This is a genomic window from Microbacterium sp. p3-SID336 (genome assembly GCF_025143365.1).
GTDB lineage: Bacteria > Actinomycetota > Actinomycetes > Actinomycetales > Microbacteriaceae > Microbacterium.
The window spans coordinates 1-56497 of sequence record NZ_JALXPE010000002.1 but is presented as its reverse complement, the minus strand read 5'-3'; the positions used below and the strand labels follow the sequence as shown (position 1 = coordinate 56497).

Below are 56497 nucleotides of genomic sequence, written 5' to 3'. Positions count from 1 at the left end.
TGCTGTCGAGCCACGTCATGGAGCTCGTGGAATCGCTGTGCGACCGCGTGGCGATCGTGGCCGAGGGTCGCCTGCTCGCCCACGGCACACTGGACGAGGTGCGCGCGGGGCTCACCCTGCAGGAGCGCTTCCTCGCGCTCGTCGGCGCCCACGACCTCGGGACGGAGACGCTCGCATGGTTGCGCTCCTCGTAAGCCTGCGGCTGCGTCAGCTGGGTCACCAGCTCGCACGCAACCCCTGGATGATCGTGACCCTCGCGATCATGGGCCTCTTCGCTGTCGGCATGCTCGGTGCGCTCACGGCCGGGCTCGTCGCCCTGCGCTTCGCGGCGCCGGACGCCGCCGTGACGGCGCTCGTGCTCACCGGGGGCGTCATCGTGCTCGGATGGTGGGTGGGCTCCCTCCTCGTCAGCAGTGACGATTCCCTTGCTCCGGAGCGGTTCGCGCTGCTTCCGGTGACGGCGCGCACGATGCTCCCGGGCCTGGTGGTCGCGAGTGTCACGACGGTCGGCGGCATCGGCACAGCGGTCGCGCTGCTCCTCATGCTGCTGGGGTGGTCGGTCAGCATCCCGGCCCTGATCACGGCGCTGCTCATGATCCCGCTGGCGCTGGCGACCTGCGTGCTGGGAGCGCGCGTCGTCAGCGGAATCCTCGCGCGCTGGCTGGCCCGCCGCCGGGCGCGGGACCTGGTGCTCACCGTGGGTGTCGTGCTGCTGGCCTCCTCGGGACTGCTGCTGAACATCGGCGCACAGGCGCTGACCCGCGTGGGCGACGTCGGCGGAGCCTTCACGGCCGTCGCGGAGATCGCCGCGTGGACCCCGGTCGCGGCGGTCTTCGGTGTGCCCGCCGCGCTCGCCCAGGGCGAGGTGCTCACCGCGGTGCTGCGCCTGGTCATCGCGCTCGCCACGGTCGCCCTGCTCTGGGTGGCCGCGCGGGTCATGCTCGACGCGCGGCTCACCGCGCCGATCCAGTCCAGCGGCGGGGGCCGGGTCCGATCCGGCGGAGTCCTCGACCGGATGCTGCCGGCCGGCCCCGTCGGTGCGATCGCCGGCCGCACGCTGCGCTACTTCCGCCGCGACCCCCGGCAGGCGATCAACATCGTGATGATGCTGCTCCTGCCCGCGATCTTCCTCGGGCTCGCCCTGATGAACGGTCTGCAGCAGGACTCCTCCGGCTTCGCCCCCGCCATCACGCTGATTCCGGCGATCAACGCTCTGCTCACCGGCAGCATCGTGCAGATGGCGATCGCGTACGACAACGATGCGTTCGCGCTGCACATCCTCACCGGAGTGAGCGGCACCGCCGATCGCACGGGTCGACTGCTCGGGTTCGGCGTGCTCGCGGTCCCCGTCACGGTCGTCCTGTGCATCGCGACGTGCCTGTTGGCCGGACGCCCGGACCTGCTCCCCGGGAGTCTCGGCGCGGCGCTCGGACTCATGGCGGTCTCGGCGGGAGCCGGCTCCTGGGTCGGCGCGTTCCTCCCGGGGCGGGCTCCCGCGCCCGAGGCGAACCCCTTCGGTCGCGGCTCCTCCGGCGGCGCGCAGTCGTTCCTCGCGATGCTGATCATGTCCCCGATCACACTCGTGCTGGGCGCTCCCGCCCTCGGCTTCGCGATCGCCGCGATCTGGATCCCCCCGCTGGGCTGGGTGAGCCTCGCGTGCGCCGTCGTGATCGGCGGACTCGCGCTGTGGGGCGGCGTCGCGCTGGGCGGTCGGACGCTGGACGCCCGCGCGCCGCAGGTGCTGATCGAGGTGTCGGGGGACTGAGCGGAGCCCGGAGGGGGTCGTGCTCGCGCTCTGCACGCGGCGACCGAGGTGTCGGGCGACGGAGCGGAGCCCGGACGACGCGTGCTCCCCGCGGGCGGGCCGTCGGGACCAGGACGGCGACGTGCCGGACCCGTCGAGCCTCGACGATCCGACCGTGCTCAGGCCCCGGCGGCGAGCTCCTTCGCCCGCGCGAGCGCCGCGGCTGCGGCATCCGCGAACGTGCGATCCAGCCGCGCGTCCTGCAGCACGGCGACGGCGCGCTCGGTGGTTCCCTTCGGGCTCGTGACCCGGCGACGCAGCTCCGAGGGCTCCTCGCCGGACGCGTCGAGCAACGCGGTCGCACCGATGAAGGTCTGCTCGGCCAGGAGCCGCGCATCCGCCTCGGAGAACCCCATGCCCTCGGCGGCCTTGGTCAGTTCCTCGATCAGCAGGAAGACGTAGGCGGGACCCGACCCGGAGATCGTGGACAGCGCATCGATCTGCGACTCGGGGACGACCACGACGGCGCCGACGGTCTCGAACAGCCGACGCACCAGGGCCAGATCGTCGTCGCTCGCCGCGGCGCCGGGAGCCAGGCCGGTCACCCCCTTGCGCACGGTCGAGGGGGTGTTCGGCATCGACCGGATCACGCGGGCGTCAGCGCCCAGTCCCTCGGCGAACGTCTGCAGGGTCACCCCCGCGGCGAGACTCACCACGATCGTGTCGTCGGCCAGCTGCGGGGCGATCTCGCGGAGCAGATCCGGCACCATCGCGGGCTTCACTCCCACCAGCACGATGCGCGCGCCGGCGACCGCATCGGCATTGCCGTCCGGGTGCTCCGACAGCGCGATGCTCGTGACCCCGTCGAACCCGGCGAGCGCGGCGGCCTTCTCGGGGGTTCGGTTGGTGGCGGTGATCCCCCCGTCCACGGTGATGCCGGACGCGAGCACCCCGCGGAGGATCGCTCCCCCCATCGAACCGGCACCGAGGAACGCGAGGGACGGGAGCGAGTCAGCCATGTCGTCATCCTACGGCGGGCGCTCCTGCATCCCCCGGACGGGCGGTTCTAGACTCGTCGCATGAGTGCATCCGGAGGCAGCAAGGCCATCGTCGCGGCGTTCCTGGCGAACCTGGGCATCGCGCTCGCGAAGTTCATCGCCTGGGCGCTCTCGGGTTCGGCGTCGATGCTCGCCGAAGCCATCCACTCGGTCGCCGACTCGGGCAACCAGCTGCTGCTGATGCTCGGAGGCCGCAAGTCCCAGCGACGCGCCGATCGCGCGCACCCCTTCGGCTACGGCCGGGAGCGCTATGTGTACGCGTTCGTCGTGTCGATCATCCTGTTCTCCGTGGGCGGTCTCTTCGCGATCTACGAGGGCGTCGACAAGCTGACCAACCCGCACGAACTCGACCAGACCTGGTGGTGGCTGCCGCTCGTGGTGCTGCTGATCGCGATCGGCCTGGAGTCGTTCTCGCTGCGCACGGCCGTCCGCGAGAGCAACCTCGTGCGCGAGAAAGGCCAGTCCTGGTCGTCGTTCATCCGCCGCGCCAAGGCGCCGGAGCTGCCCGTCGTGCTGCTGGAGGACATCGGGGCCCTCACCGGACTCACGTTCGCCCTGCTCGGTGTGGGCCTCACGCTCCTCACGGGCAACCCGCTGTTCGACGCCCTCGGCACCGTCATGATCGGCGTGCTGCTCGTGCTGATCGCCATCGTGCTGGGCGTCGAGACCAAGAGCCTGCTCATCGGCGAGGGGGCGACCCAGGCCGACGAGGACCGCATCGTCGACGCCATCAACGACGGGCCGGAGATCGAGAAGATCATCCACATGAAGACCCTCTACCTCGGACCGGACGAGCTGATGGTCGCGGCGAAGATCGCCCTCCACGCCGACAAGCCGCTGCGCGAGGTGGCCGACGACATCAACGCCATCGAGGCCCGCATCCGCACGGCGGTCCCGCTCGCGCGGGTGGTGTACATCGAGCCCGACGTGTACCGGCCCGCGATCGACCCCGAGCCCTCGACCGACGTCTTCGTCCTCAAGTCCTCGGACTGAGCGGTGCCTCGCGCGACGCGGCCCACGGCGGTCGCAGGCCTCACGGTGCTGCTCGCGACCGCTCTGGCGGGCTGCACCATGGACACCGTGATCTGGGGTGCCGAGGGGGCCGAGGTCATCGCGGAGACGGAGCGCCTCATCGCGGCCGCAGGCGAGGGTGACGCGGAGCCGTTCGTCTGCGACGGCGCGGACCCGGAGCTGCGGGAGCCCGTCGACTGGCAGGGGCTGTCCGCCGAGGAGCCGGGGGCCTTCGTCGGCGAGTACTGGCCGGAGCAGGTGCCGGTCGATCCCGACTGGACGATCAACCTCTCGTTGCCGGAAGGACGCGTGGCCGCAGGCGAGCAGTTCCCCGGCGATGTCTTCTACCGGACCACGGACGAAGGGCTGTGCCTCGTGGCGGTCGCCTGGTCGACGGTCCTGGGCTGACGCCGATGCCGCGCGGGGCTCAGCGGCGCTCCCGGAAGAAGTCGCGCAGGAGGGCGGTCGCGGCCTCCTCCTCGATACCGCCGACCACTTCCGCGCGATACGGCAGGCGGCGGTCCCGCAGCACGTCGTACATCGACCCCGCCGCGCCCGCCTTGTCGTCCCAGGCGCCGAAGACCACCCGGCCGATGCGCGATTGCAGGATCGCCCCCGCGCACATGATGCACGGCTCCAGGGTGACCACGAGCGTGCACCCCTCGAGGTTCCAGGAGCGTCGGCTCGCGGCCGCCTGGCGCAGCGCGACGATCTCCGCATGACCGGTCGGGTCGTGGGTGGTTTCGCGCGTGTTGCGCCCCTCGCCGAGCACGCGCCCCTCGGCGTCCAGCACGACCGCCCCCACGGGGATCTCGGTCGCGTCCGCGGCCTCCGCGGCCAGGGCGAGCGCACGGCCCATCGCGAGGCGGTCGGCGGCGGTCATGCGTCGAGCCTACGACAGCAGCACGGCCCCTCCTGTGCCTCGATGTCGTGCGGGGCGGTGGCGCGCATTAGCCTGTAACCATGCGTGTTCACGTCGCCGACCACCCCCTCGTCACCCACAAGCTCTCGGTGCTGCGCGACGCGCGCACCCCGTCGCCCGTCTTCCGACAGCTGACGGAGGAGCTCGTGACCCTCCTGGCCTACGAGGCGACGCGCAACGTCAAGGTCACCCCCATCGAGATCACGACCCCGGTGACCACGACCACCGGAGTCAAGATCTCCGAGCCGCGTCCCATCGTCGTGCCGATCCTCCGTGCGGGCCTCGGCATGCTCGAAGGACTGGTGAAGCTGCTCCCGACGGCCGAGGTCGGCTTCCTGGGCATGGTCCGCGACGAGGAGACCTTCGAGCCCACGACGTACGCCGAGCGGCTTCCGGACGACCTGAGCGACCGCCAGTGCTTCGCCATCGACCCGATGCTGGCGACGGGCGGCTCGCTGGCCGCTGCGATCCAGTTCCTGTTCGACCGCGGCGCGAAGGATGTGACCGCGATCTGCCTGCTGGGCACCCCGGAGGGCGTGGCCGCGATCGAGGCCATGGCCGGCGACCGGGACGTGACCCTCGTGCTGGGTGCGCTCGACGAGCGACTCGACGAGAAGGGCTACATCGTGCCTGGGCTCGGCGACGCCGGCGACCGCCTCTACGGCACCGTCTGATCCGAGCGCGGGGCGGACGCTGCCCGGTGCGGTCCGAACCCAAGGTGGGTGCTGCTCCACGCTGCGGTCTGAGCCCGAGGCGGGGGCTGCTCCATGGCGCGGTCTGAGCCCGAGGCGAGTGCAGACGGGCGGCTCTGTCAGAGGGTCAGACGGTAGGCGCGCTCCTCCCCGTACCGTGTGAACCCGGCCGTGGCGAGAATCGGCGCCGAGGTCGAGACGCGACCCTTGACGAGCGCCGTGGCGGCGCCGCGGGCGGCGCTCTGCCGCAGACGCTCCGCGAGCACGGCACGGTAGACGCCGCGTCCGCGGTCGGTCTCGAGCGTCGCCGCGCCCCAGAGCCGCGTGAACCCGTCGACGATCGTGCACCCGCCGGTGCTCACGGCGCGTCCGTCGATGCGGCCGAGGACCCGGAGCCCTTCGCCGGTGCGGAGAGTGGCGGCCACCTCGGCGAACTCGACGCGCAGCCCATCCTCGTCGAGGGGCTGCTGACCCCAGACCGGAACGTTGATCGCGTCGACCTCGCGGAGCTGATCCAGCGAGCGGACGAGTTCGGCGGACACGCCGGGCGGCACATCGACGCCGACGCCGGTGGTCGGACGCGCGAACACGGTGACCGTGTCGACGTGTTCGGCTCCGCGGCGCCGAAGTTCGTCCTCCAGGTCAGGGCCATCGGCCGGGTTCGTCCAGAACGTGAACACCGTCTCGCCCCAGGCTCTGGTGCGCTCCAGCGCTGCATCGAGCACGGACGCGGCGGAAACCGTGGACGGGACCTGTGACCCGCGAACTCCTCCGCCGAACCGCTCCGGGTACCGCACGAGGAGCATCTCGTCGCGGACATGCTCGCTGCCGCGCGGGAACCATGCCCAGGCAGCCGCGGCGCGGAGCACCTCCTCCGCGGTGGGCAGGTCGGGCGTGCGAACGTCCCCGACGGGAAGGTCTCCGGTGGACGCGGTCGCATCCGGCTCGCGCGACGTCATGCCTGGTCCTCTTCTGCGGCGCCGACCAGTCGAGCGAATGCGCTCAGCCGCGCGACGCCCTCCGGCGTGTACGGCAGATCGTCGAGCAGGGCCGGGGAGTGGATCAGGTACGCCACGACCTGCGCGCGGGAGATCGCCACGTTGAGGCGGTTCTGCAGCAGCAGGAACTCTGGTCCGCGCGGAGCATCCCGTCCGCTCGACGCGGCGAGCGAGGTGATCGAGACCACCGCCTCCTTGCCCTGGAAGTTGTCGACCGTTCCCACCGGCACGCCGCCGAACCCGGCCTTCGTGAGGGCATCGTGCACGAGCTGCCGTTGCGCGTTGTACGGCGCGACCACGATGATGTCGTCCGGCCTCAGCGGCCGCACCGTGCCGGCCGGGTCGTTGTCGTGAAACGGCCGCCCCACGAGATCGCGGACGATGCGCACGACCTCATCCGCCTCCTCGGGCGACTGCGTGGCATTGCCACGGTGCCGCAGCGGCACCACGTGCAGCCCCGGGTCGATGCCCTCCACAGCCCGCCGCTCCGTTCCGGGGGCGGAAGCGAGCTTGCCCGCATACGCGAGCTTCGACACCGGGGCCGCCACGAACGGATGCATGCGCCACGACTGCGCGAGGAAGTAGCCGTATTCGGGCCGGACGACCGGGTCGCCGTCCATGACCCAGCCCAGCGCGGAGGTGTCGACCGGTTCGGGGTGGGCCCCCTGGCTCACCTGCGGCAGCTGCTGCGGATCGCCCAGCAGGAGCAGCCGCTGTGCCCCCGCGGCGACCGCGATCGTGGAGGCGAGCGAGAACTGCCCGGCCTCGTCGATCACGAGCAGGTCGAGCCCACCGCGGTCGACGCGCTGCGTGTTGCTGAAGTCCCACGCGGTACCGCCGACGACGGCGCCCTCGTGTGCGTGCTCTGCCAGGAACGCCGCCATCCCGTTCTTCGGGATCACGGTGTACGCCGGGTCGGCGTCAGCATCCTTCGGGCACTTCGCGACCTGTGCGGGCGACACGCCGTCGGCGACCACGCGCTCCAGCAGCGTCTCGATGATCGCATGCGACTGCGCCACGACACCCACCCGGAAGCCGCGCTCGTTCACGAGACGCGCGATCACCTGTGACCCCGTGTAGGTCTTGCCCGTGCCCGGAGGGCCCTGCACGGCGAGGTAGCTGCGGTCGAGGTCGAGGATCCCGCGCACGATCGCATCGATCGTGTCTGCGCCGGCAGGCGGAAGCGGCGCCCCCGAGAGGGTCCGCGGCGGAAGGCGGCGGAGGATGTCGGTCGCGGCATCGGCAGGGAACCCCGGGGCGGCCTCGTGCACGGAGTCCGCCCACTCGTCGATCGCCTGCTGCAGCGACACCACCCGCGGCGGCGCGGCGGGCGTCAGAGCCACGGGCAGCTCGTCCCACGTCTGCCCTTGTACCGCCGACTCCACGATGAGGTAGCCGTCGTCGAGGACTTCGCGCACCGTCACGGCATGCGGCACATGCACGGCGCGCGAGGGCACCTCGGTGTCGAACGGCGCGGGCACGCCGTACAGGGCGAACGGCTGCGACCCGGCGCCGAGCGTGGTCCCCGGCGAGACCTCGCCACGCAGCTCCACCTCGCGTGACATGACGCGGCGGCCCTCGCCGATACTCCAGTCGCTGCGCACGCGCGACGACGGCGCGTCGACCTTGACCACGTCGCGCGTGCCGTCCCACATCGTCACCGGCTCGCGCAGTCGCTGGAAGTGCGAGACCCAGAAGCTCTTCGCCTCCCGCGGGAAGTAGTCGATCGCCGCGGCGGCGATGCGGTGCACGAGGCCGTCGTCTCCTGCCGCCGCCGCGCGCTCCGCATCCGCGAGCAGTGCCAGGGACCGCGGAGACGGCTCGTAGATGACCTCGGCGACGTCGTCCGGGGGCGCCGGCGTGACGCCCTCCTTGCGCGCGATGTCGATGAGCCAGTTGCGCAGCCGGCGCGTCGAGACGCAGTCGTAGCGGTTGTAGTCGGCCAGGTCGGCGAACACGGCGTCGGCTTCCGCCTGCTCCCCGGCTGCCGCGAGCTCGCGGGCCGCGACGTACTGCACGATCGAGTCGTCGCCCTTCTGCACATCGCTCGTGCGCACGTCTTCGCCCATGTACAGGGGCTCGAGCTTCTTGATGGAGTACGACCGGGAGCCGACGCGCACCGTGCGCAGCACCAGCGGGTACAGATCGACGAAGACGCCCTCGCGCAGCAGTCGGTCGACCTCCCCCTCACGCACCCCATGCCGAGCGGCCATCGCGACCAGGTGCGAGGTCTCGTACGGCGCGTAATGGTAGATGTGCATGCCGGGATGCGCGGCGCGGCGGAGCTTCACGAAGTCGAGGAACGTCTCGAGCGCGCGACGCTCCTCGGCGAACGTGTGCGCCCACAGCGCCGTGTACTGATCGGCGTTGTCGACCCACCCGAACAGGTAGTCGATGCCCCACTCGGCCTCGCCGTCCGGCGCGGGCTCGGTGTAGAGCGGATCGCCCTCGAAGTCGAAGAAGATGTCGCCGTGGCTCGGCACGGGCAGCGTGTGGATGGCCGCCGCATAGTGCACGTCGTAGGTGGGGGCACCGTCGGCGTCGGCGCGCAGCTGAAGGCGCGCCTGATCACGGAGACCTTGGAAGGTGTCGACATTCATCCCCTCCGGAGGCACCTCGGCCGCGGCGAGGTCGTCGATCGTGAGGATGCCCGCTGCGCGGAGTCGTGCCCGCTGCACCGGACGCATCCGCGCGACCATGAGCAGATCCCGATGGGCGAGGACCTGCTCTTCGCACGTCGCGCAGCGCCCGCAAGCCACCACTCTCAGGTCACCGCGATCGTCGCCCCACGCGAGGGGGACTCCGCTCTGACCGTCGCCCACCGCACGATCGGCGATGAGCGCCCGCAGTCGCGCTCTACGCACGCGGAACAGCGGCAGCAGGTCGTCGACCGCGTGCGTGCTGATGCTGTGGTCGCCCAGGATGAGGTCGACCTCGTCGGCGCGCGGGATGCCGAGCCGATCGAGCTGATCGACGTATGCCGCGAGCTGCATGAGCGCGGTGACCCGCGCCTTGCGCGCCAGCTTGGAGTCCTGCACGCGCCAGCGGCCGTCCGCGTCCTTGCGCAGGAAGTCCGCGAATCCGACGAACTCCTCCGTCGCGAAAGCCGCCTGGAACACGACCGACGCGTCCGACCGCAGCGCGGCGACGGTCTCCTCCACTGCTGCCGCCAGCGCCTCGGGATCGCTGGACCGGATCTTCGCCACCTGGTGCACGTGATCCGCACCGAGGTCGCGGATATACCGATCGAGCACGTTCTGCTCGTGCACGTCACCCAGCTGGGCCGCCCGCTGCAGCGTCGCGTCCTCCGGCTCCTCGACCGCGGGGACGCGCCCGAGCTTCGCATCGATCGCCCGACACCAGGCGAACTCGCACTCGGCGGCCGCCTTGAGGTCGCTCGCGCTCCAGATGATCCGCTGCGCCTCAGTGTCGATCCGCACGATGCTCCCGTTCTCTCGGATGCTTCGACACTATCCGCGGCATCCGACATGGGAGAAAGCGGGGCCGACCCGCTCGCACGAGGACGGTCAGCGCCACCAGGTGTCGTCGGGCGTGACGGGCAGGTGCCGCTTGTGCTGCGTCGCCAGATAGCGCGCCTCGATGCGCCCGGCGACCTCCGGGTCGACCTCCTGCCCCTCCAGGAACGAGTCGATCTGCTCGTAGGTCAGCCCGAGCTCATCCTCGTCCGAGCGGCCTGGCTGGTCGTCGAGCAGATCGGCCGTCGGCACCTTGAACGCCAGCCGATGCGGCGCCTCCAGGTGCTGCAGCAGCGATCGGCCCTGGCGCTTGGTCAGGCCCGCGAGCGGAAGCACATCCGCCGCGCCGTCACCGAACTTCGTGTAGAAGCCCGTAACGGCCTCGGCCGCGTGGTCGGTGCCGATCACGATCAGACCGTCGTGCCCCGCCAGCGCGTACTGGGTGACCATGCGCAACCGTGCCTTGATGTTGCCGCGGTTGAAGTCGGTGATGTCGCCGGTAACCGCCGCCTCGATGTCGCGTTCCACGCCGTCGACTCCGTGCTCGATGTTCACCTCGACCGTCGAGTCCGGAGCGATGTAGTCGAGCGCCGCCTGGGCGTCCTCCGCATCGTGCTGCACCCGGTACGGCAGCCGCACCGCGAGGAACGACGCGTCGCCGCCCTCTGCGCGGACCCGCTCGACGGCGAGCTGCGCCAGCCGCCCGGCGAGCGTCGAGTCCTGCCCGCCCGAGATGCCGAGCACGAAGCCCTTCGCGCCGGTCGTGCGCAGGTAGTCGGCGAGGAATGCGATCCGCCGCTCCACCTCCGCCTCGGGGTCGATGTCGGGCCGGACGCCCAGGTCCTCCGCGATCTGCTTCTGCAACGACACGAGATCCTCCGCTCTTCGCCTGGCCCCAGTATCCTCCCTCCGCGGGTCGCCGGGGCCGCGGCGCGGCGCTCGCACGCGGCATCCAGCCGCGACCTGAGAGAATGAGGCAGTGAAACTCCTCGTCGCCGCGCTCGCGTCCGAACTGTCCGCCTTCCCCGACGAGCTCGACGGCTTCGACCGACTGGTCACCGGCCCCGGCAAGCTCCAGGCGACCTATGCCCTGACCAGGGCGCTCGACGCCAAACTGTACGACGAGGTCGTCGTGGTCGGCACGGCCGGTGCCATCGATCCGGCGCTCGAGGCCGCGGTGCATGAGGTGGGCTCCGCGTTCCAGCACGACGTCACCGACCTGGACGGCATCTCCGGCCAGCACGTGTCCCTGCCCGCGCGGGTCAGCACCGGGCGCGACGGCGTGCTCATCGCGACGGGGGACCACTTCGTCGAGGATGCCGAGGTCACGGCCGTGATCCGGCCGAGCGGGGCCGCTCTCGTCGACATGGAGACGTACGCATACATCTGGGTCGCGGGCCAGTTCGGCGTTCCGATCCGTGCTTTCCGGGCGGTGTCGGATCAGGCGGAGGACGGGGCTCTGACGGACTTCCGGGATGCGGTCGCCCGCTGCAGCGTGCAGCTGCGTGACGTCATCCGCGCCGAGTACGGCGTCTGAAGCCGCACCACGTCGTTCCGGCGAAGGTGCGGCTGCGCGACGTCATTCCCGCCGAGTACGGCGTCTGAAGCCGCGCCACGTCGTTCCGGCGGAGGTGCGGCTGCGCGACGTCATTCCCGCCGAGTATGGGTCTGAGGCCGCGCAGGCCCGATCAGCGGGTCTCGATGACACTGGGGCCGTTCGGGAGAGCACGCACGGTGAGCTGCGCGGGGATCTGCTCCTGCATGGCCTCCACGTGACTGATCACGCCGACCGTGCGACCGCCCTGCCGCAGCTCGTCGAGGGTGCGCATCGCCACGTCGAGCGTGTCGCCGTCGAGCGACCCGAACCCCTCGTCGATGAAGAGCGTGTCGAGGCGGATGCCGCCGGCTCGTGCGGTGACGACCTCGGCCAGTCCGAGAGCCAGCGCGAGTGACGTGAGGAAGGTCTCCCCGCCGGAGAGCGACTGCGGCGGACGGGTCTGCCCGGTGAAGGCGTCGGCGACGACGATGCCGAGCCCGGACGCGGCACCGCGCGCCGCCAGCGCATCGGAGTGCTGTAGCCGATAGCGCCCTTCCGACATGTCGTGCAGACGCCGGTTGGCCGCCTCGACGATCTCCTCCAGCTCCGCCGCGAGCACGAAGGTCTCCAGCGTCATCTTGCGGGTGTTCGCGCCACGACCGGCGATCGTGTCGGCGAGGTTCTGCAGCACCGCGAACGCCTCCGCGTCCTCGGCCGTGCGTGCATGCTCGGCGGCGGCGGATTCATGCAAGCCCGCGAGTCGCGCGGCATCCCCCGCGGCCCTGGTCGCCTCGTCCATGGCGAGCGACCACGCGGCACGCGCCTCCGCCGACGCGCGCTCGAAGGGTTCGACGTCGATCGGCTCCTCGGGGAGAGTGCGCAGCTCGAGGTCCCACAGCACCGCCCGCTCCTTCTCCCGCTGCACGGCGTGACGGCTGATCCGCGCCTCCAGCTCCTCCTGCGCCGAGGCGGATCGCAGCGCCCGCTCGGCGGTCTCGGCGTCCGCGAAGGGCGAGGCTGTCAGCGCGGCTTCTCTCTCCGCCGCGGCCTCCGCCGCCGCCCGCTCCCGGCGCGTGCGCTCGGAGCTCGCCTCGGCCAGCCGACGGGCGTCCGCGACCCTGGCGCTGAGGTCCTCGACCCGCTCCGCGACCGTGTCGAACTCCCCGCGGGCTTCCGCGATCGCCGCCTCCGCGTCCTGATGACGCTGCACCACGAGGGCCAGCTGCTCCCGCGCCGCGGCGAGCGCTGCGGCATCCTCCGCCCGCTCGACCTCCAGCCGGTCTGCGCGTTCCGCCAGCTCGGCGCGCAGCGCGTCGAGTCGTGCGACGTGCTCGCGAGCCGCGACAGCCTGTGCGTGCTCGCTCTCAGCCGCCGCCCGCTCGACCTCGGCGCCTGCCGTGTCGCGGCCGTCCGCCTGCGCGGTGACGGCGGCCCGAGCGAGCTGCAATTCGGTGCACGCGGCGCTCGCCTCCTGCTCCGCCCGCGCCGCCGCGTCCCGCTCCGCTTCGGCTTCGGCGATGTCATCGGCCGACACGGGGTCGGTGTGAACGGCGGGTGCCGGATGCTCGCGCGACCCGCAGACGGCACAGGCCTCCCCGTCGACGAGGGTCGCCGCGAGTTCGCCGGCCATGCCGTCCATGCGGCGCTGACGCAGTCGTGCCAGTCGCGTCTGCGCCTCGGCGTGCGTGGTCGTGGCCGCCGTCAGCACGGCATCGGCCGCCGCGCACTCGGCCTCCAGACGTTCGACCTCGCGCGCCGCCTCCAGTCGCCGGTCCGCCGCGTCGAGGGCCGCCCGGAGATCGGGGATGCGCGCCGCGAGTCGGCGCGCCGCTTCCCCTTCCTCCGTGATTGCAGCGATCTGCGCCGGGAGGCCATCCCGCTCGGTCGCCCCCGCCTCCGCGCGCGCCTCCGCCTCGGTCACCGCCCGCTCGGCTGCCTGGCGTTCCGCCGTGCGTGCGGGTGCCTGCTGTTCGAGCACGGCCGCCCGCTCCCAGCCGCCGGTCTCCCGCACGCGTGCGGCGATCCAGTCCTCGAGGTCGGCCACATCGATGCCTCGACGCCGCCAACCCGCCTCTGCCTGCTCCTCGTCACCGCGCGCCTGCGCGAGGGCAGCCTGTGCCCTCGTCGCCGCGACGATGGTCGGTCGCAGCACCTCCGCTGCCCGGGCGTTCGCGAGTTCGACTCGCGCCTGCGCGATCTCGGGCTCCTCGGCATCCAGTTGCGCCAGGGCGAGCCTGGCTCTGTCGCGCTCGGTCTGGTCGCGCTTCTCCTCGCGCACCGTGGCGAGCGCTGCATCCGCCGCGGTCGAGCGCGCCTCGGCGTCCGCACGCTCGGAGGCACGACGCTCCGCACGGTAATCCGCGCGGGCGAGAGCAGTGCCGAGCGCGTCGAGACGCTCCGCAGCGGACCGTGTGCCGCCCGCGGCGCCCCGTCCCGTTCCCGCAGCCCCACCGCCACGCAGAGCCTCGCCGTCACGCAGCAGCCCGCCGTCTTGCGCGGTGCCGCCGTCACGCACGGCGTCACGGTCGCGTGACTCGTCCCCGCCGAGACCGGCCTCCGACACCAGCCGTTCCGCCTCGTCCAAGCGTGCGTTCACTCCGGCCAGGCGCGTGCCCAGCTCCTGCTCGGCGGTGCGCTTGCGCTCGTCGAAGCGGGCCTGCACGTCTTCGAACCGCTCCGTGCCGAACAGCCGTCGCAGCAGAGCCTGGCGGTCACGGCTCCCGGCCAGCAGAAACTCCGAGAAACGGTTCTGCGCGAGCAGGATCACCTGCAGGAACTGCTCGCGGCTCAGCTGCAGGATCTCATCCAGCTCGTGGGCGACGTCGACCGCGCGCGCGGCCCGCCCGATCCAGCCGTCCTCCGTCCACTCCTCCAGGGAGACCGCCGCCGCCTGCTTCGTGAGACCGCCGCCGCGCTTGGCCGGACGCAGGTACTCGGGAGAGCGCGTCACCCGAAAACGGCCGGCGGGCGTGCTGAACTCGACGACCACCTCGGAGAGATCGTCCGGCTCGCAGTGATCGCTGCGAAGCCTCTTCTCGCCGCCGTCGTACCGTGGGACGCCGCCGTAGAGCCCGAAGCACACCGCGTCCAGGATGCTCGACTTGCCCGCGCCCGTGCGGCCGGCGATGAGGAAGATGCCGTCGTCGGCGAAGGCATCGAAGTCGACGGTCTGCCGGGCGCGGAAGGGACCGAATCCCTCGACCTCCAGACGGTGGAGTCGCATCTAGACGAGAGCCTCCGCGCGCACGCGGTCGTCGAGCACCTCGTGGATGAGCTCCCGCTCGACCTCGCTCGGCCCCTGACCCGCGCGCACGTGTTCCAGGAACGCCTCGATCCGGTCGGCGTCGGTCACCGCTGACCGCAGCCGCTGCGCGTAGGAGCGGTCGCGGTCCACCGCAGCGACGGCGGGCTGATGCTGCACCATCGCGCAGTGGGGGTAGACCTCGCGGAGCCGCCGCATGGGCTCGCTCTGGGGCACCGCGTCGGTGTAGACGGCGCACACCCAGTGGTTCGCGTGGGCCTCGACGTTCTGCGCGGAGAGGATCTCCTCGAACGTGCCCGTGAGCGTGACGAGCTGACGCGGCACCGGCAGCTCCCGCCACTCGACCGCCGTCAGTCCGTCGGCGTCGAGGTCGACCAGCCAGGACCCTCGCGGCTTGTGCTGCTCGCCGAAGCTGTAGTGCAACGGCGCACCGGCGTACCGCACGCGCTCGCTGAGCTGCTGCCGCCCGTGGATGTGCCCGAGTGCGACGTAGTCGGGGCCGTCGAACACGCTCAGCGGCACCACGTCCAGGCCCCCCTGTCGCACCTCGCGCTCCAGGCCCTCGGTGGGCTCGACCCCCGCGGCGAAGCAGTGCGCGATCGCGACGGAGCGCCCCTCGTGCTCCTTCATGCCCGCCCGCACCAGGTTCATCGCGTGGGTCATGGTCTGCGCCTGCGTGCGCAGCGGCCGCCCCTCGGCATCTCCCTCGGGCCAGTGCTGGCGCACGATCGCGGGCTCGAGGTAGGGGATGCCGTAGAAGTGGACGGGACCGTGGCCGTCGGCGATCGTGACGGGGCGCCCGACACCGAGCGGATCGGTCAGCACGTGGATGCCGTCGCGGAGCAGGCGCGCCTGGAACCCGAGCCGAGCGGCCGAGTCATGGTTGCCGCTCGTGACGATCACGCGCGCCCCGGTCGCGTGCAGCGCCACCAGCGCGTCGCCGAGGAGCGTGTAAGCCGCGGCGGAGGGCGTGGCGGAGTCGAAGACGTCGCCCGCGACGATCACGACATCGACGCGCTCCGCCTCGACCTGTGCGGTGAGCGCGGCGAGCACCTCGGCGAGCGCCTCCAGGGTGGAGTTGCCGTGGAAGGTCCGGCCGATGTGCCAGTCCGAGGTGTGCAGGATCCGCATACTCACACCGTACGAACGACCTCCGACATTGCGTCCGAGGCCCGCCGCGCTGCTGCCATGCCGGCGCCGGCGTGCACGCGCACCGTCAGCCGTGCGTGTAACACGGCGACACAATCGCGCGGATCAGCGCGTGCGGAGCAGACCGGCGCGCTCCGGGTGCGCCGCGAACCACTCGGCCACGTACCAGCACACGGCGTCGACCGTGCGGTCACCACGCTCGGCGATGTCGGCGACCGCCCCTTCGACGACCTTCCCCGCGTAGCCGTTGCCGCGGAAAGTCGGGACCGTGAAGGCCCGGGTCAGGGCGATGGTGCGTCCGTCGTCGCGGTAGTCGAGCACGCTGACGAGCTTCCCGTCGCGCGTGAGCGTGTACCGCGATGCGTCCTTCTCGTCGGTCAGGATGAAGCCGCCGACGGTGTGCGAGATCGTCATCCGTGCCACGTTACGCCCCCTGCGCCACGCCCGGGCGTTTTGACATGCGCCGTCACGATCGGACATAATCCCCCCATGACCACCAACGCACGCCCTTTGTCCGCCCAGGAGGCGAACGGGACTGCCGGGATGATGATGCCCGGTCGCGTTGGCATGTGTTGCCGAATGTGTCGCTGAACGAACAGCCACCCCGCCTGACCTGACTCCCCGCCATCTGCGAGGACAGCGTCACGAGCATCCACCCTTGCTCGCTTCCCGGCTCCGCCGGTCATTCATGCAACGCATCCGAGCCCTTCGCTTCGGGCTCACGTCCTGAGGACCCATCATCATGTCGAACACCGCCCTTCTCGAGCGTCCCGCCGTCACCGCCCCCGTCCGCACCGTCCGCCCCGCCGTCGAGCACGAGGCGCAGGCCGGGGCCGACCTGCCCGCCGTCCGCTCGCCGCGCGGCTTCGCCCTCTACGTCGGACTCGACGAGATCAAGGCCGCCGAAGCCGGCGTGAGCCTCCCGCTTCTCGTCGACGCCCTCCGCCGCACCCTCGCCGAGCTCGCCCCCGGCGCCGAGACGCACGCCACCGTGGCGCTCGCTCCCCATGGATCCGGCGGCCGCGACCTCGACGTCGTCCGCCTCGCGCTGCAGGAGCCCGGCGCCATCGCCCGCACCAAGGCCGCCGCCGAGGAGGAGATCACCTCCGAGGAGACCGGCGTGACCGTCGACATCTCCCGCAAGCGCGTCCTGATCGACGGCGAGTCGGCCGCCTTCACCTACAAGGAGTTCGAGCTGCTGCAGTACCTGGTGCTCCGCGAGGGCCGCACCATCGAGCGCAGCGAGCTGGTCGCCGCGCTGTGGCAGGCGCAGGACGACGAGGCTCCCGGCGAGCGCACGATCGACGTGCACGTCCGCCGCCTGCGCGCCAAGCTCGGCCGCTACGAGGACATCGTCCGCACGGTGCGCGGCATCGGCTACCGTTTCGACCGGCACGCCGACGTCGTGATCCGCTACGGCCACGGCACGCCCTCGCCCGACCGCTTCTGACGCGCACGCGCGGTGCGGACAGCGCCCGGGCCCGAAGCCCGGTGTCAGGACCGGCGCGTAGGGTGGGCGCATGACCCTCACCGCACCCGCACCGGCCGACGCCTCGCGCACGGAACCGGCCCGCGAGTCGGTGTACTCCCCCGGCCGCCCGCTCGATCTGCGGCGCACCGTCGGTCTGCTCCGCCGCGGGGGAACGGACCCCACGATGGTTTTCGACGGCCCCGTCATCTGGCGGGCGCTGCGCACGCCGGGCGGGCTGGCGACTCTCGCCCTGCGGATGACCGGCGGCGAGGTCAGAGCATCGGCCTGGGGCCCCGGCGCGGATCACGCGCTCGACCTCGTCCCCGCCCTGTGCGGTGCCGGCGACGACCCGAGCGGCTTCGACGCCACGCGCCACCCGCTCATCGCCGAGGCCGCCCGCCGCCACCCCGGTCTTCGGCTGCCGCGCACCGGTGCTGTCTTCGACGCGCTGGCCTGCGCGATCCTGGAGCAGAAGGTCACCTCGATGCAGGCGTTCGGCGCGTGGCGATTCCTCGTCTCGCGTTACGGCGAACCGGCACCCGGCCCCACGCCACGCCCCATGGCCGTCGCGCCCACCGCCGAACAGTGGCGCCGCATCCCGTCCTGGGCGTGGCATCGCGCGAGCGTGGAGCCGCCGCAGTCGAAGACCATCGTGCGCCATGCCGAACGCGGGGAGCGCATCGCGCGCGCTGTGCTGGCCGCCGCCACCGGAAGCGACCGCGACCGCGTGCTCACGAGCCTGCCCGGCGTCGGTCCGTGGACGGCGGCGGAGACGCGCCTGCGCGCCCTCGGCGACCCCGATGCCGTCAGCGTGGGCGACTTCCACCTGGCGCACGAGGTCGGCTATGCGCTCACGGGTCACCGCACCGACGACGCCGGCATGCTCGAGCTGCTGGCGCCGTGGGCGGGTCACCGCCAGCGGGTGATCCGGCTCATCTTCGCGGCCGGTGTGATGGAACCGCGCCGCGGCCCGCGCCTCGCCCCGGAGGACCATCGCCGCCGCTGACGCCCGTATGCTGAGGCCATGTCCCGCACCGCGCTGCGCATCTCCATCACCGTCGGCCTGCTGATCGTCGGGGTGGTCGTCGGGCTCATCTTCCAGAACGTCTGGCTCGGAGTGCTGCTCGCGGCCATCGTGTGGCTGGGCTGGTTCCTCGGCTACGAGTCCCGCCGCGGGCACAACGCCGGAGTGAACGACGAGGACCACGGCATCGAGCTCTGACCCGGGCCCCGCGCACCGGCGGGTCAGTAGTACACGGCGAGGGGGCCGGACGGGCCCTCCACGACCCGCACCTCGGTCTCGAACACGCGGGTGAGCACCTCGTCCGTCATGATCTCCGCCGGCGTGCCGAACTCCACCACGCGCCCGTCCTTCATGGCGCAGATGTGGTCGGCGTAGTGCCCGGCGAAGTTGATGTCGTGCAGCACGATGACGATCGTCCGACCGAGCTCCTCGGCCGCACGCCGGAGGTGCTTCATCATCTGCACCGCGTGTCGCATGTCGAGGTTGTTCAGGGGCTCGTCGAGCAGCACGAACTCGGTGTCCTGCGCCAGCACCATCGCCACGTACGCCCGCTGTCGCTGCCCGCCCGACAGCTCGTCGAGGTACCGTCCCTCCAGCGCGCCGAGGTCGAGGAAGTCGATGGCGCGGCTGATGATCTCCTCGTCCGCCCGGTTCAGCCGCCCCTGCGAGTGCGGGAAGCGCCCGAAGCCCACGAGCTGGCGCACGGTGAGCCGCGTGACGAAGTGGTTCTCCTGGCGGAGGATCGACACGACCTTCGCCAGGTCCTTGCTCTTGGTGGAGGCGACGTCGAGTCCGGCGATCTCGATCGCTCCCGCGTCCATGCCGTTGAGGCGGCCGATCATCGTCAGAAGCGTCGACTTGCCCGCACCGTTGGGTCCGATGAGCGCCGTGATGCCGCCGGTCGGGATGCGGAGGTCGACGGGGCCGATCGCGACCTCGCTGCTGTAGTCACGGCGGACGCCGTCGAGTGCGATCACAGCCTGCCCTTTCTGAGGATGACGATGAGGAACACCGTGCCGCCGACGATCTCGATGAGGATCGACACCATGCCCTGCGCATAGAAGACGTTCTTCATCACGAAGTAGGCTCCGGCGAGAATGGTGAAGGCGGTGAGCACAGCCACGGGGAAGAGCAGTCGGTGGTCATGCGTGTCGGCGAACTGGTAGGCCAGGGTCGCCACGAGGAACCCGAGGAAGGTCATGGGTCCCACGAGCGCCGTCGACGTGGCCATGAGCACCGCGACCAGCGTGAGCACGATGAACTGCTCGCGCCGATGGTCGAGGCCGAGCGAGCGCGCGGCATCGGGCCCGAGTGCCAGCACGTTGAGCCGGCGCGAGCGCAGCCACAGCAGAACGGTCGCCGCCGCCACCAGGGGGACAGCGAGCGGAAGGTAGGACGGATCCGCGTTCGACACGTTCCCGAACAGCCGCGCGGCGAGCACGTCGAACTCGCTCGGGGTGAGCAGCCGCTGCATGAACGTGGCGATCGCGCCGAGCCCGCCGCCGATCACGATGCCGACCAGCAGCATGATCTGCATGTTGCCGTAGCGCCCGGACAGCAGCCAGCCATAGAGGAGGACGGCGAGTCCCACCATGATGACGACCTGCAGCGCGAACTGTCCGACGCCCTGGATCGCGACGAGTCCGGCGACGCCGAACAGGTAGACGGTGGTCGTCTGCACGACGCGGTACAGCGACTCGAACCCCATGATCGACGGCGTGATGATGCGGTTGTTCGTGACGGTCTGGAAGCTGACGGTGGCGACGGCCTGTGCGACCGCGACGAGCGCCATGACGACCACGGACGTCGCGCGGAGCTGCGCGATGCGCCAGAAGCCGGGGGTGCCGACCGGCATGGGGTTGTCCCACGCCAGCAGTCCGAACGCCGAGCCCGCCGCGAGCACGGCGAGGATCGCGAGCACGATGATGTAGCGCCGCCGGGCGCGCGGGGTCGTGAAGGCGCCGGCCGACCGCGTCGGGGCGGGCGTCGTCGTCCTGGGCAGCGTGCCGCTAGCCACGACGACGCTGCCTCAGCAGGAGGAGCACGAACACGACCGCGCCGACGACGCCGAGGATCAGCGACACCGGCACCTCGAACGGCATGATGATCGTGCGGCCGATGATGTCGCACACTGTGACGATCGCGATGCCGAGCAGGCACACCCACGGCAGGTTGCTGCGCAGGTCGTCGCCCCGCACCATCGAGACGATGTTCGGCACGATGAGCCCGAGGAAGGGCAGGTTGCCGACGACCACGGTGACCACGCCGGTCGTGACCGCGATCAGCACGGTGCCCAGAAGGATCATCCTGTTGTAGTTCACGCCCACGTTCGTCGCGATCTCCTCGCCGAGCCCGGCGATCGTGAGCCGGTCGGCGACGAGGAAGACGATCACCCCCATGATCGCGACGATCCAGAGCATCTCGTACTGCCCGCGCATGACGGAGGTGAAGCTCCCCGCGAACCAGACGCCGACGATCTGCAGCGAGTTGGTGACGAGAGCGAAGTAGGTGGTGATCGCGCCCACCACGGCGCCGAGCATGATGCCAACGATCGGCACGATGAGCGAGGACCTGAGGGCGACGCGGCGCAGGAACGCGAAGAACACCATGGTGCCGACGAACGCCGCGAGCACGGCGCCGGCCATCCGCAGCGGAAGCGACGGCTGCGGGACGAGCACCATGACCGCGAGCAGGCCGAGCCCCGCCCATTCGGTGGTGCCGGTGGTGGTCGGCTCGACGAAGCGGTTCTGGGTGAGCAGCTGCATCACGAGTCCGGCCATCGCCATGGCGGCGCCGGCGAGCACGAGGGCGATCGTGCGCGGGACACGGGTGATCTGGAACATCTGCGCGCCGTCGGCGGCACCGGTGACGTCGTACACGCCGGTGAACAGCGAGATCGCGAGGAGCACGGCGACCACGAGCAGCCCGATCAGGAGCTTCGGGTCGAACAGCCGCGCGGCGGAGCGTGGCGTGCGGAGAGAGGGGGAGGTCATGGGGAATGCCGGGGGGGGGGGGGGGGGGGGGTGGGGGCGCCCCCCCCCCCCCCCCCGCCGCGGTCGCCGGGCGGCGGCGCGGCTACTCGCCGATGCGCAGCCAGTCGTCGGCGACCTTCTCCCAGGCGTTCGTGCCCGACTTCAGGATGATCGGCCAGCCCGCGGTGTTCTGCGTGCCGAAGGCGTAGGGCGTGCCCACCATGGCGTTCTCGATCGGCTCCATGTTCTTCAGGGCCTCGGAGACGCTCTCTCTGGTGATGTCGCCGTCGATGCCCTTCAGCACCTCGATGAAGTAGGTCGCGGCGAGGTATCCGCCCTGGCTGAACGAGGTCAGCGGGATGTCGTTGGCCTCCATCAGCTCACGCCAGTCCGCGTTGATCTCGTTGTCGTCGGTGAACGGGTAGAACTCGGCGGGCACGTAGATGCCGGCGCCCGCGTTGTCGATCGCGTCGGCGAAGTTCTCGCTGTACACGCTGGTCAGGTACAGCCAGGTCACGTCGTCCCAGCCCTGGGCGTTCGCGGCCTTGACCTGCCCGATCGCGTCGGGCTCGACCGGGTTGATCGCCAGTGCCTTGCAGCCCTGGTCCCGCGCCTTCACGATGTACGGCGTGTAGTCCGAGGCGCCGTACGGCACGGTGTCGTCGATGTACTTCGGCTCCTTGCCGGTGATCTCGGTCCACTCGTCGATCGCGGCCTGGTAGGTCGGACGGGTGGATCCGGCGATCTCCAGCAGGATGCAGATGTCGTCGAGGCCCAGCACCTCCGAGCCGTACTGCAGCGTCAGGGTCATGTCGTTGAACGGGCCGACGTTGGCGGGGGAGATGTTCTCGCTGTCGAAGCAGCCCGTGTCCACGCCGATGCCGGGCATGGACAGGATGCCCTCCTGCTCGTAGTACTTGGCGTTGATCTCGCACTCGATGAGGCTCGCGGAGCCGACCAGCGCGACGGCCTCGTCGCTGCCCACGATCTCCCTGGCCGAGGCGGTCGCCGTGGCCGGGTCTCCCTTGTCGTCGAGCATCTTGTACTCGATCTTCCGGCCGTCCAGCCCGCCGTCCTCGTTGAAGGCGTCGAAGACCGCTGCTGCTGCCTGCGACGCCTCGGGGAAGGTGGCCGGGCCGCTGATCGTGTTGACCGAGCCGACGACGATGGGGGCGCCGTCGCCCCCGCCTGCGCCGTCTCCACCGGCGCAGCCGGCGAGTGCGAGGGCGGCCACGGCGATCAGTGCCGCCGTGCCGGATGCTCGTCTGTTCATGTGCTTCCTGCCTCTCGTGTTCTGTGGTGCTCTGTGTGTCTGTGGCGCGCTGTGTCAGTCGCGCAGGGCGCGGTTCACGAGCTCGGTGTCGGTGAACTGCTCGAAGCCGACGATCTCGCCGCCTGCCACCCGCCAGACGTGCGCGACCCTGGCGGCGAAGAACCGCCCGGTGCGCTTGTACGTGCCGGAGTAGGTGCCGATGCCGACGACCACGTCCCCGCCGTCGACCACCTCGTCGATCGCGACCGTGTAGTCGTCCCACTCCTCCTGGATGCGCCCGAAGACGTTCTCGGCCACCGCGGCAGGGCCGATGTAGGTGCCCGCGTAGGGGAACCCGGCGGCCTCGGTCCACCGGATGTCGGCGGCGAAGGGGGCCAGCATGCCGTCCAGGTCGCCGCGGTCGTTCGCGGCGTAGTGGCTGCGGACCAGCTCGGCGTCGCTCATGGTCGTCTCCTCGCTCACACGGGCTGCGCGTCGGGGTAGGAGACGCTGCCCAGGGGGTAGATGTGACCGCCGCCGCGGGAGTGCTCGGCGTCGCCGTCGCCGTTGAGCCCGAGGAAGATCCCGGTCGTCATCAGCTGGTAGCCGAGGTCGTGCAGCCACACGCTCGCCACGGCGATGCGGAACTCCCGGAAGCAGAACAGGTACAGGCCGTCCGCGAACTTCCACACCGTCGACAGGTCCATGTCGCCGTGACCGCGCTGCACGCCCTCCAGGCACTGCCAGGCGTACCGCTGGCTCGACACGTAGACGTGCTCGTACAGGTGGTGCGGGCTGTACCGGTAGATGTTGCGCTTGCCGATGAGGTCTCTGCTCGGGCCGGGCGTCTCGCCGCTGACCTCGCCGCCGTCGATCGTGGCCGCCCAGAACTCCTGACCGACCTGCGGCGTGCCCTCGACGGCCTCGGCGGCGATCTGCGAGCGCACCACGGTGGCCCTGTTCGTGGTCGGGGAGAACACCACCGTGACGGCTTCGCGCGGGCGGCTCTGCATCGGGATGTTCACGAACACCACGTCCTCGCGGACGCGCACCGCGTCGTACGGATCGGTGCCCGATGCACCGAGCCCGCTCCAGGAGACGGCGTCCTCCGTGAATCGCAGGCTGAGTGCGGTGCCGTCGTCGAGCGTGAGATCGAGGTTCGTGCCGGCGAGCATCGTGCCGGGCAGGCGGTAGGTGTCGATGCCTGCGGCGAACTCGTCGTACGTGCGCCATTCGTCCAGCGCGGGGTCGGTGGAGGTGTCTGTCATGAGGGGTCCTGACGTCACACGGCGGGGCCTCTTCGCCCCGGGCGCCGCGTCATCGCGGTGCGCTTGCCTCATGCTCCGGCGCGCCCGGGCGTGCGCTCAAGGCTCGCGCCGCCATCGCGCGCCGAGAGTCAATCGGCGTGCCCTCCGGGGCAAGCAGGACTCGCGACGGGGAAGCGCGCGACGGGACGGTGCGGAGCGGTGCCGGTGCCGGTGCGCGAGGCGGAGGCGCGCGTCAGTGCGTGGAGCGGTACTCGCTGGGCGAGACGCCGTAGGCGGACTTGAAGGCGCGGCTGAAATGCGCGGCGTCCACGAAGCCCCAGCGGGCGGCGATCGCGGCGACCGGGCGGTCGGCGAGCATCGGGTCGAGCAGGTCGCGGCGGCACTGCTCCAGCCGCCGGGTGCGGATCCACGTCGACACGGTCACGCCCTGCTCCTGGAACAGCCCGTGCAGGTGCCGGGTGGAGATGAAGTGCGCGGCCGCGATGGTCGCCGGGCCCAGGTCGGTCGAGGCGAGGTGGCGGTCGATGTGCGAGCGGATGCGCTGCATGAGCGCGCGATGCGGATCGGCCGAGACCTGGTCGAGCCCGAGTTCGCGCGTGAACACGGTGGTCACCAGATCGAGCGCGCTGTGCGCCAGGCGGGCGCCGGTGGTGCCGGCGAGCTGATCGAGGTTGCCGGCGAGCTGCGTCAGGTAGGGCACGACCATGCCGCCGAGACCCTCCTGGCCGGAGATGCGCACGGCGGTGAGCTGCCCGATCATGTCGGCCGGGAGGCTGATGAGGTGCTTCGGGAACATCACGACCATGGTGCGGAAGTCCTGGTCGAACACGAGCGAGTACGGGCGGTCGGTGTCGTACACGGCCAGATCCCCGGCCTGGAGGACGGCTTCGCGGTCGTCCTGGATCAGCAGACCGGTGCCGGCGAGCATCAGGCTCACCTTGAAGTAGGAGCGGTCGCCGCGGGCGATCAGCTCGGTGGTGCGCTCGACGACGTGCGAGGTGGCGCGGATGTCGTTCACGTGCACCTCGTCCACGGAGGCGCCGCGGATCACCCCGCGGAAGTGGTCGGGGCCTCCGGTGGAGACCTGCAGCGGCACGAACGACTCGGACACGGCAGCGCGGAAGTCGCTGATGTTGCGCGCGACGAGCGTGGACACCGATTCGGCGGGGGCGGCGAGTGCACCGTTCATGACTGATCACCTCGGGCTGGTGGAACGACGACGTTGTATACGATCCGTTCCGCGATGGTATCACCGGCGGCGCGCGAACGGGATGCCTCCTAGGATGTGGACCGTGACGGACGGGGCGATGAGGGTTCTCGCTGATCGGATCGTGCAGGTGCTCCGCCAGGTGCGAGGGCCGGCGGCGTCCGAGGCGGTGTACGAGGCGACGGCGCTCATCGTGGGTGGTGCCTTCCTGGTGGCGGGGTTCGCCGTGGCGCTCCCGGTGTTCTGGGGGCATGAGCTGGCGATCAGCGGAGCCGGGTCGATCGGGGCGTTCGCCGCATACGGCGGGGCTGCGACCGCAGCGATCTCGTTCGCGCTGGGGCGGCTGGCGGTACGCCCGGAGGCGCCGGACCCCGCGGCCGCGCGCGACGGCTTCAGCGTGCCGGGCGACCGGCTGCGCTGGTACGACCTGACCGCGATCGCCTTCGCGCACGCCGCGATCGCCTACCTCGGCTGGCTGGGCATCGCCGAGCTTCTGGAGCGCAGCTTCGTCGATGCTCCCGTGTTCGCGTTCCCCGGTGCGATCCTGGTCGCGGTGGCCTTCGCGCTCACCGCGTACGTGTGCTTCCTCAGCGCGGTCGCCCTCACGCCGATGGTGCTGTCCCTCGTGCTGGCGGTCTTCCTCGTGGTCGGGGCGTTCGCGAGCATGCTGGCGTCGAGCGACGTGCACTGGTGGCGCGACAACCTGTCGGCGCTGGGCATGAGCTCGAACAGCTCCTCGGCGGCGTTCAACGTGACGCTCGTGATCGCCGGGATCATGGTCACCACGATCTCGCGGTATGCCACGGCCGGGCTCCCCGTGGACGACCCGGTCGACCGCCGCGGGCGCCGGGTGGTGCGCGGCGGACTCATCCTGATGGGACTGTTCCTGGCGTGCGTCGGCATCTTCCCCGTGGACGAGTTCTTCCTGCTGCACAACACCGTGGCGACGGGCATGGCCGTGGTGTTCGCGGTGGTCGTCGTCGGACTGCCCTGGTTCCTGCACAGCATCCCGCGCGTGTTCGTCGCCTTCGGCTGGGCGTACGTGCTGGTGATCGCGCTGCTCGCGGCGTTCTTCGCCGTGGGGTACTACAACCTCACCGCGGTCGAGCTGATCGCCGCGGTCCTGATCTTCAGCTGGATCATCGTTTTCCTGCGCACGGCGGGGTCGATTGGCGGGACACCGCGCGTCCTGCGGGAGAGCACCCCCACCGCGACTGTAGCGCCGGACTGAGGCGCCCGCGCCGGAGGGCACGGTGCGCGGGGCGCCGGACACCGCTTCCGCGCGCGGCTGACGTGGGACGCCCGGCCGAGGTTGGGACGCTGACCGCCGGAGGGCGGGACGCCCGTCCGAGTGTGGGACCGTCCGGCCTCAGTCGCGCAGCACGTGGGTGGCCTGGCGCGTGCGTCGCAGCGCGTCGACCGTCTCGGCATAGCGGCGCTTGGCCACGCCGATGAACAGGCAGTCCACGAGGGTGAGCTGGGCGATGCGGCTCACCATGGCGCCGGCGCGGAACGCGGATTCGCGGACCTCCGTGAAAAGCGCGTGGTCGGCGGCGTGCGCGAGCGGCGAGTCCTTGGCCGAGGTGACGGCGACGGTCGCGGCGCCGTTGGCGCGGGCGGTCTCCAGGAAGCGCACGGTCTCGATCGTGGAGCCGGCGTGCGAGAAGCCGATGGCGACGGTGGGCGCCGCGTGCAGCACGGTCGCGGCGACCGCCTCGTGCGGGTCGGCCAGCACGTGCGCGTTGCGGCCGACGCGAAGCAGCTTGTGGGCGAGGTCCTCCGCCACGAACTGGCTGGCGCCGATGCCGTAGAGCAGGATCCGGTCGGCCTGGTCGATCGCGTCGATCGCGGCATCCAGCACCTCGAAGTCGAGCTGGGCGACCGTCTCCTCGATCGCGAGGAGTTCGAGCGCGGCGAGCTTCGACACGGCCTCCTGCAGCGTGTCCTCGTCGGAGATCTCCGAGCCGAAGGCGCCCCGCGCGGAGAACTGCGCGGCCTCCTTGCCGAGTTCCGTGGCGAGGGCCATGCGCAGCGGGGCATAGCCGCTGAAGCCGATGGCGCGGCAGAAGCGCACGACGGACGCCACGGACGTCTGGCACTCCTCGGCGAGCTCGTTGATGGTCTTGTCGATCACGATCGAGGGGTTCTCGCGCACCACGGTGGCGATACGGGCGAGCGAGGGCGGCAGCGTCGATGCGGCCGCTTCGATCGTCGACTGGATGCTCAATCGGTCCTCCGGGGATGTGCGATTCTCAAGTATGTCGTGACGGGGGTCGTGACAAGAATGGTAAATTCTTTTCAGTGAGTCTACTTCGCATGTAGTCTCTTTTCGTTACATCCGACCGCACCCAGGAGGGCCGATGAGCGCGCCGACGACCGCCACCGTCGACCTCGGCAAGTCCCGGTGCCGCCTTCTCGCGCAGGACGAGTCCCGTGTGGATGCCCGCGTCGAGCGCTCCGGGGTCGGCGCCCCCGGGCTCGCGGCCGCCGGCGGAGTGGACGCCGCGCTCGGCGCGATCCTGCCGCTGCTCGACGGTCTCGACGACCTCACGGATCTCGGTGTCGGTGCGGCCGGAGCATGGCTCGCCCCCGCGGCGGCCGCAGAACTCGCGACGGCGCTCGCGTCGAGGACGGGCGCGCGCGTCGCCGTCGCCTCCGATGTGGTCACCGCCCACGCGGGCGCATTGGGCGGCGCTCCCGGCGTCCTGCTGATCGCCGGGACGGGCGCTGCTGCGCTCGGCATCGACCGCGACGGAGCGCGCTTGATCGACGGCTGGGGCCCCGAGCTCGGCGACCTCGGCAGCGGCTCCTGGCTCGGACGCGAGGCTCTGCGCGCCCTGCTGCGCGCGGCGGACGGCCTCGGCGAACCCACCGCGCTCACCGCGGCGCTGGCGACCCCGGTCGGCTCCGCCGCCGAGGTGCAGGCGTGGCTCGCCGGCGACGGCCCCCTCGCCCGACGCCTCGCCACGCTCGCGCCCCTCGTGCTCGACACGGCAGCGCAGGGCGACGCGGTCGCCCGGGCGATCGTGGCGGAGGGCGTCCGGCTGCTCACCGCCACGGCGCGAGCCGCGTCCGCGGTCACGGACGACGTGGTCCTGCACGGCGGGCTCGTCGATCACCCCTGGTTCCGCGAGGCGCTGACCTCGTCCCTGGAAGCGGCCGGACGCCGCGTCGTCCCGGCACGGGGCGATGCCCTCGCCGGCGCGCTGCTGCTGACCCGCCGCCTCGACCTCCCTCACGAAAGGTTCGTGCACCGTGCCGAATGACGACTCCCGCCTGGCCGCCCTCCTCTCCGTGCTGGAGACCCTCGACACCGAGGCGTCGACGACCGAGCGGGGCGATCTGGACCTCCTCGGCACCGCCGAGCTCGTGCGGCGCATGAACGCCGAGGACCGGCGTGTGCCGGAGGCGGTCGCCGAACGGGCCGCCGAGATCGCCGCCGCCGTCGACGGCATCACCGAGCGGTTCCGTCGTGGCGGACGACTCATCTACATCGGCGCCGGCACCGCCGGACGCATCGGCGTGCTCGACGCCAGCGAATGCCCGCCCACCTTCGGCACCGACCCCTCCATGGTGGTCGGCCTCATCGCGGGCGGCGAGACCGCGATCCGCTCCGCCGTCGAGAACGCCGAGGACGACGAGGAGGCCGCCGGTGTCTCGCTGCGCGAGTTGGGTCTCAGTGAGCGCGACACGGTCGTCGGCATCTCCGCATCCGGCCGCACGCCGTACGTGGTCGGCGGTCTGGAGTATGCCCGCGGCGTCGGCGCGCTCACGGTCGCCATCGCCTCCAACGCGGGATCCGCGATCGGCGCGGCGGCGGAGATCGCGATCGAGGTCGTCACCGGGCCCGAGTTCATCTCCGGCTCGACGCGCCTGAAGTCCGGCACAGCGCAGAAGCTCGTCGTGAACATGCTCACCACGCTCTCCATGATCAACCTCGGCAAGACCTATCGCGGCGTCATGGTGGACCTGCTGGCGACGAACGAGAAGCTGCACGCCCGCTCGATCCGCACGGTCTCGCAGCTCGCGGGCGTCGGCGTCGACGAGGCGTCCGCGGCGCTCCGGCAGGCCGACGGCTCGGTCAAGCTCGCCCTGCTGATGCTGGCCACCGACGCGCCCGCCGACACCGCCGCCGACGCCCTCGCCGGCGCGGACGGCATCCTCCGCGACGCGATCGCCGCCCTCGCCTGACCCGAGCCCGCTTCCTGCGGTCAGTGCCCGCAGGTGCAGGCGCCGCCGCCGCCGCAGCAGGAGCCGGATGCCGCGCTGCCGCCGTGGGCCTGCGACGACTCCGGCACGTCCATCGCCGGGTTCTGGTCGAGGAAGCCGTACGGCTTGAACCAGAAGCCCGCGTAGTCCACGGGCATGATCGGCCAGTCCTCCGGGCGCGGGAAGTGCGTGAGGCCGAACGTGTGCCACAGCACCATGTCCTCGCCGTCGATGCGCCGGTCGCCCGCCGTGTACGCGGGGAGCCCCGCGCCGCCCTGGTGCGCGTTCGGGTAGCGGCCGGCCGGCCAGATCTGGCCCGCCTCGAAGCGCGTGGCCCACAGGTGCTTGGTCGCGAACGTCGCCCGCGCGGCCACCGACGATGCGGGGTCGGCCATCAGCAGCGCCGTCGGCTCCGGCACCAGGTGGTAGGCCGTGGGGCGACCCACGTGGTTGGTCCGCGAGGCGCTCTGCACCTCCCACACCCTGGCCACGGACGAGTCCGCCTCGCGCTGCGCGGCGTGCTCGGTCTCCAGCACCGTCTCCGACCACGTGAACGCGTTGCCGAAGGGGTTGTCCGGTCCCATCGGCACGCGCTGCGCATCGACCTCGACGAGCCGGTTGTCGTCGCCGTCGATCGCGACGTCGAGGCGCGCGCAGAACAGGTGCTGGTGCACCGGGGCGAAGACCCCTGGTGCGAGCTCGGTCGCGTGCTTCTGCCGCACGCCGGGTTCCCCGGCGCCCACGAACACGATGCCGGTGGCCTTCGCGACCACCTCGATCGAGCCGTCGAGCCCGAAGTTCCAGTAGAAGCCGTAGTCGTAGTTGCCGATCGTGGAGAAGTACGAGATCACGAAGCGACGCGACCGGCGCACGTCGGAGCGGCCCGCGAGGTCGGTGTGCTTCCAGAGGATGCCGTAGTCCTCCTCGTGCATGCAGATCACGTTGGGGATGCGCACGGGGTGCCCGTGGTCGTCGGCCACGTAGCCGTCGAGGTAGCGGATCACGCCGAGGCAGTCGCAGCCCAGCTCCAGGTGGTTGGCGTTCTTGCCGAGCAGATACTCCCCGGCGTCGAAGTAGCTGATCCAGAAGCGGCCGGGTGCCGTGTCACCGTAGGGCACCACCATCTCCGGCACGCTCGCGCGGTGGAGGACGGAGCGGCCCTGGAAGGTCACCTCGTGCAGCACGAGGCCCTCGCGGGCGTTGAAGCCGACGCGCATCGACCAGCCCTCCCACTCGACGAGGGAGCCGGAGACGCCGAAGCTCGTGCCCTGTGGCTGGGTGATCTCGATCGGCTTGAGGGTCGTGCGCGCCTCGCCCTGCACCTCGGGGTAGTAGTTGCCGTGTCCGGCCGGCACGGGGACGTCGCCCTCGTCCTCGACGCGGATCACGGCGTTCGCGGTGAGGTCGATGTGCACGATCAGGCCCTCGACCGGGTGGGCCCAGGGCGAATCCTGCTCGTCGTACTTGAGGAACGTGAGCGAGCGGATGACGCGGCGCCCCACCTCGTCCGCGCGGCCGGTGTAGCCGGGGGCGAGCGGGGAGCAGAACGCCAGAGCCATGTGCTCCTCCAGCCCGCGGCGCTTCATCGCGGCCTGCCACTCGGGGGAGGCCTTCGCGATCGCCTCGGCCCGCTCGTACTCCTCGAACAGGTACTGCGGCTGCCCGTAGGGAGGGGCGTCGTTGGGCACGCGCTCCTGGCTGAGCACCTCGCCGCGCGTGATCGACACCACGACCTCCGTGGCCACGCCGGTCGCGGTGTCGAGCAGTGTCACGTCCGCGCGGCGGTCGATGGGAGCGCCGGGGCGCCAGGCCGCGAGCTCCTGCTTCGTCGCCTCGTCGGGAAGCAGCATGGGCACGCGCGTGGTCTCGGTGAGGAGGCCTGCCGCGTCGAGCACCGCACGGGCGGCGGCGATCTCCTCGCCCGTCAGCGGGTCGAGCGGGTGCGGGACGGCGATCTTCTCGATCGCGACGGGCTGCGGGGCATGGTGGGACATCGTCGACCTCACTATTTTCGAGCGAACGCTCAAGAAACGGGTTGGCACGATGATAGGCCCGGCCGGTGCGCCCGCACAAGCGCCGGATCCGCGGGGTGGGCGCGACCGGACGCCGGAGTGGGTGCGGCGGATGTCAGGGACGGGCGGCGAGGTGGACGCGGCGGGGGCGTGGGGTGGGGGCGATGGGGGTGTGGGGTGGACGCGGGGGAGGCGTGGGGTGGACGACGGTGGCGTGCGAGCCGTGCCGTCAGACGCGCCAGGGGGCGAGGACGCCGTCGAGGACGGCGAGGTGCGCGGCGGGCGGCTGCGGCTCCGTGACCTCGACGATCTGCTGCCCGTAGGTGATCGAGCGCAGCAGCGCCATCACCGCGTCGGTGGGGGTGTCGGCGCGCAGCTCGCCGCCGTCGACGGCCTCCGTCAGCGCGAGGCGGATGCTGTCCTGCCAGGTCGCGAGCGTGGGGGCGGCGGCATCGGGGGTGGCGGCGAGCGTGGCCAGGCGACCCCAGAAGCCGACCACGACATGCGCCTCGGTGCGGGTGCCCTCGTCGACCGGCAGCACCTCGCGCATGAGGGCGTCCAGTCGCGCCAGCCCGCGGAGCCCCTCCGTGGCGTCGGCGATGCGCTGGTCGGTGCGGCGGGTGACCTCGGCGGCGGCCGCGCGCACCACATCGTCGAAGCCGTCGAAGTAGTGCCACAGCGACCCGGTCGCCACGCCCAGCTCCTTCGCGACCGCGCGGGAGGAGACGCTCTCGTGCCCGTCGCGGGCGGCGACGGCGAGCAGCGCCTCGGCGATCTGCCGGCGGCGCTCATCGTGGTCGACGATGCGGGGCACCTGCCCATCTTGGCGCATCGTCGCCCTGGCTGCCCGCGAGGGATCCTGACTCGTGTCGGCGGCGCGCTGGGGGTCTAGCTATTTTGAGCGAGCGATCAATATACTGCGGCTGTGGAACACCTCGTCCCCGCAGCATCGTGGCTGATGGCCCTCGCGGCTCTCGTCTCGGCCGCTGCGTGCCTGGGCGCCTGGCGCGCGGTGCCCTGGCAGGGGAGGCAGTCCGCCCTCGTCATGGCGGCGGGGATGCTGCTGCTCGCCGTGGCGCCGCTCGAGCCGCTCGCGGCCTTGGCGCTGGGCGCCGTGCTCCTGGTCTCCGGCATGCTCGGCACCGCGGGCGTGCGCGGCACGGCCGCAGCCGCGACCTGCTGCCACCGCGCGCTCGTGTCGCTCGTGATGGCCGCGTGCGCTTTTCAGGGGGCGGTGGCACAGACGGCGGGCGAGGCGGTGACAGTGGCGGCGCAGGCGGCGGGCGAGGCGGTGACAGCGGCGGCGGTCGCCGACCCGGTGGCGTCGGTCGCCGGGGGTGCGGCGTCGGATGCGATGGGCGCGGTGGCGTCCGCGGTGACCGGGCACGCCGGGCACGGGCTCGATGGCGTGCTATCCGTGTTCGTGCTGGTCGGCGGCGCCGGAATGGTGCTGTGGACCGTGCTCTCCGCGTGGCTCGCGCCCTCGCTGCACCATGGCCGCACAGCGCGCCTGCTGGCCACCGAGTCGTGGGCGATGGCCGCGGGGGTTGCCGCGATGTGTATTGCGGGCTGAGCGGTGCGCGGTGCTCCGGTAGCGTGAGCGGATGCCCCTCGCCCTGATCACCGGCGCTGCGCGCGCGAACAGCATCGCCGCCGGCATCGTGCCGCGACTCCGACGGGCAGGATGGACCGTCGTGACCAGCGACCTGCGCGACGCCGACCATCTCGCCGACCTGTCGACGCCCGAGGGTCCGGAGGCGCTGATGGCCGAGGTCACCGCGACCCACGGCACGGTCTCGGCGTTGATCCTGAGCCACGCCCACGACGTCGAGTCGGGCATCCTCGACACGACCGCCGAGAGCTTCGACCGGCACATCGCCGTGAACGCCCGCGCGAGCCTGCTCCTCATCGCGGCCTTCGCGCGCCAGATCGGCGAGGACGGCGGAGCCGTCGTGGCGCTCACCAGCGACCACGTGACGGGCAACCTCCCCTACGGAGCCTCGAAGGGCGCGCTCGACCGGCTCGTGATCTCGGCCGCGCGCGAGCTCGGCCCGCGCGGCATCTCGGCGAACGTGCTGAACCCCGGACCCGTCGACACGGGCTGGATGGACGATGAGACCAGGTCGTCGCTCACCGCGATGACGCCCCGCGGCCGGCTGGGGCGCCCGGCAGACGTCGCCGCGGTCGTGGAGTTCCTGGTCTCCGAAGAGGGCCGCTGGATCTCCGGGCAGCTGCTGAAGTCCGACGGCGCCTTCTCCGCCCGCTACTGAGGGAGTGCTGCCGCCCGCTACTGAGGCCGCCCGACCACGTGTGTCACTGCGGCCGTGCGGCGGGTCGCACGAACCCCCACGCGGCGACGGCGGCCACCGCGGCGGCGAGCGTCATGGTCACGGCCATGGTCACCGCGTTCGTGCCGCCGACTCCGGCCGCGATCGGTGCGAGCACAGGCCCGAACAGGAAGGTCGACATCCCCAGCAGCGCCGAGGCGGTGCCCGCGCGCGAGCCGTGATGCGCGAGCGCGAGCGTCTGCCCGTTGGGGCCGCCGAGGCCCGAGCACAGCATGAAGCCGACGAGGGCGGCGACCACGCCCCACACCCCCGTGCCTGCGAGCGCGAGCACCAGGAAGGTCGCGGTGGCCAGGAGCGTCGCGCTGCTACCGGCGAGGTACACCCGGAGGGGGCCCCAGCGTCGTACCACGAGACGGCTCGTCTGACTGCCGGCGATGCTCGCGAGCGCCCCGGCCGCGAACGCCAGGCTGAACGACTGCGGACTCAGCCCGAACTCGTCCTGCAGCACGAACGACGACATCGACAGGTAGGTGAAGAACGCCACGCCGCCACCCGCCGAGGCGCACAGCACCGCGGCGAACAGCCGGTCGCGCAGCACCGCCCCCGCATGTCCGCCGAGGGCGCGCAGACCGCCGCCATGCCGCGCCTCCGGCGGCAGCGTCTCCGGCAGGGCGAGCACGACCACCGCCAGCAGCAGCACGCCGATCCCGGCCAGCACGCCGAAGATCCCGCGCCAGTCCATGACCCTCGCGAGCTGACCGCCCACCACGGGCGCGATGATCGGCGCGGTGCCCGAGACGAGGAACAGCAGCGACAGCATGCGCGACAGCTCGACGCCCTCGAACTGATCCCGCGCGATCGCCAGGCAGATCACGATGCCGGCGGATCCGGCGAGACCCTGCAGGAAGCGGGCGAGCAGCAGCAGCTCGATGCTGGGCGCGACGGCGCACACGGCCGAGAGCACGGCGAATGCCGCCACTCCCGCCATCAGCGGGCGTCGTCGTCCCAGCCGGTCGCTGAGCGGACCCGCGACCAGCTGGCCGAGCCCGAGCCCGATCATGCAGGCCGACATGGTGACCTGGGCGAGGGCCTCGGTGGTGCCGAGCGACGCGGCGAGCTGCGGCAGCTGGGGGAGGTACAGGTCCATCGACAGCGGTCCGAACGCCTCCAGCATGCCCAGCACCAGCATCGCTTTGAGCGTGCCCATGCGGGCGGGGCCGCCCCGCGCCGGGAGGCTCATCCGTCCAGGCGCAGCACGCGGCGCAGCCAGCTCTCGCGCGCGGCGACGGCGGCTCGCGACACCTCGGCGTCCGGCGAGAACCCGGCGAACCCGTGATACCCGCCCGCCCACACGTGCAGCTCGGCCTGACCGCCGGTCGCCCAGATGCGCAGCGCATAGTCGACGGCCTCGTCGCGGAACGTCTCGGCGGCGCCCACCTCGATGAACGCGGGGGCGAGTCCGGAGAGATCTGCCGCCCTGGCCGGCGCGGTATAGGGGGAGACGCGGTCGGTGAAGCGGTCGGTCCCCGCGATCGCGTCCCACGCGGTGTCGTTGTTGTTGCGGTCCCACGCGCCGAAGCCGTCGTACTGCCGGGCCGACGGCGTCTCGTTGCGGTCGTCGAGCATGGGGCAGCCGAGGAGCTGTCCGGCCAGGCGGGGGCCTCCGCGATCCCGCGAGATCAGGGCGACCGCGGCCGACAGCCCGCCGCCCGCGCTCTGCCCGGAGGCGACGATGCGGTCGGGATCGATGCCGAGCTCCTCGGCGTGCGCAGCCATCCACTCCAGCGCGGCATAGCAGTCCTCGGCCTGCGCCGGTCCCGGATGCTCGGGGGCCAGGCGGTACTCCACGGCCACGCCGACCACCCCGTGCCGTTCGGCCAGGTCGATCAGCTCGGCGGTGCCGAAGAACCGGGTGCCGAGCACCATGCCGCCGCCGTGGATCGAGAGCACCGCCGGTGCGGACCCCGTCGCGGGGCGGGAAGGGCGGACGACCGTGATCTCGATATCCGGTGCGCCCGCGGGCCCGGGGATGACCCGGTCCTCCCAGGTCACCGCGCGGCCCTCGGCCTGCACGGCCATCGGTGGGATGATCGTGGCGAAGTAGTCGCGGTTCGCGTGGATCGTGTCCGCACGCAGGGGGATGATCTCGACCAGGCCGACGAAGGCGTCGAGCCCGGCGACGAGCTCCGGGTCGTAGGGGACGGGGCGCGGCGCGGTCATGCCTCGGCCCGCCAGATGCGGCGCAGCCAGGAGGCCCGGGCGGCGAGGGCGGCGCGGGTGATCTCGGCGTCCGGCATGTACATGTCGAATCCGTGCGCGCCGCCGCCCCAGACGTGCAGCTCGGCCTGACCGCCGGTCGCCCAGATGCCGAGGGCGTAGGCGGTGTCCTCGTCGCGGAACATCTCGGCCTCGCCCACCTCGATGTACGCGGGCGGGAGGCCGGACAGGTCCGTGGCCCTGCTCGGGGCGGCATAGGCGGGGGCCTCGACGCTGAACGCGAGGTCGTCGCCGAGCACGCACGACCAGGCGAGCAGGTTCATGTCCCGCTGCCAGGTGCCGATGCCGTCGTACTGGCGGCTGGCCGCGGAGGTGTTGGTGTTGTCGATCATGGGGCACAGCAGCAGCTGCCCCGCCATCGCGGGGCCTCGACGGTCGCGCGCCATCAGGGCGACCGCAGCCGTGAGCCCGCCGCCCGCGCTGCCGCCGCCGACGACGATGCGGTCGGGGTCGATCCCGAGCTCGGCGGCGTGCGCATGCGTCCAGACGAACGCCGCGTAGCAGTCCTCGACGCCCGCGGGGTAGGGGTCCTCCGGCGCGAGACGGTATTCCACGTTCACGGCGACGACGCCGTGCTCCGCGACGATGTCGACCACGCGGCCGGTCTCCCAGGAGCGATGGCCGACGATCATGCCGCCGCCGTGGATGTTGACGAATCCGGGCAGCACGGCGCCCTCGCTGCCCGCCGGGCGGAACACGGTCACCTCGATGTCCGGCGCGCCGTCGGGGCCGGGGATGACGCGGTCCTCCCACGTGACGGCCCGGCCGGCGATGACGGCGTCGTTGTCGGGGAACATCCGGTCGACGCCGACCCGCGGCAGCGTGGCACGGGTCAGGGCGGGCTGCGGGTTCTTCGCGATCTCGTCGAGCACGGCCTGCACCTCGGGATCGAAGGGCACGGGCGTGAGGGTGGGGCGGCCGGCGGCGGTGGCGGTCATCGGGTCTCCTGGATCATGGGGGCTACGGGTGCGGGTGACGGAGCGGGGTCAGGGGCCCTCGGGATCGACCACGCCGCGGTCGGCCCAGAACGGCTCCACGAGACGGCGGAGCTCCGCCGCGCCGATGCGATCCACGAGCGCTGCCGCGTCGAGATTGGCGTGCAGCTGGGCGATGCGGGACGCGCCGAACAGCGTCGTGGTGAGGGCGGGGTGGGTGAGCGTGAACGCGATGCCGAGCTGTGCGGGGGTCGTCTCGAGCGACTCCGCGAGCGCGGTGAACGCGGGCACGTCCGCGATGATCCGCTCGCGGATGTCTCCGGGATCGCGGCCGATCTGGCGGTCGCCGTTGACGGTGCCGGCGAGGACACCGCCCTCCAGACAGTCCGACGCCTGCAGCGTGAGGCCCTGCTCCCACAGCCGCGCGAACGGCTCCCCGTCGGGGATCGAGCGCCGGGCGACGCTGTACTTCAGCTGCGCGATCTGCGGGCCGGCCACACCTTCCGCCGCGGCGAGATCGATCAGCCGCTGAATGCTCGAGGCCGACCAGTTGTTCACGCCCCAGGCACGGATGAGTCCCGCATCGGCGAGTCGTGCGAGGTCGAGCACGAGGTCGCGCAGGTCGAGGTCGTCGCGGCGCAGGTCGCCGAGGATCACGAGATCCGCGTGCTCGACGCCCACCCGCATCAGTGCGTTCTCGAGCTGCGGGCGGAACCCGTCGGCGCCGAATGCCTCCAGCCACAGCTTCGACGACAGCAGCCACTCGTCGCGGCGCAGGCCGGCGGCGCGCACCATGGCCGAGAAGATCACGTCGGTGAAGACGGGAGGGGCGCCGGGCGCGGAGTACACGCCGACGTCGAACAGGTTCACGCCGCGTTCGGTGGCCTCGCGGAGCATGGTCACGGCGTCGGCGAAGTCCATCCGGTCGTAGGTGTGCCACGAGCCGAGCGAGAACAGGGAGGCGTGCAGGCCGCTGCGGCCGATCTCGCGGAGGGGGAGAGGGGTGGTGGTCATGATCTGCTCCTCAGAGGCTCGGGTCGATGACGGCCTTGACCTCATCGAGGTGATGCATGTGCGCGATCTTGGCGGACGCCTCGGCGAGGCCGACGGGGGCGCTGAAGAGGTCGTCCCACGGGAAGCGGTCGGCGAAGGCGGTGAAGAAGTCGATCGCGCGGGCGTAGTCGGAGATGTCGCCGTTGAGGGAGCCGACCACGGTCAGCTCCTTGCCCATGATCGTGCTGAGCGGGAAGCCGTCCCCGGCGGGTCCGGTCGAGCCGACGATCGCGATCGTGCCGCGCTGAGCGGCCATGCCGACCGCGTCGGGGCCGACGCTGGGAGCGCCCGCGAAGTCGAACACGTGGTCGGCCCCGAGTCCTCCGGTCAGGTCGAGGACCTGCTCCACGACAGGGCCGTCGCGGAAGTCGACGACGGCGTCGGCGCCGAAGCGCGCAGCCAGCTCCAGGCGCGCGGCGGGCGCCCCCACGGTGATGACCTGTCCGGCGCCCGCGATGGTCGCGACGGCCGTGGCGAAGATCCCGAGCGCGCCCGAGCCCTGCACCACGACGCGGGAGCCGGGGCGGATGCGGCCGGCGCGCTCGAACGCGCGGAGCACGGTCTTGGCGGCGCAGCCGGCCATCGACGCCCAGGTGTCCTTCACCGCGGCGGGCAGCAGGAGCTTGGCGGCGCCCGGGGTGACATAGGCGTACTCGGACAGTCCCGCGGTCGCGAACGGGGGCACGTCGGAGCGCTGCAGGAACCCGTAGCCCCGGCGGGAGCAGGCGACGGGCTCGCGCAGCACGACGCAGCCGTGGCATTCGCCGCAGGTCGACTCCGACCAGCCGATGCGGTCGCCGGGGGAGAGCGGACGGCCGAGGGCGTCGCGCGTGTCCGGCCCGGTCGCGACGATCTCGCCGACCATCTCGTGGCCCAGCACCATGGGCAGCATGCCGGGGAAGGTCATCCGGCCCTCCCAGATCTCGATGTCCGTGCCGCACAGAGTGGTGCAGGCGATGCGCACGAGGGCCGCGCCGGGCTCGATCTCGGCCGGCAGGGGGAGATCCTGCAGGGTCAGCGGCTCGCCGTGCGCGGTGAGCACGGCAGCCCGCGTCGACGTGGGCAGGGCGGTGACGGGCGGAGCCGGGGGAGCGGTGAGGGACATGCGGGTCTCCTGTGCGGTGGCGGTGGCGGTGGCGGTGGCGGTGGCGATGGCGGTGGCGGTGGCGGTGGCCGTGGGTCAGACGAGGAGCTGTCCGCCGTCGACGGGGACGGAGACGCCGGTGATGTGGCTGGCGGCGTCGCTGGCGAGGAACAGCACGAGCGGCGTCACCTGGTCGACCTCGGCGATGGTGCCGAGCGGGATCCGCGACTCCCAGGCGGCGCGCGCGTCGGGATTCGAGGCGAAGTCGGCGGTGAGCGGCGTGAGCACGGGTCCCGGCGCGACCGCGTTGACCCGCACCCCGAAGCCGGCGAGTTCGATCGCGGCGGTGCGGGTGAGGGCGTCGACCGCCGCCTTGGTGGCCTCGTAGTGGCCGAGCCCCGGCGTGGGCTGCCGCGCGCCGATGGAAGAGACGTTGACGATGCTGCCGCGGCCGGCCTCGGCGAGCAGCGCGCCGAAGACGCGGAGCATCAGGAAGGTGCCGCGCACGTTCACCCGCAGGGCGGCGTCGACCGCGTCGACCGGGACCTCCTGGAGCGTGCCGCCGCCGGCGACGACGCCCGCGTTGTTGACGAGCACGTCGAGCCCGCCCTCGCCGGCGATCCGGTCGGCGGCCTCGCGGACGGAGGCTTCATCGCCGATGTCGAGCGCGAGGGCGGTCGCCCCGATCTCGGCCGCGACGGCCTGTGCGGCGTCGGCGTTCACATCGCCCAGGAACACCTCGTCCCCGGCGTCGCGGAAGGCGGTGGCGATGCCGCGGCCGAGCCCGGAGGCTCCTCCGGTGACCAGGATGCGGCGCGGGGATGCGGTCATGTTCGTCCTCACTGACGGATGCTCTGACGGGATGTGTCCGTTATATTCTACAACCATAGAAAAACACAACCCTGTCCGTCCCGGTCGCTGAGCACCGCGCGCACGACGAGACGACGCACGCGAAGGAGCGTTCATGTCCGCACCCACCCACCCCCGCGTCCCCCTCGTGCCGAGCGGTGCGCCCGTGCCACCGCTCGCGCTCGGCTCGTGGAACACGTGGGACCGCATGGAGCGCGAGGAGGCGGTCGCGCTGATCCGCCGCGCGGTCGAGCTCGACGCCGGGTTCTTCGATGTCGCGTACTACAACATGGGCCCGCACGCCGAGAACTCGACCACTGACATCCTGTTCGGGCGGGCGCTGCGGGAGAGCGGGGTCGCCCGCGACGACATCGTGCTGTGCGGGAAGCTCTGGCTGTGGGACTGGCCGAACCAGGGCTTCCGTGCGCAGCTCGTCGAGTCGCTGGAGCGGGCGGGACTCGACCGCTTCGACACCCTCGTGGTCGGCGACTACCTCGCCGCCCCCGATCTGCCGCGGCTCGTGCACGACGTGAATGCCTTGATCGACGAGGGCCTCGTCGGCTCCTGGGGCATCAACAACTGGCGCATCGCCGATACGCACGCCGCGCTCGCGGAGGCCGAAGCCCGCGGACTGGTGGGTCCGGGCTTCGCGCAGCTGAAGTACGGCATCGCACGCCGGGCCATGGCCGAGGGTGAGGCCTACGGGCCACTGTTCGCCGACGGCACCCTCACCCTGCAGGCGTCGGACGTGTTCGAGGGCGGCATCCTCGCCACGGGCCGGGTGCCGCAGCGCAAGATCGGGGCCGACGTGGGCGGCATCCGCGACGCGATCGCCGCCGTGTACCCCGAGGTCGCCCGAGTGGCGGGGGAGTTCGGCGTGACGCCGGCCGCCTTGGGCATCGCCTTCTGCTTGGCGAATCCCGCCACCGCGAACGTGCTCTTCGGCGCCTCGCGCCTGTCGCAGCTGGAGCAGAACCACGCGGCCCTCGCGCTCGCCCGCGACCACGGTGCCGAGGTGCGCGCTGCCCTCGCGGAGTGCTGGGTCGACCGCGACGTGCGCCCGGACGGCGTGTGGTGACGCGGGTGGATCCGCCGGTGTCTGCGCGCTCGGTCAAGCCGGATGCGCGCTCGGACATCACCGGGGAGAGCGCTCGCGAAGAACGTGCTTGCGCTCTTTTTCCACGCATGTAGACTAACCAGCACGACACATCGAAGTGGCGTCGGATCCGGTCTCCGGTCAGCGGCTCTTCGAACCTTCTTCACCACCCCTGCACCCGAGAGAAGGAACCATGAAACGAATGCCCCTCGCGCTCGCCGCAGCAGCCGTGGCCGCGACCCTCGCGCTCACCAGCTGCAGCGGCGGCGGAACGCCCACGCCCTCCGAGGGCGGCGGCGCCGAAGGCCCCGACGCGCTCAACATCGGCAACTTCCTCGACGTCACGTCGTGGGACCCGTCACTCGCCGACATCGGCTTCGACGGCCCGTACCTGTCCGCGGTGTACGACGCCCTGATCGCCCTCGACGCCGAGGGCGACCCGATCCCCTCGCTCGCCACCGAGTGGACCGTCGCCGAGGACGACCTCAGCATCGACCTCGACATCCGCACCGACGCCGTGTTCAGCGACGGCAGCCCGGTCGACGTCGACGCGGTGATCGCGAGCCTCGAGTACCTCAAGGCCGGCGCCCGCTCGGGCGAGGCCTACGTCAACGTGTCCGCGTTCGAGAAGGTGGACGACGACACCGTGCGCATCGTCCTCACGCAGCGCGACGACACGATCCTCTACTTCATGGGTCTCGGGCGCAGTTACATCGCGTCTCCGGCCTCGATCGAGGCGGGCACGCTCGGCAGCGAGCCGATCGGCTCCGGCCCCTACGTGCTCGACAGCGCCACCAGCGTTCCCGGCGCCGAGTACCACTTCACCAGGGCCGAGGACCACTGGGACGCCGAGACGTACCCGTTCTCCGAGCTCGCCATCTACCCGATCACCGACGCGACCGCCCGCCACAACGCGATGCTCAGCGGACAGATCAACGTCCAGTACGGTGACGTCGCCAACCTGGAGCAGGCCGAGCAGCAGGGCTGGAACACCGCGCAGCGCGTGTCCGGCTGGGCAGGACTCGTCATCACCGACCACACCGGTGCGAAGAGCGAGCCGCTCGGCAAGCTCGAGGTCCGTCAGGCGCTGAACTACGCGTTCGACGGCGCCGCGATCCTCGCCGCGGTCGGCAGCGGTGCGGGTGTCGCCACCAACCAGGTGTTCCCGGACGGCGGCACCATCAACGACCCCGCTCTGAACGAGACCTACGCGTTCAACATGGACAAGGCCAAGGAACTGCTGGCCGACGCTGGCTACCCCGACGGCTTCTCGATCTCCATGCCGATGTCGCCCATCTTCGAGATGTGGAAGCCCTCGGCGGAGCAGGCCCTCAACGAGCTCGGCGTCACGGTCACCTGGGACAACATGCAGATGCCGGACTACCAGCTGAACGCGCCGAACTACCCGATGTTCATCTCGTTCCTGGCGATGGACGGCAACGACGTGGCCACGGTGGCCCGGCAGGTCACCAGCGTGCAGTGGTTCAACCCGGAGCCCGACTACGCGCAGAACGAGGTCATCGCTCCGCTCGTGGAGAAGGTGCAGACCGAGCGCGGCGACGCGCAGACCGCGGCCGTCAAGGAGCTCAACGAGGCCCTCGTCGACCAGGCCTGGTGGTCTGTCTGGTACCAGGCGAACAACATCTACTACACCGCCTCCGGCATCCAGCTGCAGCCGGTCGTGGGCATGATGTTCCCGACCCTGCGGTACATCACCAAGGGCTGACGCCCGTCGGGGCGGCCGCCCGCATCGGCCGCCCCGGCACCCTCCCCCTCCGACCCTCACTCCCGAGAGGCCCCCATGCTCCTGTTCACGGCGAAGCGGGTGCTGTCCGGCATCCTGCTGCTCGTCGCGGTCTCGATCGGCACCTTCTTCCTGGCGCACCTCGCGATCAGCGACCCGACCGCCTCCCTGCTCGGCACCACCGCGAGCCCCGCGCAGCAGGAGGCCCTGGCCGAGAAGATCGGCCTCGACCGCCCCCTCATCGTGCAGTTCTGGGACTGGTTCTCCCACGCCGTGCTGCTCGACTTCGGCGAGTCCTGGCGCAACTTCCAGCCCGTGGGGGCGCAGCTGGCGATCAAGGTCCCCGTCACGCTGTCGGTCGTCACGTTCGCGACGCTCATCACCGCCGTGATCGGCATCGCCTTCGGCATGATCACGGGCCTGCGGCCGGGCACCTGGTTCGACCGCATCATCAAGGGCGTCTCCGTGGTGCTGTTCGCGCTCCCCGGCTTCTGGGTGAGCCTCGTGCTCGTGATGTGGCTCGCCGTGCAGCTCAAGTGGTTCCCCGCGGTCGGGTACGTGCCGCCCACCCAGTCCGTGGAGGGCTGGCTGCGCTCGATCACGCTGCCCGCCATCTCGCTCGCGCTCGGCGGCATCGTCGCGGTGTCCGAGCAGCTGCGCAACGCCGTGATCGCGCAGAGCAGGCAGGACTGGGTGCGCACGCTCCGCAGCCGCGGCCTGTCGCCTGCCAGGGTCAACCTGCACATCCTCCGCAACGCCTCGCCGGCCGCGCTCACCGTGATCGCGCTGATGTTCGTGGGCCTGCTCTCCGGCGCGATCGTGGTGGAGCAGATCTTCAGCCTTCCCGGCCTCGGCCAGCTCACCAACCAGTCCTCGCAGAACGGCGACATCCCGATGCTCCTCGGCATCACCGTGATCTCCATCGTCTTCGTCGTCCTCATCAACCTCCTGCTCGACCTCGTGCTCGGCTGGATCAACCCGAAGGTGCGCGTCGCATGACCACGACAGACATCCGCGTCGCCTTCGACCGCGCCGCGCAGAAGCGCCGGTCGAGCCTGTTCCGACGCTTCCTGCGCCACCCGGGCGGCATCATCCCGCTCGCGATCTTCGTGCTCATCGTGCTGGTCGGCGTGTTCGCGCCGCTGCTCGCGCCGATGGACCCGAACCTCGTCGATCTCGCGGCCGCCAAGGCGCCGCCGTCGCCCGAGCACCTCCTCGGCGGCGACTCGACCGGCCGCGACATCCTCAGCCGCCTCATCTACGGCACCCGCACCACGCTGTGGGGCGCGCTCATCACGATCGTCACCGCGCTCGTGATCGGCGTCCCGGCCGGTGTCGCCGCCGGTTACTTCGGCGGGGTGTTCGACCGCGTCGCGACCTGGATCAGCGACGCGCTGCAGTCCATCCCCGGCATGATCATCCTGCTCGTGGTCGCCGCCGGCAGCCGCAACAACTTCGAGCTGCTGATGGCCACGGTCGGCGTGTTCATGGTGCCGGGGTACTTCCGCATCGCCCGCTCGCAGACCCTCGCGGTGCGCAGCGAGCCGTACATCGACGCGGCCCGCGTCTCCGGACTCTCGGACGGACGCATCATCTTCCGCCACGTGATCAAGGCCGTGTACCCGCCGGTCATCATCCAGACCGCCCTCACCGCGGGCATCGCCATGGGCATGCAGGCGGGGCTCCAGTTCCTCGGCATCGGCGACTCGAACGTGCCGAGCTGGGGCGCCATGATGCTCGAGGGCTTCCGCCTCATGCTCACCTACCCGCTCATGCTGCTGTGGCCCTCCGCGGCCCTCGGGCTGACGATCGCGGTGCTCGCCATCATGGGCTCCACGCTCGCCGAGCTCGTGCAGGTCCGCACTCCGCGGGCCTCCCGCCGCCGCAGCCGCGCGTCCCGTCGCGCCGCATCGGTCGGGTCGACTCCGTCCGCCGCCTCGGTGGCCCTGGACGCGTCCGCCCTCACCGCCACGGCAGCCCCGGCCGCGTCCGGCCTGACCGCATCCGCGCCCCCCGCCGCGGGAGCCCCGGGATCGACCGGCGCGACCGCATCCGCCACCGGGACCTCCGCCGCTTCCGGTTCGACGCGTCACGAGGCCGCGGCCTCCGCGCTCCGGGTCGAGAACCTCCGGGTCGTGCACGCCACCCCCACGGGGGAGACCGAGGTCGTGCACGGCGTCACCCTCGACGTGGCGCCCGGCGAGGTCGTCGGCATCGTCGGCGAGTCCGGCTCCGGCAAGTCGCAGACCGTGTTCTCGGTGCTCGACCTGCTGCCGTCGACCGGCCGCGCGACCGCCGACGCCATCTGGGTGGGCGGCACCGACGTGACCACGGCCACCCCGCGGCAGCGGCAGGCTCTGCTCGGTCGCACGATCGGCTACGTCCCGCAGGAGCCGATGAGCAACCTCGACCCGTCGTACACGATCGGGCACCAGCTCGTCGAGCCGCTGCGCCGGACGCACGGCCTCAGCAAGACGGCCGCCAGGCAGCGCGCCCGCGACATGCTGCGGCGTGTGGGGCTGACCGACCCCGACCGGGTCATGCGCAGCTACCCGCACCAGGTGTCCGGCGGCATGGCGCAGCGCGTCCTCATCGCGGGCGCCATCGCCGGACGCCCCTCGCTGCTGGTCGCCGACGAGCCCACCACGGCGCTCGACGTGACCGTGCAGGCGGAGGTCCTGGAGCTCCTCCGCGAGCTGCAGGCCGAATACGGCATGGCGCTGCTCATCGTGACCCACAACTTCGGGGTCGTGGCCGACATCTGCGACCGCGTGATCGTGATGCGCGGAGGCGACATCGTCGAGTCGGGGCCGGTCGACGATCTGTTCGCGGCACCGACCCAGGAGTACACGCGGGAGCTGATCGCCGCCTCGCTCGACGACGCCGAGGGGCGCGCCGAACTCGACCGCCACCGCACGGAGGTGCCCGCATGACCGCAGCGCAGCAGAGCAGCCCGCTGCTCGAGGTGCAGGACCTGGTGGTCGAGTACGGCCGCGGACGGCACGCGTTCCGCGCGCTGCACGGCGTCTCGCTCGACATCGCGCCGGGAGAGTGCCTGGGCCTGGTCGGCGAGTCCGGCTCGGGCAAGTCGACGCTCGGCAAGGCCATCCTCGGGCTCGCGCCCGTCACGGGAGGCGGCATCCGCTTCGACGGCCGCGAGATCAGCGGGCTCGGCCGTCGTGCCCGCCGCGCCCTCGCCGACGACGTGCAGGTCGTGTTCCAGGACCCGTACGGATCGCTGAATCCGGCGATGACGATCGGCGACATCCTCGCGGAGCCGCTGCTGACCGCCGGGATCGGCGCGAAGGCGGCCGACGCGAAGGTGCGCGACATGCTCGACCGCGTGCGGCTGCCGTCCACCAGCATGGACCGCTACCCGAGCGAGTTCTCCGGCGGGCAGCGCCAGCGCGTCGCCATCGCCCGCGCCCTCGTCCGCGGCCCCCGGCTCATCGTGTGCGACGAGCCCGTGAGCGCGCTCGACCTCACCACGCAGGCGACCATCCTCGACCTGTTCATCGAGCTGCAGCGCGACACCGGAGTGGCATACCTGTTCGTGTCGCACGACCTGGGCGTGGTGCGACGCGTCTGCCACCGCGTGGCCGTGATGTACCGCGGCGAGCTCGTGGAGGTCGGCGAGGGGGAGCAGGTCACGCGTGAGCCCCGGCACCCCTACTCCGAGCGGCTGCGGCTCGCCTCGCCCGTGGCCGACCCCGTCGCGCAGCGGGAACGACGGCGGCAATGGCTCGCTCTGCGGGAGGTGCCCGATGCGGCGGTACGGTAGCTCCAGGCCGGAACTCGCCACACCCCGGACTCGGCCGGAAGGACGCCATGCCGAAGATCATCGACCACGACCAGCGTCGACGGGACATCGTCGAGGTGGCCAAGAGCATCATCCTGAAGGGCGGCTTCGAGGCCGCGACGATGCGCAGCATCGCGGCGGAGGCCGGCTTCGCGAACGGGGCTCTGAAGCACTACTTCCCCGGCAAGGAGAGCATCGTCGCGGCGACGTTCGAGACGATCCTGCAGCAGATGTCCGAGGGCGTGCAGGCGGCGGGTGCGGAGCCGGTCGCGGCGGACGACGCCCTGCGGGGCTTCCTGCAGGCGACCATTCCCCGCGACCGGGAGCAGATCGCCGCGGGGCGGGTGCTGCTGGCGCTGTGGGAGTACGCGATGGCGAACGAGTCCCTCGCGGAGCTGTACCGCGGGCACCTCGCGTCGTGGCGGGCCTCTCTCATCGAGCGGATGACGGCGGCACGCGACGAGGGATCGATCCGCGATCAGGACTACGGCCCGCTGGCCGACGAGTTCATCTCGGCGGCGGTCGGCGCCACGGTCATCAACCTCATGTACCCGGACGGCGACCGCCTCGCCGACTATCAGAGCTTCATCGACCGGTTCCTGGCGCGACTCCGCTGATCGCGGTGCGTCGGTCCGGAGAGGACGACGCATCATGAACAGCCCCCTGTCCCTCACGCGCACGCCCGGCAGCGGTCGTCCCGTCGTCTTCCTGCACGGGCTCGCCTCGAGCGGTGTGCAGGACTGGCCGGATGCCGAATGGGCGACCGCGCTCGACGGGCGTCCGCGCCTGGTGCTCGACCTGCCGGCGCACGGCGACAGCCCCGCGCTCGGCACCGCGCCGACCGCGGCCGTGCTCGACGCGCTCGCGGCGACGATCGGCGACGAGGAGGTCGACCTGGTCGGCTACTCGCTCGGCGCGCGGCTCGCGTGGGATCTGGCGCAGCACCGGGGCGTGTCCGTGCGGCGGCTGGTGCTCGGCGGCCTCAGCGCGGGGGAGCCCTTCGCGCTGGTGGATCTGACCGCGGCGCGCGCGGCGGTGGCCGGTGGGCCCGCGCCGACGGATCCGCTCACGGGCATGATCGTGCAGATGGCCGCGATGCCGGGCAATCGTCCCGTCGAGCTGCTGGACCTGATCGAAGGGCTCGCCGCGGAGCCGTTCGCCCCGGAGGCCGGTGTTCCGTCGCAGCCGGTGCTGCTCATCGGCGGTGCGGACGATGCGATGGCGGCGGGCATCGATGGCCTGGCCGCTCTCCTTCCCCACGCCCGCGTGCACCGGGTGCCCGGTGACCATCTCGCGGCGCTGCACGATCCGGCGTTCCGCACGGCCGCGCGCGACTTCCTCGCCGACTGATCTCCGAGCCGAGTCTCCGGCTTCCCCTGCTCTTTATTTCCCACGTCTGTAGACAATCGAAAGGCACTCCTCATGACCGACACCCCCACGCCGGACGCCGCGCGCATCCTCGACATCGCCACCGGCTACATGGCCGCCAAGCAGCTGTTCCAGGCCAGCAGGATCGGCCTGTTCGCCGCCGTCGCGAGCGGAGCGGACACCGCCGCGGCGATCGCGGAGCGCTGCGGAGTGAGCGAGCGCATCGCCCGCCTGCTCGCCGATGCCATGGCGGCGAAGGGCCTGCTCAGCCGCAGCGACGGCCGCTACGCCCTCGAGGCCGACGCCGCGGCCTACCTGACCGGGGGCGACGCGGTCATCGACCTCGCGCCCTTCCTCACCTTCCTCGACGAGATCAGCTACCCCCACTGGCTGCAGTTCGCGCACACGGTCGACACGACCGAGCCAGGCGACCTGCAGATGGACGACGCGCGCTGGGGCACGTTCATGGCCGGCGTCATGACCTACAACCGCCTGCACGCCCAGGAGTTCGGCCGCCTCGTCGACCTCTCCGGCGCGACCAGGGCGCTCGACTTCGGCGGGCTCTCGGCCGAGTTCGCGCTGTCGGTCATGGCCCGCAACCCGCAGCTGCACACGACCTTCGTCTACGCCCCCGGCTTCGAGGACGGCGTGGCCGAGGCCGTCGAGGCGGCAGGGGTCGCCGACCGCGCGTCCGTCGAGGTGGGCGAGACGGCGACCGCCACCCCGGAGGGCGCGTATGACGCGGTGTTCGCGAACCACGTGATCCACCGCTTCTCCGCCGAGGAGAACGCGCAGATCTTCCGCAACCTGCGTGCGGCGGCGGCCGACGGCGCGACGCTCACCGTGCTCGACTTCTTCCTCGACGACGATGCCGAGCAGCGCGCGCTCGACGCCCTGCACGCGGGGGAGTACCTGGTCATCGACGGCACCGTGGTGTACCCGGAGGTGCAGGTGCGCGGCTGGCTGAGCGACGCCGGCTGGTCGGTGCGCGACACGGTCGCTCTGCCCGGGAGCCCGCGGGTGCTGGTGGCCACCGCGGTGTAGCACCGCGGTCACAGACTGGTCCGAGGGGGATCAGAGGCGGGCGGCATGCGTGAACATGCCGCCCGCCGTTTTCGCGTGCGGGCGGCGTGGTTCGCGCACGCCCCGCGGCATCCTCCGCGGACCGCGGCATCCTCCGCGGACCGCCGTGCGGGCGAGAGCGGGCAGGATCCGCTGGTCAGTCGCGGGCGTAGACCGTGCGGCCGTCGACGATCGTGCGCTCCACCGTCAGGTCCGCGAACGCGCGGCCGGCGGCGAGCGGGTCCTCGTCGAGCACCGTGAGATCGGCGACCCTGCCGGGCTCGAGCGTGCCCTTCCAGCGTGCGGCGCCGTCCTGGCGGGCGGCCTCCGTCGTCATGGACCGCAGGAGTCGCCGGCGCGTGTGCACGTCGTCGCGCGCTCCGGCTGCCGTCACGAGCTGCAGCGACGCGTCGAGGCTGGGGCGCCAGTCGGGCGTGGCGATGGGGGCGTCGCTTGTCAGCGTGGTGAGCACTCCGGAGACGAGCATCTCGGCGAGCGGCCAGGCGGCGGCCGTGCGCGCCTCACCCAGCTGCGCCTCCGCCCAGGAGTGGGTGTGCGTCGCGATCAGGGGCTGTACCGCGAAGCCCGCCCCGACGGCGCGCATCCGTGCGATCTGCGCAGGAGTGGCGAGGTCGCCGTGCACGACGTAGTGCGGCCCGGGCGCCGGTGGGGCGTCGTTCAGCCGTTCCAGCACCCCGAGGAACTCGGCGATGGAGCGGTCGCCCGTGGCGTGCACCGCGATCTGAAGGCCTCGCGCCGCGGCGAGCTCGACCATGCGCTGGAAGGCCGAGAGCGGATCGGCATCGCCACGCGTGAGCAGGTGCCCCGTGGTCCCGTCTGCGTAGGGCTCCGCCGTCCACGCGGTCGCGAGGGGCGGGATGCCGTCCGCGAAGATCTTCACCCCGGGGATCGCGAGCCAGCGCGGGTCGGTGTCCGGTGGCGGGACCTGGATGCCGGCGGCGAAGTCGTCGAGCGTGCTCTCGCCGTCGATGGTGCCGAACAGGCGCAGCAGCGTGACGCGGGAGGTCTGTCCGCCCTCGCGGTGCAGCTGCACGTAGGCGTCGAGCATGTCGCTGCCGAAGCATCCGGTCTCGCCTGCGTCCTCCCCGGGGCCGATGCCCGGTTCGGTGTAGCTCGTGATGCCGAGCTCGGCGAGCAGCCGCCACGCGCGGCGGAGGGTGCTCCGGCGTTCGCCGGCGGTGGCGACGAGGCGCCCGGAGGGCTGCTGCTCCGGCGGGGTGTCCGAGAAGAACAGGTGCGGCCAGCGAGCGCCGAGCCAGGCGGCGTGCAGGTGCGCGTCGTTGATGCCGGGGACCGCGGTGCGGCCGTCGAGCTCCACGGTGGCGCGGGCGGGCAGGGCTTCGGCGTCGGCGTCGACCGCGACGACCACGCCGTCGCGCACGGCGATCGCGGTGGCGACGCTGTCGTGCTCGTCGAAGGTGTGGATGCGGCCGCCGCGGAGGAGGAGGTCGGCGTCGTCGCCGGGGAGTGCAGTGCTCATTATTCCACCAGTGTAGACGTAAAACTCGCGTCGGCGGGAGGCGGCGCACCCGGCGATTCGGCGGGGCGCCGCGCGGCTTGTACGCTGGAGGCATCCCCCGATCCACCCGGCAACCTCGCGCGCGCCGGCGACCTCGGCGCGCGCTCACACATGCAAGGACGCAGATGAACGATTCCGCGGCACCCCGCGACGAATGGACGGCGAGCGAAGAGCTGGCGGAGCGGATGATCCCGCTCATCGGGGCACTCAAGCGCGACCGCGACGTGGTCACCTCGCTGCACGGGCACCGGCTGCTCGGCCTCTCGGCCACCGGTCTCGTGGAGATGCACGATCGCGTGGCCCAGCTCGGCCACGAACGGCTCGCCCTCGAGGACAGCCTCGCCGTGCTGGAGGCCATCCACGCACTCGCTCCCGGCGCCTCCTCGCTCGACGTGGCACGGCTCGTGGAGGGGCACGCCGCCAGCGGCCGCCCGCTCGACGAGTACCTGGCCGAGGCGCTCGCCCCCGCGGTCGGCGCGGTCGCTGCGGAGCCCACCGACGTCGTGCTCTACGGCTTCGGGCGCATCGGGCGCCTGCTGGCGCGCATCCTCATCGCCCACACGGGCGGCGGCAGCGGGCTGCGCCTGCGTGCGATCGTGGTGCGCCGTGGATCCGAGAACGACCTGGTCAAGCGCGCCTCGCTCCTGCTGCGCGACTCGGTGCACGGGCGCTTCGCAGGCTCCGTCACGGTCGACGAGGAGGCCGAGCAGATCATCGCGAACGGCACCCGCATCCAGGTGATCTACTCCGACGACCCCGCGTCGATCGACTACACGGCCTACGGCATCCGCGACGCGATCGTCGTGGACAACACCGGCCGCTGGCGCGACGAGGCCGGCCTGTCGCAGCACCTCCGCTCGACCGGGGTCGCGCGCGTGCTGCTGACGGCGCCGGGCAAGGGCGCGCTCAAGAACATCGTGCACGGCATCAACGACTCCTCGGTCACCCCCGAGGACCGCATCGTGTCGGCCGCCTCCTGCACGACCAACGCGATCACGCCTGTGCTCGCCGCGATCGACGAGGCCTACGGCGTCGTGAAGGGGCACGTGGAGACCGTGCATTCGTTCACGAACGACCAGAACCTGATCGACAACTTCCACAAGGGCGACCGCCGTGGGCGCTCCGCCGTGCTGAACATGGTCATCACCGAGACCGGCGCGGCCAAGGCCGTCGCCAAGGCGCTGCCGCAGCTGGAGGGTCGGCTCACCGGCAGTGCGATCCGGGTGCCGACGCCGGACGTGTCGCTCGCGGTGCTGCACCTCACGCTGGAGCGCCCCGCGACGAAGGAGCAGGTCAACGACTACCTGCGCCGGGTGTCGCTGCACTCCAAGCTGCGCCAGCAGATCGACTATGTGGAGAGCCCCGAGGTCGTCTCGACGGACTTCGTCGGGTCGCACCGCGCTGGGATCGTCGACGGCCTGGCGACCATCGCCGACGAGAACACAGTCATCCTCTACGTCTGGTACGACAACGAGTTCGGCTACTCGTGCCAGGTGATCCGCGTGCTGGAGGTCATGGCCGGCTCGCACCCGGTCGTGCTCCCCGAGCGGCGCACGGTCACGCTCCAGGCCTGAGGCGCCCCGGCGCCCGCTTCCCGTTCGCCCGCCGTCGCGGGCGGCGGGGGGCGAATGAGGGTGGGGCCCGGCATGATGAGGGCATGCAGATCACCCGATGGCGGGACGAGCGCCTCCGCGCGCACCGGCTGACCGCGCCCGCACGCGATGTGACAGCGGCTGCGGCGCACCTGCTCGCCGTGCAGAGCCAGGACTTCACCGCGGGCCGCTGGGCGCTCGCGCTGCGCACCAGGGGAGACGTGCGGCTGCGCGACGTGGACGCGGCGTTCGACAGGGGCGAGCTCGTGCGCGCGTGGACCATGCGCGGCACGCTGCACACGGTGCCGGCGCAGGACCTCGGCTGGGTGCTGGAGGTCACGGCCGCCCGGCAGCGGCAGCAGGCGGCCTCGCGACAGCGTCAGCTGGGCATCGACGACGACATGATCGCCGCGGCCGTCGTGGCGCTGACCCCGCGGCTGCGGGAGGGCGGCCTCACCCGCAGCGAGGTGTTCACGGTGCTGGAGGGCATCGGCATCGACCCGTCGGGGCAGCGCGGCATCCACCTGCTGTTCGAGCTCACGATCGCCGGAGTCGTGGTGCAGGGCCCGGTCGCGGCGCGCGACGGCATCACTCGCGAGCAGCGGTTCGTGCTGGTCGAGGAGCACATCCGCGCGCACACGCGCCCGGAGGACCCGCTGGCCGAGCTGTTCGTGCGGTACATCGAGGGGCACGGGCCCGCCGGGGTCGCCGACTTCGCGTGGTGGTCCGGGCTCACGCTCGGGCAGTCGCGCGAGGCGCTGCAGCGCGCGGCCGGACGCGTGACCGAGATCGAGGAGGGGGTGTTCGCGGGGGCCTCGCGGCCCCGCCGTGCCGCGAAGGCGCCGACCGTGTACGCGCTCGGCGCCTTCGACGAGTACTACATCTCCTACGCCGACCGCACGGTCGCGTGCGCGCCCGCCCACCTCGCCGCGGTCGGCCCGGGGAAGAACGGGATGGTGCGCGCGACCGTCGTGGAGCGAGGACGTGTCATCGGCTGCTGGACGCACGCGGCCGCCGCGCACACCACCGAGCCCGAGCTGTTCGAGGAGCCGGAGGATCCGGAGGCGGTGGCCGCGGCGCTCGCCCGCTTCGCCGCGTTCATCGCCTGAGCCTGTCCGACCGAGCCCGCGGCCGGGTCACTCGCTGGCGTGGCGGCCCAGGAAGTTGTACACCTCGTTGTCGTCCACACCGGGGAACGCGCCCCGGGGCAACGGCGAGAACATGTGGGTGTGCACGCGGGCGCTCGGCCACGCGCGACCGGCCCAGCGCTCCGTGAGCTCGGGGGAGGGGCGGCGGCAGCACGCCTCGTCCGGGCAGGTCGACACCGCGCGGTCGGTGGTCTCGCGGCCGCGCCACCAGCGGGCGTCGTCGAACGGCACGCCCACCGTGACCGAGAACTCGCCCTCGGTCGAGGAGCCGGTCTGGGTCGAGCACCAGAACGTGCCGGAGGGCGTGTCCGTGTACTGGTGGTGCTCCACCGTGCGGTTCTGCTGCGTGAACGCGGAGCGCGCCTGGAAGCGGCGGCACACCCGCTGCCCTTCGACCGCCCCCGTGACGTCCATGGGCAGCGGCAGTCCGTCGTTCTCGTACACGCGGGTGAGGGCGCCGGTGGAGTCCACCCGCAGGAAGTGCAGGGACATGCCCAGGTGCTGCGTGAGGAGGTTGGTCATGCGCATGCCGGCCGCCTCGTGCGTCACGCCGAAGCCGTCGCGGAAGTCCTCGACCGCGAGGTTCCTGTCCTTCTTGGCCTGCTGTAGGAACGCGACCGCGGCGGTCTCCGGCATCAGGCAGCACGCGGCGAAGTAGTTGATCTCCAGGCGCTGCTGCAGGAAGTCGGCGTAGTCGGTGGGCGGGGTGTGCCCGAGCAGCCGGTGCGCCATGGCCTGCAGCGCCATCGACCGCAGGCCGTGCCCGCCGGGGATGGACGCGGGCGGCAGGTAGATGCGGCCGTTCTCCAGGTCGGTGACCGAGCGCGTGGAGTGCGGGAGGTCGTTGACGTAAATGAGCTCGAAGCCGAGCTTCTCGGCCATGATGCTCACCGTGCGGTGGGTCAGGGCGCCCTGCACGTGACCGGCGGCCTTCAGCTGCTTCTCGGCGAGCTTCTCGATCTCGGGCAGGTAGTTGTTCTGCGCGCGCATCCGCAGGCGCAGCTCGGTATTGGCGCGACGGGCCTCCTCCGGGGTGGCGATGGCCTCCTTCTCCCGTCGCTGCAGCTCGTGGTGCAGGCCCAGGATCGACTCGATGGTCTCATCGCTCATGCCCTTGGTCACCCGCACGGGGGCGACGCCGAGCTGGCGGAAGACGGGGCTCTCCTGGGCGCGCTCGAGCTCGATCTCGAGGGCGGCGCGGCGGTTCGGCGGCTCGCCCGAGATGAGATCGGTGACCTCGGTGCCGGTGGCCTGGGCGATCGCCTGCAGCAGCGACAGCTTGGGCTCGCGCTTGCCGTTCTCGATCAGGCTGAGCTGCGAGCCGGCGACTCCGACGACGGCGCCGAGCTCGTCGAGCGTGAACCCCTTCTCCAGGCGGTGGTGGCGGATGCGGTGGCCGAGGGTCGTGAGGTGGATTCCTGAGGGCGCCATGGTTTTGAGTGTAGCGAAAGAATCTAGATTCTTTCGGCTCTATTCGGCCGAAAGTCGTGCGCGACCGGCGCGAGGATTGAGGCAACGCCCCACACTTCTAAGGAGCAGTCATGGCCATGGCCGAAGTCATCACCCCCCGCACGTCCCCCGTCGGTACGACGCGCACGTTCGGCACTGCTCCCGCGTATGACACTCCCGCGATGGCGGAACTGAAGGCGTGGGTCGAGGAGATCCGCGCGCTCACCCAGCCCGACGCGGTGCACTGGGTGGACGGCTCGCGTGCCGAGAACGACTGGCTGCTGCGCGGCCTGGTCGACGAGGGCAAGCTCATCAAGCTGAACCCCGAATGGCGCCCCGGCTCGTACCTCGCCCGCTCGCACCCCAGTGACGTCGCCCGCACCGAGGGGCGCACGTTCATCGCCTCCGAGCGCGAGGAGGACGCAGGTCCCACGAACAACTGGGCGGATCCCGCCGAGATGCGCGAGACCATGAACGGCATCTTCGAGGGCTCCATGCGGGGTCGCACGATGTACGTCGTGCCGTTCTCGATGGGCCGCGTCGGCGGTCCGCTCTCGCACATCGGCGTGCAGGTCACCGACAGCGCCTACGCCGTCGCGTCGATCGGCATCATGACGCGGGTCGGCGACGCCGTGACGCGGCAGATCGCCGAGGGCGCCCCGTGGGTCAAGACCGTGCACTCGGTCGGCGCGCCGCTCGCCGCGGGTGAGCCGGACGTGGAGTGGCCCTGCAACGACGAGAAGTACATCGTGCACTTCCCGGAGACGCTCGAGGTGTACTCCTACGGCTCCGGCTACGGCGGCAACGCCATCCTCGCGAAGAAGTGCTTCGCGCTGCGCATCGCCTCGGTGATCGCCCGCGACGAGGGCTGGCTCGCCGAGCACATGCTTCTGATCCGGGTGATCGACCCGCAGGGCAAGGCCTACCACGTCGCGGCCGCGTTCCCCTCGGCCTGCGGCAAGACGAACCTCGCGATGCTGCGACCGACGATCCCGGGCTGGAAGGTCGAGACGCTCGGTGACGACATCGCGTGGATCCGTCCCGGTGAGGACGGCAGGCTCTGGGCCATCAACCCCGAGGCGGGCTTCTTCGGCGTCGCCCCCGGCACCGGCGAGTCGACCAACGTCACGGCGGTCGAGACGCTGTGGGGCAACACGATCTTCACCAACGTCGCCCTCCGCCCGGACGGCGACGTGTGGTGGGAGGGCCTGACCGACGAGGCGCCCGCACAGCTCATCGACTGGGAGGGCAACGAGTGGACGCCCGACTCCGGTCGCCCGGCGGCGCACCCCAACTCCCGCTTCACGGTGTCGGCGGCGCAGTGCCCGCAGATCTCCGAGGACTGGGAGGAGGCCGTGCCGCTCGACGTCATCCTCTTCGGCGGTCGTCGCGCCAGCAACGTGCCGCTCGTGGTCGAGGCCACCGACTGGACGCACGGCGTGTTCCTCGGCTCGAACATCTCGTCCGAGCGCACGGCGGCGGCGGAGGGGACGGTCGGCGAGCTGCGCCGCGATCCCTTCGCGATGCTGCCGTTCTGCGGCTACAACATGGCGGACTACTTCGGTCACTGGCTCAAGGTCGGCCGCGGTCTGCGCTTCGACCGTGCACCGCGCATCTTCCAGGTGAACTGGTTCCGCCGCGGGGCTGACGGGCGCTTCCTGTGGCCCGGTTTCGGCGACAACTCGCGCGTCGTGGACTGGATCATCCGCCGCATCGCGGGGGAGGTCCCTGCGGTGGACAGCCCCATCGGGCGGCTCCCGCGCGTGGAGGACCTCAACCTGGAGGGCCTCGACGTGCCGGCGGACGACCTGGAGGAGCTGTTCTCCGTCGACCCGGAGGCCTGGAAGACCGAGGCGGACCTGACCGAGGAGTTCTACGACACCTTCGGCGACCGCGTCCCCGCAGCGCTGCGCACCGAGCTGGCGTCGCTGCGCTACCGGCTGGCGAAG

The 56497-nt window shown here is 71.7% G+C and carries 51 protein-coding genes (1 of these 51 cut by a window edge); 25 read left to right on the top strand and 26 right to left on the bottom strand.

What is annotated here, in order from left to right; translation table 11 throughout:
* Positions 1 to 194, top strand: partial view of an ABC transporter ATP-binding protein gene (locus M3C17_RS01015; protein WP_259975762.1) — the 3' portion only. Its footprint begins 583 nt before the window's first position; the window shows 194 of its 777 coding nt (coding positions 584–777); its start codon lies off the left edge, out of view; it ends in the stop codon at positions 192 to 194.
* Positions 176 to 1765: a hypothetical protein gene (locus M3C17_RS01010; protein WP_259975761.1), complete on the top strand. Its 1590-nt coding sequence runs from the start codon at positions 176 to 178 to the stop codon at positions 1763 to 1765. Before M3C17_RS01015 ends, M3C17_RS01010 begins: the two co-directional genes overlap by 19 nt.
* Before the next feature lie 158 nt (positions 1766 to 1923).
* On the opposite strand, the gene proC is transcribed toward M3C17_RS01010, so the two are convergent.
* Positions 1924 to 2763, bottom strand: coding sequence for a pyrroline-5-carboxylate reductase (proC, locus tag M3C17_RS01005; RefSeq protein WP_259975760.1), 840 nt, complete (start codon positions 2761 to 2763; stop codon positions 1924 to 1926).
* 60 nt (positions 2764 to 2823) lie between these two features.
* Between proC and M3C17_RS01000 the strand changes: the two genes are divergently transcribed.
* Both M3C17_RS01000 and M3C17_RS00995 read left to right on the top strand, forming a co-directional pair.
* Positions 2824 to 3795, top strand: coding sequence for a cation diffusion facilitator family transporter (locus M3C17_RS01000; protein WP_259975759.1), 972 nt, complete (start codon positions 2824 to 2826; stop codon positions 3793 to 3795).
* Between the two features lie 3 nt (positions 3796 to 3798).
* Entirely contained in the window at positions 3799 to 4221 is a 423-nt protein-coding gene (locus M3C17_RS00995) for a hypothetical protein (RefSeq protein WP_259975758.1), read from the top strand.
* A gap of 19 nt (positions 4222 to 4240) precedes the next feature.
* Here the strand turns inward: M3C17_RS00995 and tadA are convergent, their stop codons facing one another.
* On the bottom strand, positions 4241 to 4696 hold the full coding sequence (gene tadA / locus M3C17_RS00990; protein ID WP_259975757.1) for a tRNA adenosine(34) deaminase TadA: 456 nt from the start codon (positions 4694 to 4696) through the stop codon (positions 4241 to 4243).
* 80 nt (positions 4697 to 4776) lie between these two features.
* Here tadA and upp point away from each other — a divergent pair, with 80 nt between their 5' ends.
* Complete coding sequence (upp, locus tag M3C17_RS00985) at positions 4777 to 5409, top strand: uracil phosphoribosyltransferase (protein ID WP_210676685.1); 633 nt, start codon at positions 4777 to 4779, stop codon at positions 5407 to 5409.
* Between the two features lie 137 nt (positions 5410 to 5546).
* On the opposite strand, the gene M3C17_RS00980 is transcribed toward upp, so the two are convergent.
* The 3 genes from M3C17_RS00980 to nadE form a co-directional block, all read right to left on the bottom strand.
* Complete coding sequence (locus M3C17_RS00980; RefSeq protein ID WP_259975755.1) at positions 5547 to 6386, bottom strand: hypothetical protein; 840 nt, start codon at positions 6384 to 6386, stop codon at positions 5547 to 5549.
* A complete protein-coding gene (locus tag M3C17_RS00975; RefSeq protein ID WP_259975754.1) occupies positions 6383 to 9865 on the bottom strand; it encodes a bifunctional RecB family nuclease/DEAD/DEAH box helicase in 3483 nt (1160 codons plus the stop codon). The genes M3C17_RS00980 and M3C17_RS00975 overlap by 4 nt, the downstream gene beginning before the upstream one ends.
* An 87-nt stretch (positions 9866 to 9952) precedes the next feature.
* Positions 9953 to 10771, bottom strand: coding sequence for an ammonia-dependent NAD(+) synthetase (gene nadE, locus M3C17_RS00970; RefSeq protein WP_259975752.1), 819 nt, complete (start codon positions 10769 to 10771; stop codon positions 9953 to 9955).
* 109 nt (positions 10772 to 10880) lie between these two features.
* Between nadE and M3C17_RS00965 the strand changes: the two genes are divergently transcribed.
* Entirely contained in the window at positions 10881 to 11438 is a 558-nt protein-coding gene (locus M3C17_RS00965; protein ID WP_259975751.1) for a nucleoside phosphorylase, read from the top strand.
* A 151-nt stretch (positions 11439 to 11589) separates the two neighbouring features.
* Here M3C17_RS00965 and M3C17_RS00960 read toward each other — a convergent pair whose 3' ends face one another.
* From M3C17_RS00960 to M3C17_RS00950, 3 genes are all read right to left on the bottom strand, one after another.
* Complete coding sequence (locus M3C17_RS00960) at positions 11590 to 14661, bottom strand: SMC family ATPase (protein ID WP_259975750.1); 3072 nt, start codon at positions 14659 to 14661, stop codon at positions 11590 to 11592.
* A complete protein-coding gene (locus M3C17_RS00955) occupies positions 14662 to 15831 on the bottom strand; it encodes an exonuclease SbcCD subunit D (protein ID WP_259975749.1) in 1170 nt (389 codons plus the stop codon).
* A gap of 123 nt (positions 15832 to 15954) precedes the next feature.
* On the bottom strand, positions 15955 to 16263 hold the full coding sequence (locus M3C17_RS00950) for a GNAT family N-acetyltransferase (RefSeq protein WP_259975748.1): 309 nt from the start codon (positions 16261 to 16263) through the stop codon (positions 15955 to 15957).
* A gap of 328 nt (positions 16264 to 16591) precedes the next feature.
* Between M3C17_RS00950 and M3C17_RS00945 the strand changes: the two genes are divergently transcribed.
* From M3C17_RS00945 to M3C17_RS00935, 3 genes are all read left to right on the top strand, one after another.
* Complete coding sequence (locus M3C17_RS00945; RefSeq protein ID WP_259975747.1) at positions 16592 to 17299, top strand: winged helix-turn-helix domain-containing protein; 708 nt, start codon at positions 16592 to 16594, stop codon at positions 17297 to 17299.
* Between the two features lie 70 nt (positions 17300 to 17369).
* Positions 17370 to 18326, top strand: a complete 957-nt coding sequence (locus M3C17_RS00940) for a DNA-3-methyladenine glycosylase (protein WP_259975746.1) — start codon at positions 17370 to 17372, stop codon at positions 18324 to 18326.
* Between the two features lie 18 nt (positions 18327 to 18344).
* Positions 18345 to 18542, top strand: coding sequence for a hypothetical protein (locus M3C17_RS00935; protein WP_259975745.1), 198 nt, complete (start codon positions 18345 to 18347; stop codon positions 18540 to 18542).
* Between the two features lie 23 nt (positions 18543 to 18565).
* On the opposite strand, the gene M3C17_RS00930 is transcribed toward M3C17_RS00935, so the two are convergent.
* From M3C17_RS00930 to M3C17_RS00900, 7 genes are all read right to left on the bottom strand, one after another.
* Positions 18566 to 19321 (bottom strand): ABC transporter ATP-binding protein, encoded by a 756-nt coding sequence (locus M3C17_RS00930; RefSeq protein ID WP_259975744.1) that lies wholly within the window; start codon positions 19319 to 19321, stop codon positions 18566 to 18568.
* On the bottom strand, positions 19318 to 20361 hold the full coding sequence (locus M3C17_RS00925) for an iron chelate uptake ABC transporter family permease subunit (protein WP_259975742.1): 1044 nt from the start codon (positions 20359 to 20361) through the stop codon (positions 19318 to 19320). Before M3C17_RS00925 ends, M3C17_RS00930 begins: the two co-directional genes overlap by 4 nt.
* A complete protein-coding gene (locus M3C17_RS00920) occupies positions 20354 to 21337 on the bottom strand; it encodes an ABC transporter permease (RefSeq protein WP_259975740.1) in 984 nt (327 codons plus the stop codon). Before M3C17_RS00920 ends, M3C17_RS00925 begins: the two co-directional genes overlap by 8 nt.
* An 82-nt stretch (positions 21338 to 21419) precedes the next feature.
* Positions 21420 to 22589 carry an ABC transporter substrate-binding protein gene (locus M3C17_RS00915; protein WP_259975739.1) on the bottom strand — a complete coding sequence of 390 codons (1170 nt, stop codon included), beginning with the start codon at positions 22587 to 22589 and terminating at the stop codon, positions 21420 to 21422.
* A gap of 54 nt (positions 22590 to 22643) precedes the next feature.
* Positions 22644 to 23033 (bottom strand): nuclear transport factor 2 family protein, encoded by a 390-nt coding sequence (locus M3C17_RS00910; RefSeq protein ID WP_259975738.1) that lies wholly within the window; start codon positions 23031 to 23033, stop codon positions 22644 to 22646.
* Positions 23034 to 23047: 14 nt separating this feature from the next.
* Positions 23048 to 23836 carry a molybdenum cofactor biosynthesis F family protein gene (locus tag M3C17_RS00905; protein WP_259975737.1) on the bottom strand — a complete coding sequence of 263 codons (789 nt, stop codon included), beginning with the start codon at positions 23834 to 23836 and terminating at the stop codon, positions 23048 to 23050.
* 232 nt (positions 23837 to 24068) lie between these two features.
* Complete coding sequence (locus M3C17_RS00900) at positions 24069 to 25025, bottom strand: helix-turn-helix domain-containing protein (protein WP_259975736.1); 957 nt, start codon at positions 25023 to 25025, stop codon at positions 24069 to 24071.
* Positions 25026 to 25143: 118 nt separating this feature from the next.
* Here M3C17_RS00900 and M3C17_RS00895 point away from each other — a divergent pair, with 118 nt between their 5' ends.
* A complete protein-coding gene (locus M3C17_RS00895; protein WP_259975734.1) occupies positions 25144 to 26274 on the top strand; it encodes a DUF998 domain-containing protein in 1131 nt (376 codons plus the stop codon).
* 138 nt (positions 26275 to 26412) lie between these two features.
* Here the strand turns inward: M3C17_RS00895 and M3C17_RS00890 are convergent, their stop codons facing one another.
* Positions 26413 to 27270 (bottom strand): MurR/RpiR family transcriptional regulator, encoded by an 858-nt coding sequence (locus tag M3C17_RS00890; RefSeq protein ID WP_259975733.1) that lies wholly within the window; start codon positions 27268 to 27270, stop codon positions 26413 to 26415.
* A gap of 133 nt (positions 27271 to 27403) precedes the next feature.
* Between M3C17_RS00890 and M3C17_RS00885 the strand changes: the two genes are divergently transcribed.
* Both M3C17_RS00885 and murQ read left to right on the top strand, forming a co-directional pair.
* Positions 27404 to 28309: an N-acetylglucosamine kinase gene (locus M3C17_RS00885; RefSeq protein WP_259975732.1), complete on the top strand. Its 906-nt coding sequence runs from the start codon at positions 27404 to 27406 to the stop codon at positions 28307 to 28309.
* A complete protein-coding gene (gene murQ, locus M3C17_RS00880) occupies positions 28299 to 29234 on the top strand; it encodes an N-acetylmuramic acid 6-phosphate etherase (protein ID WP_259975731.1) in 936 nt (311 codons plus the stop codon). Before M3C17_RS00885 ends, murQ begins: the two co-directional genes overlap by 11 nt.
* Before the next feature lie 20 nt (positions 29235 to 29254).
* Here the strand turns inward: murQ and M3C17_RS00875 are convergent, their stop codons facing one another.
* Both M3C17_RS00875 and M3C17_RS00870 read right to left on the bottom strand, forming a co-directional pair.
* Entirely contained in the window at positions 29255 to 31246 is a 1992-nt protein-coding gene (locus M3C17_RS00875; RefSeq protein ID WP_259975730.1) for a primary-amine oxidase, read from the bottom strand.
* 247 nt (positions 31247 to 31493) lie between these two features.
* A complete protein-coding gene (locus tag M3C17_RS00870) occupies positions 31494 to 32078 on the bottom strand; it encodes a TetR/AcrR family transcriptional regulator (protein ID WP_259975728.1) in 585 nt (194 codons plus the stop codon).
* Between the two features lie 111 nt (positions 32079 to 32189).
* On the opposite strand from M3C17_RS00870, the gene M3C17_RS00865 reads away from it, so the two are divergent.
* Positions 32190 to 32837, top strand: coding sequence for a hypothetical protein (locus tag M3C17_RS00865; RefSeq protein ID WP_259975727.1), 648 nt, complete (start codon positions 32190 to 32192; stop codon positions 32835 to 32837).
* A 31-nt stretch (positions 32838 to 32868) separates the two neighbouring features.
* Complete coding sequence (locus tag M3C17_RS00860; protein WP_259975726.1) at positions 32869 to 33534, top strand: SDR family oxidoreductase; 666 nt, start codon at positions 32869 to 32871, stop codon at positions 33532 to 33534.
* 43 nt (positions 33535 to 33577) lie between these two features.
* Here M3C17_RS00860 and M3C17_RS00855 read toward each other — a convergent pair whose 3' ends face one another.
* From M3C17_RS00855 to M3C17_RS00830, 6 genes are all read right to left on the bottom strand, one after another.
* Positions 33578 to 34792: a multidrug effflux MFS transporter gene (locus M3C17_RS00855; protein WP_259975724.1), complete on the bottom strand. Its 1215-nt coding sequence runs from the start codon at positions 34790 to 34792 to the stop codon at positions 33578 to 33580.
* Complete coding sequence (locus tag M3C17_RS00850; protein ID WP_259975723.1) at positions 34789 to 35772, bottom strand: alpha/beta hydrolase; 984 nt, start codon at positions 35770 to 35772, stop codon at positions 34789 to 34791. Before M3C17_RS00850 ends, M3C17_RS00855 begins: the two co-directional genes overlap by 4 nt.
* Positions 35769 to 36767, bottom strand: coding sequence for an alpha/beta hydrolase (locus M3C17_RS00845; protein ID WP_259975721.1), 999 nt, complete (start codon positions 36765 to 36767; stop codon positions 35769 to 35771). Before M3C17_RS00845 ends, M3C17_RS00850 begins: the two co-directional genes overlap by 4 nt.
* 48 nt (positions 36768 to 36815) lie before the next feature.
* Positions 36816 to 37778: an aldo/keto reductase gene (locus tag M3C17_RS00840; protein ID WP_259975720.1), complete on the bottom strand. Its 963-nt coding sequence runs from the start codon at positions 37776 to 37778 to the stop codon at positions 36816 to 36818.
* 10 nt (positions 37779 to 37788) lie between these two features.
* Entirely contained in the window at positions 37789 to 38922 is a 1134-nt protein-coding gene (locus M3C17_RS00835) for a zinc-binding dehydrogenase (RefSeq protein WP_259975719.1), read from the bottom strand.
* Positions 38923 to 38997: 75 nt separating this feature from the next.
* Positions 38998 to 39732, bottom strand: a complete 735-nt coding sequence (locus M3C17_RS00830; protein ID WP_259975718.1) for an SDR family NAD(P)-dependent oxidoreductase — start codon at positions 39730 to 39732, stop codon at positions 38998 to 39000.
* A gap of 133 nt (positions 39733 to 39865) precedes the next feature.
* On the opposite strand from M3C17_RS00830, the gene M3C17_RS00825 reads away from it, so the two are divergent.
* The 8 genes from M3C17_RS00825 (at position 39866) to M3C17_RS00790 (ending at position 48801) form a co-directional block, all read left to right on the top strand.
* Entirely contained in the window at positions 39866 to 40828 is a 963-nt protein-coding gene (locus tag M3C17_RS00825; protein WP_259975716.1) for an aldo/keto reductase, read from the top strand.
* A gap of 211 nt (positions 40829 to 41039) precedes the next feature.
* The gene (locus M3C17_RS00820; RefSeq protein WP_259975714.1) at positions 41040 to 42572 is read left to right on the top strand and encodes an ABC transporter substrate-binding protein; all 1533 of its coding nucleotides are present in this window, start codon (positions 41040 to 41042) and stop codon (positions 42570 to 42572) included.
* 75 nt (positions 42573 to 42647) lie between these two features.
* Positions 42648 to 43589 carry an ABC transporter permease gene (locus M3C17_RS00815; protein ID WP_259975713.1) on the top strand — a complete coding sequence of 314 codons (942 nt, stop codon included), beginning with the start codon at positions 42648 to 42650 and terminating at the stop codon, positions 43587 to 43589.
* Positions 43586 to 45523 (top strand): dipeptide/oligopeptide/nickel ABC transporter permease/ATP-binding protein, encoded by a 1938-nt coding sequence (locus M3C17_RS00810; RefSeq protein WP_259975711.1) that lies wholly within the window; start codon positions 43586 to 43588, stop codon positions 45521 to 45523. The genes M3C17_RS00815 and M3C17_RS00810 overlap by 4 nt, the downstream gene beginning before the upstream one ends.
* A complete protein-coding gene (locus M3C17_RS00805; protein ID WP_259975709.1) occupies positions 45520 to 46371 on the top strand; it encodes an ATP-binding cassette domain-containing protein in 852 nt (283 codons plus the stop codon). Before M3C17_RS00810 ends, M3C17_RS00805 begins: the two co-directional genes overlap by 4 nt.
* Positions 46372 to 46418: 47 nt before the next feature.
* Entirely contained in the window at positions 46419 to 47006 is a 588-nt protein-coding gene (locus M3C17_RS00800) for a TetR/AcrR family transcriptional regulator (RefSeq protein WP_259975708.1), read from the top strand.
* 34 nt (positions 47007 to 47040) lie between these two features.
* Entirely contained in the window at positions 47041 to 47739 is a 699-nt protein-coding gene (locus M3C17_RS00795; RefSeq protein WP_259975707.1) for an alpha/beta fold hydrolase, read from the top strand.
* A gap of 72 nt (positions 47740 to 47811) precedes the next feature.
* Complete coding sequence (locus M3C17_RS00790; protein ID WP_259975706.1) at positions 47812 to 48801, top strand: methyltransferase dimerization domain-containing protein; 990 nt, start codon at positions 47812 to 47814, stop codon at positions 48799 to 48801.
* Between the two features lie 175 nt (positions 48802 to 48976).
* On the opposite strand, the gene M3C17_RS00785 is transcribed toward M3C17_RS00790, so the two are convergent.
* Positions 48977 to 50320, bottom strand: coding sequence for an amidohydrolase (locus tag M3C17_RS00785; protein ID WP_259975705.1), 1344 nt, complete (start codon positions 50318 to 50320; stop codon positions 48977 to 48979).
* A gap of 164 nt (positions 50321 to 50484) precedes the next feature.
* Here M3C17_RS00785 and M3C17_RS00780 point away from each other — a divergent pair, with 164 nt between their 5' ends.
* Positions 50485 to 51933: a glyceraldehyde-3-phosphate dehydrogenase gene (locus tag M3C17_RS00780; protein ID WP_259975704.1), complete on the top strand. Its 1449-nt coding sequence runs from the start codon at positions 50485 to 50487 to the stop codon at positions 51931 to 51933.
* Between the two features lie 83 nt (positions 51934 to 52016).
* Positions 52017 to 53060, top strand: coding sequence for a winged helix DNA-binding domain-containing protein (locus tag M3C17_RS00775; RefSeq protein WP_259975702.1), 1044 nt, complete (start codon positions 52017 to 52019; stop codon positions 53058 to 53060).
* Between the two features lie 27 nt (positions 53061 to 53087).
* Here the strand turns inward: M3C17_RS00775 and M3C17_RS00770 are convergent, their stop codons facing one another.
* Positions 53088 to 54530, bottom strand: a complete 1443-nt coding sequence (locus tag M3C17_RS00770; RefSeq protein WP_259975701.1) for an XRE family transcriptional regulator — start codon at positions 54528 to 54530, stop codon at positions 53088 to 53090.
* Positions 54531 to 54640: 110 nt separating this feature from the next.
* On the opposite strand from M3C17_RS00770, the gene M3C17_RS00765 reads away from it, so the two are divergent.
* Positions 54641 to 56497, top strand: a 1857-nt coding sequence (locus M3C17_RS00765) for a phosphoenolpyruvate carboxykinase (GTP) (protein ID WP_396819428.1), incomplete at its 3' end; no start/stop codon positions are given.

Bases quoted from the DNA above. Each gene is read 5' to 3' on its own strand.
- M3C17_RS01010 (WP_259975761.1), top strand. From the start codon at position 176: ATGGTTGCGCTCCTCGTAAGCCTGCGGCTGCGTCAGCTGGGTCACCAG.
- proC (WP_259975760.1), bottom strand. From the start codon at position 2,763: ATGGCTGACTCGCTCCCGTCCCTCGCGTTCCTCGGTGCCGGTTCGATG.
- M3C17_RS01000 (WP_259975759.1), top strand. From the start codon at position 2,824: ATGAGTGCATCCGGAGGCAGCAAGGCCATCGTCGCGGCGTTCCTGGCG.
- tadA (WP_259975757.1), bottom strand. From the start codon at position 4,696: ATGACCGCCGCCGACCGCCTCGCGATGGGCCGTGCGCTCGCCCTGGCC.
- upp (WP_210676685.1), top strand. From the start codon at position 4,777: ATGCGTGTTCACGTCGCCGACCACCCCCTCGTCACCCACAAGCTCTCG.
- M3C17_RS00980 (WP_259975755.1), bottom strand. From the start codon at position 6,386: ATGACGTCGCGCGAGCCGGATGCGACCGCGTCCACCGGAGACCTTCCC.
- M3C17_RS00960 (WP_259975750.1), bottom strand. From the start codon at position 14,661: ATGCGACTCCACCGTCTGGAGGTCGAGGGATTCGGTCCCTTCCGCGCC.
- M3C17_RS00955 (WP_259975749.1), bottom strand. From the start codon at position 15,831: ATGCGGATCCTGCACACCTCGGACTGGCACATCGGCCGGACCTTCCAC.
- M3C17_RS00950 (WP_259975748.1), bottom strand. From the start codon at position 16,263: ATGACGATCTCGCACACCGTCGGCGGCTTCATCCTGACCGACGAGAAG.
- M3C17_RS00945 (WP_259975747.1), top strand. From the start codon at position 16,592: ATGTCGAACACCGCCCTTCTCGAGCGTCCCGCCGTCACCGCCCCCGTC.
- M3C17_RS00940 (WP_259975746.1), top strand. From the start codon at position 17,370: ATGACCCTCACCGCACCCGCACCGGCCGACGCCTCGCGCACGGAACCG.
- M3C17_RS00935 (WP_259975745.1), top strand. From the start codon at position 18,345: ATGTCCCGCACCGCGCTGCGCATCTCCATCACCGTCGGCCTGCTGATC.
- M3C17_RS00920 (WP_259975740.1), bottom strand. From the start codon at position 21,337: ATGACCTCCCCCTCTCTCCGCACGCCACGCTCCGCCGCGCGGCTGTTC.
- M3C17_RS00915 (WP_259975739.1), bottom strand. From the start codon at position 22,589: ATGAACAGACGAGCATCCGGCACGGCGGCACTGATCGCCGTGGCCGCC.
- M3C17_RS00910 (WP_259975738.1), bottom strand. From the start codon at position 23,033: ATGAGCGACGCCGAGCTGGTCCGCAGCCACTACGCCGCGAACGACCGC.
- M3C17_RS00905 (WP_259975737.1), bottom strand. From the start codon at position 23,836: ATGACAGACACCTCCACCGACCCCGCGCTGGACGAATGGCGCACGTAC.
- M3C17_RS00900 (WP_259975736.1), bottom strand. From the start codon at position 25,025: ATGAACGGTGCACTCGCCGCCCCCGCCGAATCGGTGTCCACGCTCGTC.
- M3C17_RS00895 (WP_259975734.1), top strand. From the start codon at position 25,144: ATGAGGGTTCTCGCTGATCGGATCGTGCAGGTGCTCCGCCAGGTGCGA.
- M3C17_RS00885 (WP_259975732.1), top strand. From the start codon at position 27,404: ATGAGCGCGCCGACGACCGCCACCGTCGACCTCGGCAAGTCCCGGTGC.
- M3C17_RS00875 (WP_259975730.1), bottom strand. From the start codon at position 31,246: ATGTCCCACCATGCCCCGCAGCCCGTCGCGATCGAGAAGATCGCCGTC.
- M3C17_RS00860 (WP_259975726.1), top strand. From the start codon at position 32,869: ATGCCCCTCGCCCTGATCACCGGCGCTGCGCGCGCGAACAGCATCGCC.
- M3C17_RS00855 (WP_259975724.1), bottom strand. From the start codon at position 34,792: ATGAGCCTCCCGGCGCGGGGCGGCCCCGCCCGCATGGGCACGCTCAAA.
- M3C17_RS00850 (WP_259975723.1), bottom strand. From the start codon at position 35,772: ATGACCGCGCCGCGCCCCGTCCCCTACGACCCGGAGCTCGTCGCCGGG.
- M3C17_RS00845 (WP_259975721.1), bottom strand. From the start codon at position 36,767: ATGACCGCCACCGCCGCCGGCCGCCCCACCCTCACGCCCGTGCCCTTC.
- M3C17_RS00840 (WP_259975720.1), bottom strand. From the start codon at position 37,778: ATGACCACCACCCCTCTCCCCCTCCGCGAGATCGGCCGCAGCGGCCTG.
- M3C17_RS00835 (WP_259975719.1), bottom strand. From the start codon at position 38,922: ATGTCCCTCACCGCTCCCCCGGCTCCGCCCGTCACCGCCCTGCCCACG.
- M3C17_RS00830 (WP_259975718.1), bottom strand. From the start codon at position 39,732: ATGACCGCATCCCCGCGCCGCATCCTGGTCACCGGAGGAGCCTCCGGG.
- M3C17_RS00825 (WP_259975716.1), top strand. From the start codon at position 39,866: ATGTCCGCACCCACCCACCCCCGCGTCCCCCTCGTGCCGAGCGGTGCG.
- M3C17_RS00820 (WP_259975714.1), top strand. From the start codon at position 41,040: ATGAAACGAATGCCCCTCGCGCTCGCCGCAGCAGCCGTGGCCGCGACC.
- M3C17_RS00815 (WP_259975713.1), top strand. From the start codon at position 42,648: ATGCTCCTGTTCACGGCGAAGCGGGTGCTGTCCGGCATCCTGCTGCTC.
- M3C17_RS00810 (WP_259975711.1), top strand. From the start codon at position 43,586: ATGACCACGACAGACATCCGCGTCGCCTTCGACCGCGCCGCGCAGAAG.
- M3C17_RS00805 (WP_259975709.1), top strand. From the start codon at position 45,520: ATGACCGCAGCGCAGCAGAGCAGCCCGCTGCTCGAGGTGCAGGACCTG.
- M3C17_RS00800 (WP_259975708.1), top strand. From the start codon at position 46,419: ATGCCGAAGATCATCGACCACGACCAGCGTCGACGGGACATCGTCGAG.
- M3C17_RS00795 (WP_259975707.1), top strand. From the start codon at position 47,041: ATGAACAGCCCCCTGTCCCTCACGCGCACGCCCGGCAGCGGTCGTCCC.
- M3C17_RS00790 (WP_259975706.1), top strand. From the start codon at position 47,812: ATGACCGACACCCCCACGCCGGACGCCGCGCGCATCCTCGACATCGCC.
- M3C17_RS00785 (WP_259975705.1), bottom strand. From the start codon at position 50,320: ATGAGCACTGCACTCCCCGGCGACGACGCCGACCTCCTCCTCCGCGGC.
- M3C17_RS00780 (WP_259975704.1), top strand. From the start codon at position 50,485: ATGAACGATTCCGCGGCACCCCGCGACGAATGGACGGCGAGCGAAGAG.
- M3C17_RS00775 (WP_259975702.1), top strand. From the start codon at position 52,017: ATGCAGATCACCCGATGGCGGGACGAGCGCCTCCGCGCGCACCGGCTG.
- M3C17_RS00770 (WP_259975701.1), bottom strand. From the start codon at position 54,530: ATGGCGCCCTCAGGAATCCACCTCACGACCCTCGGCCACCGCATCCGC.